This is a genomic window from Pseudomonas sp. B6002, from assembly GCF_013385985.1.
In the GTDB taxonomy this organism is placed as follows: Bacteria; Pseudomonadota; Gammaproteobacteria; order Pseudomonadales; family Pseudomonadaceae; genus Aquipseudomonas.
In genome coordinates, this window is sequence record NZ_JACAOY010000006.1 from 478,653 (window position 1) to 526,147 (window position 47,495).

The 47,495-nt window shown below is 62.8% G+C and carries 46 protein-coding genes; 26 read left to right on the top strand and 20 right to left on the bottom strand.

All coding sequences use genetic code 11. The features are described 5' to 3' along the window. Nucleotides 1-137 precede the first annotated feature (137 nt). Nucleotides 138-755, top strand: a complete 618-nt coding sequence (locus HX792_RS09395) for a ParB-like protein (RefSeq protein WP_176995805.1) — start codon at nucleotides 138-140, stop codon at nucleotides 753-755. Beyond that, complete coding sequence (locus HX792_RS09400; RefSeq protein WP_176995806.1) at nucleotides 745-2,388, top strand: SulP family inorganic anion transporter; 1,644 nt, start codon at nucleotides 745-747, stop codon at nucleotides 2,386-2,388. Before HX792_RS09395 ends, HX792_RS09400 begins: the two co-directional genes overlap by 11 nt. A gap of 51 nt (nucleotides 2,389-2,439) precedes the next feature. On the opposite strand, the gene acnB is transcribed toward HX792_RS09400, so the two are convergent. Further along, nucleotides 2,440-5,049 (bottom strand): bifunctional aconitate hydratase 2/2-methylisocitrate dehydratase, encoded by a 2,610-nt coding sequence (gene acnB, locus HX792_RS09405; RefSeq protein WP_176996174.1) that lies wholly within the window; start codon nucleotides 5,047-5,049, stop codon nucleotides 2,440-2,442. Nucleotides 5,050-5,443: 394 nt separating this feature from the next. Here acnB and HX792_RS09410 point away from each other — a divergent pair, with 394 nt between their 5' ends. After that, nucleotides 5,444-5,917 (top strand): DUF1289 domain-containing protein, encoded by a 474-nt coding sequence (locus tag HX792_RS09410; RefSeq protein WP_176995807.1) that lies wholly within the window; start codon nucleotides 5,444-5,446, stop codon nucleotides 5,915-5,917. A gap of 89 nt (nucleotides 5,918-6,006) precedes the next feature. Here the strand turns inward: HX792_RS09410 and HX792_RS09415 are convergent, their stop codons facing one another. Then, complete coding sequence (locus HX792_RS09415) at nucleotides 6,007-6,870, bottom strand: universal stress protein (RefSeq protein WP_176995808.1); 864 nt, start codon at nucleotides 6,868-6,870, stop codon at nucleotides 6,007-6,009. 152 nt (nucleotides 6,871-7,022) lie between these two features. On the opposite strand from HX792_RS09415, the gene HX792_RS09420 reads away from it, so the two are divergent. Then, nucleotides 7,023-7,625, top strand: a complete 603-nt coding sequence (locus HX792_RS09420; protein WP_176995809.1) for a tRNA-(ms[2]io[6]A)-hydroxylase — start codon at nucleotides 7,023-7,025, stop codon at nucleotides 7,623-7,625. Here the strand turns inward: HX792_RS09420 and HX792_RS09425 are convergent. Continuing rightward, entirely contained in the window at nucleotides 7,581-8,780 is a 1,200-nt protein-coding gene (locus tag HX792_RS09425) for an MFS transporter (protein WP_176995810.1), read from the bottom strand. The two genes, HX792_RS09420 and HX792_RS09425, sit on opposite strands and share 45 nt — an antisense overlap. A 157-nt stretch (nucleotides 8,781-8,937) precedes the next feature. Here HX792_RS09425 and HX792_RS09430 point away from each other — a divergent pair, with 157 nt between their 5' ends. Further along, a complete protein-coding gene (locus HX792_RS09430; protein WP_176995811.1) occupies nucleotides 8,938-9,645 on the top strand; it encodes a response regulator in 708 nt (235 codons plus the stop codon). Continuing rightward, entirely contained in the window at nucleotides 9,646-10,923 is a 1,278-nt protein-coding gene (locus HX792_RS09435; RefSeq protein WP_176995812.1) for an ATP-binding protein, read from the top strand. It abuts the gene before it with no gap. A gap of 248 nt (nucleotides 10,924-11,171) precedes the next feature. On the opposite strand, the gene HX792_RS09440 is transcribed toward HX792_RS09435, so the two are convergent. The 4 genes from HX792_RS09440 to HX792_RS09455 form a co-directional block, all read right to left on the bottom strand. Beyond that, entirely contained in the window at nucleotides 11,172-11,963 is a 792-nt protein-coding gene (locus HX792_RS09440) for a MipA/OmpV family protein (protein WP_176995813.1), read from the bottom strand. A gap of 17 nt (nucleotides 11,964-11,980) precedes the next feature. Continuing rightward, nucleotides 11,981-13,804, bottom strand: a complete 1,824-nt coding sequence (locus HX792_RS09445) for a serine hydrolase (RefSeq protein WP_176995814.1) — start codon at nucleotides 13,802-13,804, stop codon at nucleotides 11,981-11,983. A gap of 94 nt (nucleotides 13,805-13,898) precedes the next feature. Then, nucleotides 13,899-14,387, bottom strand: a complete 489-nt coding sequence (locus HX792_RS09450; protein WP_176995815.1) for a GFA family protein — start codon at nucleotides 14,385-14,387, stop codon at nucleotides 13,899-13,901. A gap of 32 nt (nucleotides 14,388-14,419) precedes the next feature. Further along, nucleotides 14,420-15,310 (bottom strand): LysR family transcriptional regulator, encoded by an 891-nt coding sequence (locus HX792_RS09455; protein ID WP_176995816.1) that lies wholly within the window; start codon nucleotides 15,308-15,310, stop codon nucleotides 14,420-14,422. 211 nt (nucleotides 15,311-15,521) lie between these two features. Here HX792_RS09455 and HX792_RS09460 point away from each other — a divergent pair, with 211 nt between their 5' ends. The 8 genes from HX792_RS09460 (at nucleotide 15,522) to dctM (ending at nucleotide 24,292) form a co-directional block, all read left to right on the top strand. Continuing rightward, the gene (locus HX792_RS09460) at nucleotides 15,522-16,340 is read left to right on the top strand and encodes a MaoC family dehydratase N-terminal domain-containing protein (RefSeq protein WP_176995817.1); all 819 of its coding nucleotides are present in this window, start codon (nucleotides 15,522-15,524) and stop codon (nucleotides 16,338-16,340) included. Between the two features lie 28 nt (nucleotides 16,341-16,368). Next, nucleotides 16,369-17,532, top strand: a complete 1,164-nt coding sequence (locus HX792_RS09465) for an acyl-CoA dehydrogenase family protein (RefSeq protein WP_176995818.1) — start codon at nucleotides 16,369-16,371, stop codon at nucleotides 17,530-17,532. Between the two features lie 10 nt (nucleotides 17,533-17,542). Next, nucleotides 17,543-18,892 carry an MmgE/PrpD family protein gene (locus HX792_RS09470; protein ID WP_176995819.1) on the top strand — a complete coding sequence of 450 codons (1,350 nt, stop codon included), beginning with the start codon at nucleotides 17,543-17,545 and terminating at the stop codon, nucleotides 18,890-18,892. Between the two features lie 9 nt (nucleotides 18,893-18,901). Continuing rightward, a complete protein-coding gene (locus HX792_RS09475; protein ID WP_176995820.1) occupies nucleotides 18,902-20,095 on the top strand; it encodes a CaiB/BaiF CoA-transferase family protein in 1,194 nt (397 codons plus the stop codon). 124 nt (nucleotides 20,096-20,219) lie between these two features. Next, entirely contained in the window at nucleotides 20,220-21,035 is an 816-nt protein-coding gene (locus HX792_RS09480) for a CoA ester lyase (protein ID WP_176995821.1), read from the top strand. Nucleotides 21,036-21,274: 239 nt separating this feature from the next. Further along, nucleotides 21,275-22,264: a TRAP transporter substrate-binding protein gene (locus HX792_RS09485; RefSeq protein WP_176995822.1), complete on the top strand. Its 990-nt coding sequence runs from the start codon at nucleotides 21,275-21,277 to the stop codon at nucleotides 22,262-22,264. A gap of 115 nt (nucleotides 22,265-22,379) precedes the next feature. Beyond that, nucleotides 22,380-23,012 (top strand): TRAP transporter small permease, encoded by a 633-nt coding sequence (locus tag HX792_RS09490; RefSeq protein WP_176995823.1) that lies wholly within the window; start codon nucleotides 22,380-22,382, stop codon nucleotides 23,010-23,012. After that, nucleotides 23,012-24,292 carry a C4-dicarboxylate TRAP transporter large permease protein DctM gene (gene dctM, locus HX792_RS09495; RefSeq protein ID WP_176995824.1) on the top strand — a complete coding sequence of 427 codons (1,281 nt, stop codon included), beginning with the start codon at nucleotides 23,012-23,014 and terminating at the stop codon, nucleotides 24,290-24,292. The genes HX792_RS09490 and dctM overlap by 1 nt, the downstream gene beginning before the upstream one ends. Before the next feature lie 126 nt (nucleotides 24,293-24,418). On the opposite strand, the gene ampC is transcribed toward dctM, so the two are convergent. Further along, entirely contained in the window at nucleotides 24,419-25,573 is a 1,155-nt protein-coding gene (gene ampC, locus HX792_RS09500; RefSeq protein WP_176995825.1) for a class C beta-lactamase, read from the bottom strand. A 128-nt stretch (nucleotides 25,574-25,701) separates the two neighbouring features. On the opposite strand from ampC, the gene HX792_RS09505 reads away from it, so the two are divergent. After that, nucleotides 25,702-26,580 (top strand): LysR family transcriptional regulator, encoded by an 879-nt coding sequence (locus tag HX792_RS09505; protein ID WP_176995826.1) that lies wholly within the window; start codon nucleotides 25,702-25,704, stop codon nucleotides 26,578-26,580. Nucleotides 26,581-26,653: 73 nt separating this feature from the next. Beyond that, entirely contained in the window at nucleotides 26,654-27,838 is a 1,185-nt protein-coding gene (locus HX792_RS09510) for a DUF2252 domain-containing protein (protein ID WP_176995827.1), read from the top strand. Between the two features lie 93 nt (nucleotides 27,839-27,931). Here the strand turns inward: HX792_RS09510 and yghX are convergent, their stop codons facing one another. Both yghX and HX792_RS09520 read right to left on the bottom strand, forming a co-directional pair. Then, nucleotides 27,932-28,819, bottom strand: coding sequence for a YghX family hydrolase (gene yghX / locus HX792_RS09515; protein ID WP_176995828.1), 888 nt, complete (start codon nucleotides 28,817-28,819; stop codon nucleotides 27,932-27,934). A gap of 44 nt (nucleotides 28,820-28,863) precedes the next feature. Next, nucleotides 28,864-29,358, bottom strand: coding sequence for a PaaI family thioesterase (locus tag HX792_RS09520; RefSeq protein WP_176995829.1), 495 nt, complete (start codon nucleotides 29,356-29,358; stop codon nucleotides 28,864-28,866). Nucleotides 29,359-29,492: 134 nt separating this feature from the next. On the opposite strand from HX792_RS09520, the gene HX792_RS09525 reads away from it, so the two are divergent. Next, nucleotides 29,493-30,047, top strand: coding sequence for a YceI family protein (locus HX792_RS09525; RefSeq protein ID WP_176995830.1), 555 nt, complete (start codon nucleotides 29,493-29,495; stop codon nucleotides 30,045-30,047). On the opposite strand, the gene HX792_RS09530 is transcribed toward HX792_RS09525, so the two are convergent. Beyond that, on the bottom strand, nucleotides 30,044-30,934 hold the full coding sequence (locus tag HX792_RS09530) for a DMT family transporter (protein WP_176995831.1): 891 nt from the start codon (nucleotides 30,932-30,934) through the stop codon (nucleotides 30,044-30,046). The genes HX792_RS09525 and HX792_RS09530 overlap by 4 nt on opposite strands. Before the next feature lie 90 nt (nucleotides 30,935-31,024). On the opposite strand from HX792_RS09530, the gene HX792_RS09535 reads away from it, so the two are divergent. Further along, nucleotides 31,025-32,350 (top strand): PLP-dependent aminotransferase family protein, encoded by a 1,326-nt coding sequence (locus HX792_RS09535; RefSeq protein ID WP_176995832.1) that lies wholly within the window; start codon nucleotides 31,025-31,027, stop codon nucleotides 32,348-32,350. Nucleotides 32,351-32,378: 28 nt separating this feature from the next. On the opposite strand, the gene HX792_RS09540 is transcribed toward HX792_RS09535, so the two are convergent. Further along, nucleotides 32,379-32,810, bottom strand: coding sequence for a nuclear transport factor 2 family protein (locus tag HX792_RS09540; protein ID WP_176995833.1), 432 nt, complete (start codon nucleotides 32,808-32,810; stop codon nucleotides 32,379-32,381). Between the two features lie 258 nt (nucleotides 32,811-33,068). Between HX792_RS09540 and HX792_RS09545 the strand changes: the two genes are divergently transcribed. From HX792_RS09545 to HX792_RS09555, 3 genes are read left to right on the top strand one after another with little or no spacing between them, the layout of a single operon-like run. Next, nucleotides 33,069-33,287, top strand: a complete 219-nt coding sequence (locus tag HX792_RS09545) for a DUF6434 domain-containing protein (RefSeq protein ID WP_176995834.1) — start codon at nucleotides 33,069-33,071, stop codon at nucleotides 33,285-33,287. Beyond that, a complete protein-coding gene (locus HX792_RS09550) occupies nucleotides 33,284-33,754 on the top strand; it encodes a RidA family protein (protein WP_176995835.1) in 471 nt (156 codons plus the stop codon). The genes HX792_RS09545 and HX792_RS09550 overlap by 4 nt, the downstream gene beginning before the upstream one ends. A gap of 19 nt (nucleotides 33,755-33,773) precedes the next feature. Beyond that, nucleotides 33,774-34,511: a CPBP family intramembrane glutamic endopeptidase gene (locus HX792_RS09555; protein ID WP_176995836.1), complete on the top strand. Its 738-nt coding sequence runs from the start codon at nucleotides 33,774-33,776 to the stop codon at nucleotides 34,509-34,511. 99 nt (nucleotides 34,512-34,610) lie between these two features. Here the strand turns inward: HX792_RS09555 and HX792_RS09560 are convergent, their stop codons facing one another. Further along, nucleotides 34,611-36,320 (bottom strand): amidase, encoded by a 1,710-nt coding sequence (locus tag HX792_RS09560; protein ID WP_176995837.1) that lies wholly within the window; start codon nucleotides 36,318-36,320, stop codon nucleotides 34,611-34,613. Between the two features lie 55 nt (nucleotides 36,321-36,375). After that, on the bottom strand, nucleotides 36,376-37,164 hold the full coding sequence (locus tag HX792_RS09565) for a helix-turn-helix domain-containing protein (RefSeq protein ID WP_176995838.1): 789 nt from the start codon (nucleotides 37,162-37,164) through the stop codon (nucleotides 36,376-36,378). Nucleotides 37,165-37,247: 83 nt separating this feature from the next. Between HX792_RS09565 and HX792_RS09570 the strand changes: the two genes are divergently transcribed. Beyond that, on the top strand, nucleotides 37,248-37,553 hold the full coding sequence (locus HX792_RS09570) for a DUF2834 domain-containing protein (protein WP_176995839.1): 306 nt from the start codon (nucleotides 37,248-37,250) through the stop codon (nucleotides 37,551-37,553). After that, entirely contained in the window at nucleotides 37,546-37,965 is a 420-nt protein-coding gene (locus HX792_RS09575) for an MAPEG family protein (protein WP_176995840.1), read from the top strand. Before HX792_RS09570 ends, HX792_RS09575 begins: the two co-directional genes overlap by 8 nt. 114 nt (nucleotides 37,966-38,079) lie before the next feature. Here HX792_RS09575 and HX792_RS09580 read toward each other — a convergent pair whose 3' ends face one another. Genes HX792_RS09580 through HX792_RS09590 form a run of 3 tightly spaced genes read right to left on the bottom strand, consistent with a single transcriptional unit; the run spans nucleotide 38,080 to nucleotide 41,025 of the window. Next, nucleotides 38,080-39,003: a sugar ABC transporter substrate-binding protein gene (locus HX792_RS09580; protein WP_176995841.1), complete on the bottom strand. Its 924-nt coding sequence runs from the start codon at nucleotides 39,001-39,003 to the stop codon at nucleotides 38,080-38,082. Between the two features lie 43 nt (nucleotides 39,004-39,046). Beyond that, complete coding sequence (locus HX792_RS09585) at nucleotides 39,047-40,180, bottom strand: phytanoyl-CoA dioxygenase family protein (RefSeq protein ID WP_176995842.1); 1,134 nt, start codon at nucleotides 40,178-40,180, stop codon at nucleotides 39,047-39,049. Next, nucleotides 40,180-41,025, bottom strand: a complete 846-nt coding sequence (locus tag HX792_RS09590) for an SDR family oxidoreductase (RefSeq protein WP_176995843.1) — start codon at nucleotides 41,023-41,025, stop codon at nucleotides 40,180-40,182. Before HX792_RS09590 ends, HX792_RS09585 begins: the two co-directional genes overlap by 1 nt. A 124-nt stretch (nucleotides 41,026-41,149) precedes the next feature. Between HX792_RS09590 and HX792_RS09595 the strand changes: the two genes are divergently transcribed. Then, entirely contained in the window at nucleotides 41,150-42,175 is a 1,026-nt protein-coding gene (locus HX792_RS09595) for a LacI family DNA-binding transcriptional regulator (RefSeq protein ID WP_176995844.1), read from the top strand. A 34-nt stretch (nucleotides 42,176-42,209) separates the two neighbouring features. Further along, nucleotides 42,210-43,214: an inositol 2-dehydrogenase gene (gene iolG / locus HX792_RS09600; protein WP_176995845.1), complete on the top strand. Its 1,005-nt coding sequence runs from the start codon at nucleotides 42,210-42,212 to the stop codon at nucleotides 43,212-43,214. 285 nt (nucleotides 43,215-43,499) lie between these two features. On the opposite strand, the gene HX792_RS09605 is transcribed toward iolG, so the two are convergent. Both HX792_RS09605 and HX792_RS09610 read right to left on the bottom strand, forming a co-directional pair. Next, nucleotides 43,500-44,678: a GGDEF domain-containing protein gene (locus HX792_RS09605; RefSeq protein ID WP_176995846.1), complete on the bottom strand. Its 1,179-nt coding sequence runs from the start codon at nucleotides 44,676-44,678 to the stop codon at nucleotides 43,500-43,502. A 108-nt stretch (nucleotides 44,679-44,786) separates the two neighbouring features. Then, nucleotides 44,787-45,998 carry an MFS transporter gene (locus HX792_RS09610; protein ID WP_176995847.1) on the bottom strand — a complete coding sequence of 404 codons (1,212 nt, stop codon included), beginning with the start codon at nucleotides 45,996-45,998 and terminating at the stop codon, nucleotides 44,787-44,789. Between the two features lie 98 nt (nucleotides 45,999-46,096). On the opposite strand from HX792_RS09610, the gene HX792_RS09615 reads away from it, so the two are divergent. Beyond that, complete coding sequence (locus tag HX792_RS09615; RefSeq protein WP_176995848.1) at nucleotides 46,097-46,918, top strand: helix-turn-helix domain-containing protein; 822 nt, start codon at nucleotides 46,097-46,099, stop codon at nucleotides 46,916-46,918. Nucleotides 46,919-46,921: 3 nt separating this feature from the next. On the opposite strand, the gene HX792_RS09620 is transcribed toward HX792_RS09615, so the two are convergent. Then, nucleotides 46,922-47,425 carry a GAF domain-containing protein gene (locus tag HX792_RS09620; RefSeq protein WP_176995849.1) on the bottom strand — a complete coding sequence of 168 codons (504 nt, stop codon included), beginning with the start codon at nucleotides 47,423-47,425 and terminating at the stop codon, nucleotides 46,922-46,924. Nucleotides 47,426-47,495: the final 70 nt, after the last annotated feature.

The window sequence follows — 47,495 nt, forward strand, 5'->3', positions numbered from 1 at the left end:
TTGACGGGGCGCCTCAGATCAAGATCAAAAGCCAAAGCCAAAGCCAAAGCCAAAGCCAAAGCCAGAACTTCTGTAGATACCTGCGTTGCAATGAGGGCTAAGCTTGTCGGCTTACAGGTTCCTTTTTGGAGTTGTCCATGGCTCGGCCCCGCCCGCAACTGGTCACCGGCAAGCTGGAAAAGCTGCATCCTACGCAACTCACCGTCGGCCTGGCTGAAGTCGCCGCCAAGCGCGAAGCCTGGACCAGGCTCAAGCGCAAGGAGCGCGCCGCTGCGCTGGATAAACACTGGTTTCCCTGCGTACTGGGCCCCGACGAGCGCTATTACATTACCGACCACCATCATTTTGGCCTGGCCCTGCTGCTGGAGGAGGTCAAGAGTGTGTCATTGCTGATGCTCAAGGACTTGTCGTTCGTCGAGCGCAGCACGTTCTGGAATGTCATGGCGTTCAACCAATGGGTGCACCCTTACGATGCCCGGGGGCTGCGTCGCTCCTACGAGGCTATTCCCCGAAAGATTACCGACTTGCAGGATGATCCCTACCGCAGTCTGGCCGGCCTGTTGCGTACGGCGGGTGGTTACGCCAAGGATGCTACGCCGTTCAGCGAGTTTCTCTGGGCTGACTTTTTCCGCACCCGTATCGGTAGCGATGTGGTCAGCCAGCCGAGTGCCAAGGTGTTGGCCAAGGCTATGGTCCTGGCGCGCAGCCAGGAAGCACGTTATTTGCCGGGATGGGTAGGGCCGATTGAAAACTGAAACCAATGCTCCTGTTGTTGCATCACCCAACCGTATCCAGGACCTGCTTGCCGGGTTGTCCATTGCCGGGTTGTTGCTGCCCGAAGCGGTGGCGTATTCCAGGATCGCCGCATTGCCGCCCCAGGCCGGGGTGATTGCCCTGTTTGCGGGGCTGCTGTGTTACGGCCTGTTCGGTACCAGTCGCTTTGCAATTGTCTCGGCCACCTCGTCTTCGGCGGCAGTCTTGGCGGCGGCCACGGCCAGCCTGGCCGGTGGTGACCCGGCGTTGAGGCTGTCCCTGGCGTTCGGCCTGGTGCTGATTACTGCGGTGCTATTCCTGCTGGCGGGGCTGTTCAAGCTCGGAGGCGTGACGTCGTTTATCGCCAAGCCGGTGTTGCGCGGCTTTGCCTTCGGGTTGGCGCTGACCATCATCCTAAAGCAGCTGGCCAGCGTGGTTGGCGTGCACCTGACCGACAACAACCTGATCCGCTTCCTGCCGCAATTGCTCGAGCAGTTGCCCCGCTGGAACTGGCCGGCCGCGACGGTGGCCGGGGTGGCCTTGCTGGTGCTGTGGGTGTGCGCGCGGATTCCGCGCTTGCCGGGCGGGCTGTTGGTGGTGGTGCTGGGCATCGTTGCCGGGCAATACCTGGACCTGCAGGCCCACGGCGTTGCACTGATCGGTCTGATCGACCTGCGCCTGGCGTTGGGGCACTTCCCGGATTTGCCGTTCGCCGACTGGCTGCGGTTGGGCGAACTGGCGTTTGCCTTGGTGATGATCCTGTATGCGGAGTCCTACGGCTCCATCAGCTCGTTTGCGCTTAAACACGGCGATCGCGTGTCATCCAACCGCGACCTGCTGGCCTTGGGCGCGGCCAACCTGGTGTCCGGGTTGTTCCATGGCATGCCGGCCGGTGCCGGGTATTCGGCCACCTCGGCCAATGAAGCGGCGGGGGCCAACTCGCGCCTGTCGGGTATTGTCGCGGCCTTGGTGGTGCTGGCGATCGTGTTGACCGTGCTGCCGTATGTGGCGCTGACCCCGGAGCCGGTGTTGGCAGCTATCGTCGTGTATGCCTTGGCGCGGGGCTTGAGTTTGCAACCCCTGGGGCGTTATTTCCTGTGGCGGCGCGACCGTTTGCTGGTGGTCTGTGCTGTGGCGGCGGTGCTGGTGTTGGGCGTGCTGGATGGCTTGCTGCTGGCGGTGGCGATCAGCGTGGTATTGATGCTGCGCCAGATGTCGTCGGCGGACATCCAGGTGCTCGGGCGTCTGGGTAACAGCCATGACTTTGTCGATTGCCAGCACCACGCCGATGTGGTGGCAGTGCCCGGTGTATTGATCGTGCGGCCCAGCGAGGCGCTGTTCTTCGCCAATGCCGAGCGTATCCTCGGCGCCGCCTTGCGCTTGATGCGCCAGTCGCCGGTGGACGCCGTGGTGTTGAGCCTGGAAGAGTCGCCGGACCTGGATGGCACCAGCATCGAAGCCCTGGCGGCGTTCTTTGCCCAGGTGCGCGGGGAGGGCAAGCGCCTGGTGCTGGCGCGTGTGCGGCATCCGGCGATGGACGTGTTGCAGGCCTTGCCCGAAGCACAGGCACCGCAGGTTCAGCTCAGCGCCTTGAGTGTCGATGGCGCGGTGCAACTGGCCAAATCCCGGGCATAAAAAAACGCCGCGTATCGTGGAATACGCGGCGTCCTTTTACGTCAACACACCTTAGGCTTGAATCACCGGGATGTTGGCGCTTGCTGCGATTTTACGGAACTCGGCGATCTGGTCGAAGTTCAGGTAGCGGTAGACGTCACTGGCCATGGTGTCCAGTTTCGCTGCGTAGCCCATGTACTCTTCGACAGTCGGCAGGCGACCCAGGGTGGAGGCAACCGCCGCCAGCTCAGCCGAGGCCAGGTAGACGTTCGCGCCGTCACCCAGGCGGTTCGGGAAGTTACGGGTGGAAGTCGACACAACGGTCGAGTTCGGCTCTACACGTGCCTGGTTACCCATGCACAGCGAGCAGCCCGGCATTTCCATGCGCGCGCCAGCCTTGCCGTAGATGCCGTAGTAGCCTTCTTCGGTCAGTTGGTGAGCGTCCATCTTGGTCGGCGGCGACAGCCACAGACGGGTTGGCAGCTGACCCTTGACCTGTTCCAGCAGCTTACCGGCAGCGCGGAAGTGACCGATGTTGGTCATGCACGAACCGATGAACACTTCGTCGATCTTCTCGCCGGCAACGCTCGACAGCAGACGGGCATCGTCCGGGTCGTTCGGTGCGCAGAGGATCGGCTCGTTGATGTCGTTCAGGTCGATCTCGATGATTTCGGCGTATTCGGCGTCGGCATCGGCTTCCATCAGCTCAGGGTTCTTGACCCAGGCTTCCATCGCTTGGGCGCGACGTTCCAGGGTACGTGCATCGCCGTAGCCTTCACCGATCATCCAGCGCAGCAGGGTGATGTTGGAGTTCAGGTACTCGGTGATGGACTCTTTGGACAGCTTGATGGTGCAACCGGCAGCCGAACGTTCAGCCGAGGCGTCGGACAGCTCGAACGCTTGTTCCAGCGTCAGGTCGTTCAGGCCTTCGATCTCCAGGATGCGGCCGGAGAAGGCGTTTTTCTTGCCTTTCTTCTCTACGGTCAGCAGACCCGACTGGATCGCGTAGTAAGGAATGGCATGAACCAGGTCACGCAGGGTGATGCCAGGTTTCATCTTGCCTTTGAAGCGCACCAGGATCGATTCCGGCATGTCCAGTGGCATGACGCCAGTGGCTGCGGCGAACGCGACCAGGCCAGAACCGGCCGGGAACGAGATGCCCATCGGGAAACGGGTGTGGGAGTCACCACCGGTACCCACGGTGTCCGGCAGCAGCATGCGGTTCAGCCAGCTGTGGATGATGCCGTCGCCTGGACGCAGCGATACACCGCCACGGGTCATGATGAAGTCAGGCAGGGTGTGGTGGGTGGTCACGTCGATCGGCTTTGGATAGGCCGCGGTGTGGCAGAAGGACTGCATCACCAGGTCGGTCGAGAAGCCCAGGCACGCCAGGTCTTTCAGCTCGTCACGGGTCATGGGACCAGTGGTGTCCTGAGAGCCCACGGTGGTCATCTTCGGCTCGCAGTAGGTGCCAGGACGAACGCCTTTGCCTTCCGGCAGGCCGCACGCCTTGCCCACCATTTTCTGTGCCAGGGTGAAGCCTTTGCCGGTATCGACAGGCGCTTCAGGCAGCTTGAACAGGTCGGTCGGGCCCAGGCCCAGCTCTGCACGTGCCTTGTCGGTCAGGCCGCGACCGATGATCAGCGGGATACGGCCGCCAGCACGGACTTCGTCCAACAGCACCGGGGTCTTCATTTCGAAGGTGGTGATGACTTCGTCGGTGCCGTGTTTGCAGACTTTGCCAGCATGCGGGTACAGGTCGATCACGTCGCCCATGTTCATGTTGGTAACGTCGAATTCGATTGGCAGTGCGCCCGCATCTTCCATGGTGTTGTAGAAGATTGGAGCGATCTTGCTGCCGAAGCAGAAGCCGCCGGCGCGCTTGTTCGGCACGTACGGAACGTCGTCGCCGAAGAACCACAGCACGGAGTTGGTGGCCGACTTACGCGACGAACCGGTGCCGACCACGTCGCCCACGTAGGCGATCGGGAAGCCTTGGCCGCGCATTTCTTCGATCTGCTTCATCGGGCCGGTCTTGCCTTGCTCGTCCGGCACAATGCCTTCGCGAGCCATTTTCAGCATGGCCAGGGCGTGCAGCGGGATGTCTGGGCGGGACCAGGCGTCAGGCGCAGGGGACAGGTCGTCGGTGTTGGTTTCGCCGGTGACCTTGAAGACGCGCAGGCTGATCTTGTCGGCCAGGGTAGGGCGGTTGCGGAACCACTCGCCGTCAGCCCAGGACTGGATCACGGCTTTGGCGTGTTCGTTGCCGTTACGGGCTTTTTCAGCCACGTCGTGGAACGCATCGAACATCAGCAGGGTGTGCTTGAGTTGGGCGGCGGCGACAGGAGCCAGGGTGGCGTCGTCCAGCAGCTCGACCAGGGTCACGATGTTGTAGCCGCCTTGCATGGTGCCAAGCAGTTCAACGGCGCGCTGTTTGCTGATCAGGGGGGAAGTGGCTTCGCCCTTGGCCAGGGCAGACAGGAAACCGGCCTTGACGTAGGCAGCTTCGTCAACACCTGGTGGAATGCGGTTGGTGATCAGGTCAACGAGGAATTCTTCTTCGCCAGCCGGAGGATTTTTCAGCAGCTCGACCAGGCCTGCGGTTTGTTCGGCGTTAAGCGGCTGGGGAACGATACCCAGTGCTGCACGCTCTTCGATATGTTTGCGGTAGGCTTCAAGCACAGTTATTACCCTCATCAGTGGTCCCACGGGACGCTCATCCAGAAATGAACGGCACGCATGCGCTCGGGGGCTTTTTGGGCCGCAAAGCCAGCGCTGCCGGCATTCCTCACAGAAGCTGCTTTCAAAGTTTTACGCCTGCAGAGCGGAGCTGATGAGGGTTGGCGCTGGCTATTTACCGCGTAAATAACCGTCGCCAACACCGCTCTGAAGGAACGACTGTGCTCGTGACGCTTTGAAAACAGCTTCCAATGGACTATTGGCGCCTTACAAGGCCGGATGATTCTACGGCAAAAAATTTCTAAAGGTAAGTTGCCTAACCAAGTTTGCGGGGTGATAGCCGTTAGACAAAGGGCTAACATGGCGCATTGTTTCGCTGATCGGCGTGTTGTTGCCCATGTCCAACCAAACCATCAAGACCCCCTGCGTCGGCCTGTGCTCCACGGTTTACGGCGATCTGGTGTGCCGTGGCTGCAAGCGCTTCCACCATGAGGTGATCCAGTGGAATGGCTATAACGAGGAAGAAAAACGGGCGGTCTGGCTGCGCCTGGAGCAACTGCTGGTGCAGGTGATGGCTGGCAAGCTGGAGGTGTTCGACCCCAAGGCCCTGCGCGGGCAACTGGAGCAGCGCAAGATCCGCTTCGTGCCGCACCAGTCCGAGTACTGCTGGGCCTACCAGTTGATCGCTCGCGGGGCTCGGGTAATCAATAATCTGGAGGCCTATGGCATGGTGCTGTTGCCCGAGTTTCGCGATTGGCCTTTGCCGGATTTGCGCGATGCCATTGATCGGGAGTTTTTTATCCTCTCGGAGGCGCATTACCAGCGCTACATCGCCCCCGGGTTTCTCAAGGATGCACTCAGCTCTTTGTAGGAGTCCGGCTTGCCGGCGATGGGGCCTGTTTGTTTTGCGCAAAGACAAAGGGCCCCATCGCCGGCAAGCCGGCTCCTACAGAGGACGCGTTATTGCTGAGACGCCAGTTCTTCCAGATGATCCATCAACGCCTGCGGCTTGAGCACCAGCACATCGCTTTCCAGCGCATCCAGCACGACCTCTGCGGTGTTGCCGATCAATGCCCCGGAAATACCCGTGCGACCCACGGTGCCGATGATAGTGACCGCCGCCTGCAGCTTGTGGGCGAGATGCGGTATCAACACATCCGCCGGCCCTTCCTCGATATGCAGATGTTTGTCATCCACATCGAACTCCGCCTGAAACGCCCTGCATTGCTCGCGATAGCGCGCCTCGATGGTCTCCTTGAGCTGAAACGTCGGGTCCGCCGCCGACAGCATCGGCGACGGATGGGCACTGATCACATGCAGCTGCGCCTTGGCCAAGTGGGCAATATCAAAGCCATGGTCGATGATCGAATTGTGCAATGAACGGTGCTCACCGTCGGTATTCCCCACATCAATCGCCGCCAGGATCACGCCGCCCGCCCAGGGTGTGGCGGTCTTGACCAGCAACACCGCAGTCGGGCAATAACGCAGCAACTTCCAATCCGCAGGGGTCAGCAGGGCCTTTTTCAGCGGGCTGTCGGCAAAGTGCTGCTTGATCACCAGCCCGCAGCCCTCGGCTTGCTGCACATCGATAATGGTCTCATGCAGGCTGTCGTTCCAGGCCTGTTCGGTGGTCACGCTGTAGCCGTCTTCCAGCAAGCCGGCCTTGAGCAGGCTCAGCAGCGCCGAGTGCTCGTGTTTCTTGTCGCACACCAGCAAATGCAAGTGCGCGCCGGTCACCCCGGCGATCAGCTTGGCACGCTTGAGGGCCAGGCTTTCCGAATGCTCGGGCTCGATGACCACCAGGATGCTGCGGATGGCTTGCATGATCGGGGACTCCAGAAGAGGGTGGGCGTGCAACAACTATAGTTGCTGCCACGCTGCCGTCATGTTGATGCACATCAAGGGCGGTGGCTGGTGGTCTGCGGCGTGGTCGGTATAATCGCCGCCCTTTTGTGATCCTTTTGCCCGTGAGCCCGATGAACCTGCCCGAAATCCACGAATTCCTCGGCTGCCGCACCCCCGACGCCTGGGTCCAGGCCGCACTGGCCGATCAGGAAACCCTGCTGATCGACCACAAGAACTGCGAATTCAAAGCCGCCAGCACCGCCCTGAGCCTGATCGCCAAGTACTACAGCCATGTCGACCTGATCAACATGATGTCGCGCCTGGCCCGGGAAGAACTGGTGCACCACGAACAGGTCATGCGTCTGATGAAGAAGCGCAAAATTGAGCTGCGCCAACTGAATGCCGGGCGTTATGCCTCGGGTTTGCGCAAAGTGGTGCGCACCCATGAACCGGTCAAGCTGGTGGACACGCTGGTGGTGGGCGCGTTTATCGAAGCGCGCAGTTGCGAGCGTTTCGAAGCACTGGTGCCGCATTTGGACGAAGAACTCGGCAAGTTCTACTTCGGCTTGCTGAAAAGCGAAGCCCGGCACTTCCAGGGCTACCTGAAGTTGGCCTACCAGTACGGTGACGCCAAGGATGTCGCCCAAGTGATTGAGCGGGTGAGGGTGGCCGAGCAGGAACTGATCGAATCACCCGACGTCGAGTTCCGTTTTCACAGTGGCGTGCCAGCCTGACGCAACCGCCACGCCGATCAGCGCGGTGATCCCGGTCAGCAGCAGGATCACCGTCTGCGTGCCCAGGGGCGCCGCCAACACGGCAATCAGCAAACCGGCCAATGGCTGGGCCAGGTTGTTGAACAGGGTGATCACGCCCACCGTCTTGCCGAAGTCCTGCACCGGGATCACCCGCTGCCGCGTACTGCGCATGTACACGTTGAACATCTTGTCGAAGCCGGTCACCAGCAGGAACCCCAGGGCGTAGGCCCACAGGTTGGGGCTGATCGCCATGATCAGCGCCCCCACGGCAATCATCGAATACGACAGGCCGCCCAGCACCTTCAGGGTCAGTGTCGCGCGCGCCAGGTAAAACAGGATGACGATGGTCACCCCGGCACCGGCCGCCTGCAGCACGGCATAGCCGTCCTTGCCCGCACCAAACTGGCCGGTGACCATCGCCGCCGAAGTCGCCAGGGTCACGCCGATGATCAAGTTCACGCCCACGGCCAGGGTGATTACGCGCTTCAACTCCGCCAGGTTGCGGATATGCCCCAGCGCCGTGCGCAATGGCTGCAGCCAGATATCCCGATGCTGGGCAAAAACGTGCAGGTTCACCGTGCTGTGGCGTTGCCACACGCGCATCGCCACATCGGCCATCACAAACAGCCCGGCCACTCCCAGCACCACCAGGTGCCACGCCCACACCTCCAGCATCAGCGCCGCCACCAGCGGGCCCAGCACCAGCCCGCTCTGGTCGGCGATTTGTGAATAGGACAGGGTCTTGGCATAGCTGTACTGCGCGAAGACATGGGGCATGAGCACTTCACGGGCCATGATGCCCTGGGTGGTCAACACCCCGCACAGCGCCGAGAGCAGCACGATCCAGTGGATACCGTCGAATACCCCGTACAGCGCCACTGCCGCCACACAGGCCAGTGCCCGGTACACCTGGCTGATATGCAGGATGCGCGCGGGCGGGTACTTGTCGCACAATGCCCCGCACACCGGAAAAGCCAGGTAGCGCGGCAGCGACTCGACAAAAAACGCAAGGCCGGCCCAGGAAACGCTGCCGGTGCTCTGGAACACGATCAACGGCACGATAAACAGCAGGATCTGGTCTGCCAGCCGCGACAAAAACAGCGAAACGAAGAACGCCAGGTAATCCTTGCGCATACAACTCCCTGTGAATGGCGTTAAAGAGTGCGGGGTATTTGTTAAAAACTCTTAAAAGCATGAAGCTTCGTCGGCGCGTAATGGCCAACCGCTTCTGTGCACCGGCTTGCCACCTATAATGCGCACACTTCAATTCGCGCATCCACACTGAGAATTTATGGAAAACCTGGGTCTGGGCAAGGTCCTGCTCGTCGAGGACGATGAAAAGCTGGCGGGGCTGATCGCGCACTTTCTGTCGCAACACGGTTTTGAGGTGCGGGTGGTGCACCGGGGTGATGAAGCCTTGGCGGCGTTTCTCGATTTCAAGCCAAAAATCGTCGTGCTCGACTTGATGTTGCCGGGCCAGAGCGGCCTGCACGTGTGCCGTGAAATCCGCAACGTGTCCGACACGCCCATCGTGATCCTCACCGCCAAGGAAGATGACCTGGACCATATCCTGGGCCTGGAGTCTGGTGCCGACGACTACGTGATCAAACCCATCAAGCCGCCCGTGCTGCTTGCCCGTTTGCGTGCCTTGCAACGTCGCCAAGTGCCCGAGCCCACGGTGCGCGGCTCCCTGGAGTTCGGCCGCTTGTCGATCGACCGCAGCTGCCGGGTGGTCAGCCTGGGCGACGAGAAGGTCGACCTCACCACTATGGAGTTCGAGCTGCTGTGGTTGCTGGCCAGCCACTCCGGCACCATTCTCTCGCGCGATGACATCCTCAACCGCATGCGTGGCATCGCCTTCGACGGCCTTAACCGCAGCGTTGACGTGTACATCAGCAAGCTGCGCGGCAAGCTCAACGACAACCCCCGGGAACCGGTGTGCATCAAGACCATCTGGGGCAAGGGCTACCTGTTCAATCCCTTTGCGTGGGAGGTCTAGATGCTACGGCTGTTTTTGCGCCTGTATGTGATCCTGGCGCTGGGGTTGGCCGGGGCGATCTGGCTGGTCAACTACACCTTCGACGAACTGCTGCCCGAAGCCAACGAAGTCTATAACCGCGAAGCGCTGCGCGGCCCGGCCTATGGCGTGGTGGAACAACTGCGACCGCTGCAGGGCGCGGCCCGCGAGGCGCGTCTGGCCGAGTTGCAACCGCATTATGGGCTGCACCTGAAACTGGTCGAACGGGATGCCCTGGCGCTCAATGACCGTGAGCAAAAGCTGCTCGCCGACGGCCAGTTGGTGGTGCGCGGGGACTTCATGGAGTTCATCACGAATATCGACGGTGGCCCGCAACTGCTGGACATCAAGCTGCCGGAAGAGCCCAAGTGGCTGTACCTGTGGGCCTACGGTTTCCTGGGCGTGAGCCTGGCGATCGTGTTGTATTTCTGGGTACGCCCCCATTGGCGCGACCTGGAGCATATCCGCCTGGCCGCGCAACGGTTCGGCGACAACGACCTGGGTTCACGCATCCTGCTGCCGCGCCGCTCCACCGTGCGCGAACTGGCCGGGCACTTCAACCAGATGGCCGAGCGTATCGAAAGCCTGATCGCCAACCAGCGCGAACTGACCAATGCCGTCTCCCATGAGCTGCGCACACCGATTGCGCGGTTGTCGTTCGAGCTGGACCAACTCAAGCAACAGGCTGATCCGCGCCAGAGCCGCGAGCTGATTTCCGACATGTATGCCGACCTCGGCGAGCTGGAGGAAATGGTCTCGGAACTGCTGACCTACGCCAGTCTGGAGCGCGGTGCCACCCAGGTCACCCGGGAAAGCATCGAGGCCCACAGTTGGCTCGACAGCGTGATCGGCAGCGTGGCGCTGGAGGCCGAGGCGGCCGGTGTGCAGTTGTCGTTGCGCACCTGCGAGGTGGATTTCATCCAGATCGAACCGCGCTTCATGGCGCGTGCGGTGATCAACCTGCTGCGCAATGCCATCCGCTATGCCGAGCGACGCGTGGAGGTGTCGCTGGTCAAGTTCGGCAGCGGCTACGAAGTGCGGGTCAACGACGATGGCCCGGGCGTACCGCTGGACGGCCGGGCCAAGATCTTCGAACCCTTCATGCGCCTGGACGCCAGCCGCGACCGCCGCACCGGCGGCTTCGGCCTGGGCCTGGCGCTGGTGCAGCGCGTCAGCCAGTGGCACGGCGGGCAGGTGGAAGTGCTGGATTCGGAATGGGGCGGGGCATCGTTCCGCATGACCTGGGCGTACGCCGAATAACCTCCACCTCGTGAACGCCACCCCCTTGTAGAAGCCGGCTTGCCGGCGATAACGCCGGTTCAGCCAGCTCATTCGTCACTGATGCCCCGCCATCGCCGGCAAGCCGGCTCCTACAGGGAAAGGTGGGGGCTCGGAAGCGGCTGCGATCAAATGTGGGAGCTGGCTTGCCTGCGATAGCGGTGGTTCAGACAGCATCATTCGTCACTGATACACCGCCATCGCCGGCAAGCCAGCTCACAGCTGTCAGGTCAGAAGGTGTACTCGACCATTCCCATCACCGACGTCTGCAACCGTCGCTCCACAATCGGGCTCTTGCCCGCTTCATCTGCCAGGTACTGCACGTCCAGCAAGGTCGAGAACTGGGTGTGTTCGCTGATCGGCACGCTCCAGGTCAGGTTCATGCCATTGCTGATGTTGCCCGCGCCAGCCTTGTATTCCTTGAAGCGGCTTTGCGCCGCCTGGCCGGTGGTCACGCCGTACCAGGTCTGCAAGTACTCGCGGTCGCCGAAGTGGCTGCTCAGGCCGGCATCGACTGAACCATAGCGGCCTTCATACAGGTTGGTACCCAGGCTCAACTCCAGGTGGGTATAGGCCTTGCCGGTGTCCTTGCGATCGTTTTCCTTGAGCGCATGTTCCAGCGTCGCCCCCACGATCACGCCGCCCAGGTTGTAGCTGGCGCTCACACCCAACTGCGGGCGTGACTTGATCTCGCCCATGCCTTTGAGGCGCTTGGAGCCTGCGTGCAGGCTGTCATTTTTATCCTTGCGCGAGCCGCTGGCGCCGACATAGGCGCTGAAGCTCAAGGCATTACCTTCATAGCCCCAGCCCAGGCCCTTATCGGTGTCGAGGAAGATGCCCCAGGGGCTGACGACTTTGCCGCCCAGCAGCGGCGCGGTCATGCGTTCGTCGCTGCCGCTGTAGCGCGGCGCATTGGCCACGCCAGCCTTGAGGCTGTATTCCCAGTCGTCGGCAAATGCCGTATTGGCCCCCGCGAGCAGGCACAGCGAGGTCAGCGACAGGCAAAGGTTTCTTGAGCGCATCAGGGTGGTCTTCCGTATTAGAAAATCAGAGAGTTGTTGGGGGAATGCGTGCGTTTGAAGGAGTAGCCCGAAGCGCTCAAACCGTTGACCTGACGGCTCACGGTGTCGCCCAGGCCATAGCCGTTGCCGGCCAGTACCGCGTGGGCGTTGTCGACGGGGAGCAGGATGTAGTCGGTCAGTGGCTCGTCATGCAGTTGGCCGCGAATCACCAGGAAACCTTCTTCCAGGCGCACGCTGATCCCGCTCAAGGGCGCGTCGGGCTCATGGGTATTGAGCACTTGATAGGTGCCGATGGTGTCGGCCCAGGCCAGGGGCAGGGGCGGCGGATTGATGCGTTCGCCAATGGCAATGCGCTGCCCGTGGCTGCGGGCGGTCAGCATCTGGCGGCCCTGTACCGTCACCACATCCAGCTGCACGCGGCCCAGTTCGCCGAGGTCTTTGAGCCAGAAGCCGAGGATTTTCTTCTGCGCCCGCAGCCAGCCGTGATCGTCACGCAGCAATTCGAAATCGAACCCGGCCAACTCGCCGCTTAACCGGTCAGGCTCATCCTTGATCCGGAACACGCCCCACGCCGTCGCGTAAAAACCGGCCAGGCGCTTGCGGTCGACGGCCGCCGGCACATGGCGCAGCTTGAGACCGTGGGTGGGGGGCTGGCAGTCGTCGGCGCACACCGGGTCGCCGGTCTGCGCCTGGAGCATCATGCGCAGGGCGTCGGTGGACAACGACACCACCATGTCCTCGGCGTTACTGTCGTTGGCCATGATGATCACGGCCAGTTGCTGGTCGGGCAGCAGGGTCAGTTGCGCGGCAAAATCATCGCCACCGCCGCTGTGCTGATAGGTGCGCACGCCTGGGCCAATCGGCTCGTCGCCACAGGGCGCAAGAAACCAAGCCAGGCCCACTTGGCAATCGAAGTCCAGGGCGTTGCCGGTGTTTTGCTGGGTGAACATCTCGTCGATCGAAGCGCGGGTCAGCACGGCGCTGCCTTTGTAGACGCCTTGGGCGAACAACATCTGCACGTAATGCGCGAGGTCTTTGGGGCTCGTCCACAAACCGCCCGCCGCGAGGTCGCGCACCTGGGCGTCGGTACTCGCGACGCCATCTTCGTAACCCAGGGCGCGATAGCCGAGTTCGGCGCGGGTGCCGACAAAACTCGACTGCTTCATCTGCAGCGGCTTGAGCAGGCTGTTTTGCAATTGGGCCTCGAAGCTTTTGCCGCTGCTGCGCTCGATGGCCGCGCCGACCAACGAGTAACCGAGGTTGGAATAGGCCACCTGGGAGCCGGGCGGGCTGCTCAGCCACACACCCGACACGCGCGCCGGCATCTGCCCCATGGCAAAGCTGCTGCGCAGGTCGCGCAGGTGTTCGCTGGGCAAGCCGGATTGATGGCTGAGCAAACGGCGCAAGGTGATATCGCGGTCAGCGGCGGCCTGGTCGGTATGAAAGCGCGAACGCACGTAGAACTCGCGCAGGGTCTGCCGGATCGGCGCATCCAGCGCCAGGCGTTGCTGCTCCACCAGTTGCAGGGCCGCCGTGGCGGTCAGCAGCTTGGAAATACCCCCGGCACGAAACGCCGTATTGGGCGTAACCGGCACGCCTTGGGCTTTGTCGGCCAGCCCAAACCCTCGGGCCCAGATCAGTTCCTGGCCATTGACCAGGGCAACGGACAGCCCGGGCACATTCTCCCGGGCCATGTCCCGGGGAATGCGCGCCTGCAGGTAGCGAATGATCGCGCCGTAGTCACCCTTGGGAATCGGCGGCGGGGCAGGCGGTTGCCCATGGCACCCGATACTGCCCAGCAGGCAACCCAGCAGTGGAATACCGCGCAATGTGCGAAACATGAAGAGCACCCGGATGGTGGTTTGGATGCTCGAATGCTAGGGCCGCGCTTGCCCACAATCTTTGAGAGCTTTGTCGGGAAACTGTCAAAGACTGTTAACGGGCCAGTCCCAATCGCTCATGCCATTGGGCGATGGACTCTTCGGGGTATTCGTCGAACTGCAGGTCGCCCTTGCGCACGCTCACTTCAACCCAGGGTGCCTTGGAGCCCAGCATCAGGTGCGTGTGCTCCGGCGGCACCGGCAACGGCGTGTCGATGGCCGAGGCAAACGGGTGGATCAGCTCCGGCCACTCGGGGCTGAACACCCACAAGGCGCTGGCGCACTGCGAGCAGAAGTGTCGTTCGGCCGTGCTCGCATGGGCGCGGCTGGCGCCGCCCGGCTTGAGCCTGGCGTGGTACATCGAAATGTATTTGCGCCCGCGTACTTTCAGGCTTGAGGCATCGCCGCCCAGGTTGATCGCGTAACCGCCACCGCCCCCGGTCTTGCGACAGATCGAGCAATAGCAGCGCTGGTAAGGGTAGGGGTGGGCGCTGGTGAGGCTGAACGTCACGGCGCCGCAGTGGCAGGATCCTTCTAAATGCATGGTTGTCTCCTTTGGCAAGGTGACTGTTGAGCTTAGGCGCTCTCGGGCATCAAGGTGGCGATCAGTGCGCGGATCGTCCCCGGCAAGGCTTCCAGCTCGCGCACCAGGATGCTGCGCTCGCGAATCGCCCAGGGCTCGTCCAGCTTGACCGCGACCAGTTGCATGGTCCGGCTGTGCCGCACGGCAGCGGACTCCGGAATAATCCCGATCCCCACGCCCGCCTCGACCATCCGGCAGATCGCCTCGAAACTCGACACCTGGATACGCAGCGACAAATGCTTGCCGATACGCTCCACGTGTTCGCGCAAAAAGCTCAGCAGCGTGCTGCCTTCGTGCAAGCCAATGTGCTGGTAGGCGAGGGTCTGTTCCAGGGTGACCTTGGCGTGGCCGGCCAAGGGGTGGTCCACGGGTACCATCAGCACCAGTTCGTCGGTGCTGAAATGCAGCACCTGCAGGCCCGCCGCTTCCACGGGCCCGGCGATGATGCCCATGTCGCTGGTGCCGTCCAGCACGCCGCGCACGATATCCCGGGACAGGCGTTCCTGCAGGTCCACCGTCACCCCGGGGCGCTTGGACAAGAAACCCGCCAGCACTTCCGGCAGGAACTCGGTGACGGCCGTGGTGTTGGCGAAGATGCGGATGTGCCCGGCCGAATCCACGCCGTATTGGGTGAACTCGCTTTTGAGGTAATCCACCTGGCGCATGATCAACCGCGCATGGTGCAGCAGCCGCTCGCCGGCCGGGGTGATTTCCACGCCCCGGCTGTCACGGTAGAGCAGGCGCGTGTCCAACTGGCCTTCCAGCGCCTTGATCCGCGCACTCGCGGCGGCTGGTGAGAGGAACGCCCGCTTGGCGCCCTGGGTGAGGCTGGGGGATTCGGCGATATGAATAAACAGGCGCAGGTCGGCAAGATCGAAGTGCATGCAAAACTCCCAGGCATTCCAGAACTGTAGGAGCCGGCTTGCCGGCGATTGCGGCCACCCTGACACACCGCCATCGCCGGCAAGCCGGCTCCTACAGGGTAGATGGCGTTCAGCATAACCGAACGCTGCTTTATTGAAATGCAAATTCTCAGAACGGGCACGCGCTTGCATGATCCGGGGCAGACACCCACTGCCAGAGGATCTTCACCCGATGAGCGTCACAGACTGGATCGGCCGAAGCGAAACCGCCCACGACCATTTGAGCCATAACCTGCTCAAACGCATTGCCGCCACGTTCGGTGAACGCGTGCCTGAAGACGGCGCGCCCGTGCCCCCGCTGTGGCAGTGGTGTTTTTTCCAGGACCCGGTGCCAGAAGCGGCGCTGGGCAGCGACGGCCATCCGGCCCGAGGCGGCTTCCTGCCGCCGGCCGACAATCGCAACCGCATGTGGGCCGGTGGGCGCCTCGAATTCCTGCACCCCCTGCGTGCCGGTGAGGCAGCCACCCGCGTATCCACCATCACCCAGGTCGAAGAAAAAACCGGTCGCAGCGGTTCGCTGTTGTTCGTCACCGTGCGCCACGACTACTCCCAGCAAGGCCGCCTGGCCATCCGCGAAGAACAGGACATCGTCTACCGCGAGCCCACGCCACCCAAACAAGGCAATGGTGAGGCCCTGGCGGCCGGCGAATGGCGCGAAGGCGTCGAGCCCACCCCCACCTTGCTGTTTCGCTACAGCGCCGTGACCTTCAACGGTCACCGCATTCACTACGACTACCCCTATGTGACCGGCACCGAAGGCTACGCCGGGCTGGTGGTGCACGGGCCGCTGATCGCCACCTTGAACCTGCGCGCCTTCTGCCGTGCCCACCCCGACAAGACCCTGCGCCGTTTCGCCTATCGCGGTGTGCGCCCGTTGATCGTGCCGCAGGCCTTTGAAGTGGGCGGGCGCATCACTGAAAACGGCGTTGCCGAGCTGTGGGCGGGTAACGGCGATGGCTTGGCGCAGACCGCACACGTGCATTTCGAATAATCAGAGAACAACAGGCGGAGAGCCGTTAATGAACCCCCATGACAATGAAGAACTCAATGCCATCCGCGAAGGCGTGCGCGCCTTGTGCGCCGAATTCGATGCCGCCTACTGGCGCAAGATCGATGAAGAAAAGGGCTTCCCGGAAGCCTTCGTCAAGGCCCTGACCGACGCCGGCTGGCTGTCGGCGATGATCCCCGAAGCGTATGGCGGTTCGGGCCTGGGCCTGGCCGAAGCCTCGGTGATCCTTGAAGAAGTCAACCGTTGCGGCGGCAACTCCGGCACCGTGCATGGCCAGATGTACAACATGTTCACCCTGTTGCGGCATGGCAGCGAAGCGCAAAAAAGTTTCTACCTGCCCAAGCTGGCCAGCGGCGAATTGCGCCTGCAATCGATGGGCGTCACCGAACCCACCACCGGCACCGATACCACCAAGATCAAGACCACCGCGATCAAGCGTGGCGACAAGTACGTGATCAACGGCCAGAAGGTGTGGATCTCGCGCATCCAGCATTCCGACCTGATGATTCTGTTGGCGCGCACCACGCCGTTGGCCGAGGTGAAGAAAAAATCCGAAGGCATGTCGATCTTCCTCGTGGACCTGCGCGAGGCCATCGGCAACGGCCTCACCGTGCAGCCCATCGCCAACATGGTCAACCACGAAACCAACGAGCTGTTCTTCGACAACCTGGAGCTGCCCGCCGACAGCCTGATTGGCGAGGAAGGCAAGGGATTCAAGTACATCCTCGACGGCCTCAACGCCGAGCGCACGCTGATCGCCGCCGAATGCATCGGTGACGGCCGCTGGTTCATCGAAAAAGCCAGCGCCTATGCCCGCGACCGCGTGGTGTTCGGCCGGCCCATCGGGCAGAACCAGGGCGTGCAGTTCCCGATTGCCGAAGCCCATATCGAAATCGAAGCGGCCGACCTGATGCGCTGGCGTGCCTGCGAGGAATACGACAGCGGCCGCAATGCCGGGGCCAGCGCCAACATGGCCAAGTACCTGGCGGCCAAGGCGTCCTGGGAAGCGGCCAACGCCTGCCTGCAAACCCACGGCGGTTTCGGCTTTGCCTGCGAGTACGACGTGGAACGCAAATTCCGCGAGACCCGCCTGTACCAGGTGGCGCCGATCTCCACCAACCTGATCCTGTCCTACGTGGCCGAGCACTTGCTCGAACTGCCACGCAGTTTCTGAGGGACCGACCATGAGCCATACCCAAGCGCTGTGCCGGTTCCTCGCCGAACTCAATTTCGCGCAACTGCCTGAAAACGTGCTGGCGCGCACCGAAGACCTGTACCTGGACTGGCTGGCTTCGGCCCTGGCCAGTAAAGGTGCGCACCCGATCCCGTTGTTCGAACGTTATGCGCAGAAGATGGGCCCTGCCAGTGGCCCAGCCCAAGTGATCGTCAATGGCGGCAGCAGCAGTGCCTATTTCGCTGCGCTGGTCAACGCGGCTTCATCCCACTTGGTAGAGCAGGACGACCTGCACAACAGCTCGGTGCTGCACCCGGCCACCGTGGTGTTTCCGGCGGCGTTGGCCGCAGCACAAGACCTCGGCAAATCCGGCCGCGACCTGCTGCTGGCATCGGTGGCCGGTTATGAGGCGGGTATTCGCATCGGCGAATTCATGGGCCGCTCCCACTACCGCATCTTCCACACCACAGCCACCGTCGGCACGCTCGCCGCCGCTGTGGCGGTGGGCAAGCTGCTGGATTTCAACGAAGAACAATTCATCAACCTGCTCGGCAGCGCCGGCACCCAGGCGGCTGGGCTGTGGGAGTTCCTGCGTGATGCCGCCGACTCCAAGCAACTGCACACCGCCAAGGCAGCGGCGGATGGTCTGCTGGCCGCTTACCTGACGGCCGACGGGCTGACCGGTGCGCGCAACATTCTTGAAGGTGATCAAGGGTTGGCCGCAGGCATGTCCACGGATGCCGAACCCGCCAAGCTGTCCGCCGACCTCGGCAGCCGTTGGGCGCTGTTGGAAACCTCGTTCAAGTTCCACGCCTCGTGCCGCCACACCCATCCGGCCGCCGATGCCTTGCTGGACCTGATGCAGCGCGAAGGCCTGCACGCCGAGCAGATTGTTCGCGTGCAAACCCACGTGCACCAAGGCGCCATCGACGTGCTGGGCCGGGTGAAGGTGCCGGCCTCTGTGCATCAGGCCAAGTTCTCCATGGGCACCGTGCTCGGCCTGATCGCCGTGCATGGCAAGGCGGGCCTCACCGAGTTTCACGAACGGGCGTTGAACGACCCGGCTGTCGCTACCTTTCGCGACAAGGTCGGCATGACCCTCGACCCCGAAGTCGACGGCGCCTACCCCCAGCGCTGGCTCGGCCGCGTCACGGTCACCACCACGGATGGCCGCACGCTGCGTGGTGCCATCGACGAACCCAAGGGTGACCCGGGCAACACCCTGAGCCGTGCCGAGCTGGCAGACAAATTCCAGCGCCTCACCCACTTCAGCGCGGCCCGCACGCCGGCCCAGGCCAGCGCCCTGATCGAGAAGGTCTGGGACTTGCGCAACGCCGCGTCCATGGCCGATTGGCTTTGAGGGATCATCATGACTAACCAACGACCACTGGACGGCATCACCGTCGTCAGCCTGGAACATGCGATTGCCGCACCGTTCTGCACCCGCCAATTGGCGGACCTGGGGGCGCGGGTGATCAAGGTCGAGCGCCCGGGCGCCGGCGACTTTGCCCGGGGCTACGACGAGCGCGTGCGCGGCCTGGCCTCGCATTTCGTGTGGACCAACCGCTCCAAGGAAAGCCTGACCCTGGACCTCAAGCAGGACGAGGCGGGCGCTATTCTCGAGACCCTGCTGGGCGACGCCGACGTGCTGGTGCAGAACCTGGCGCCCGGCGCGGCGGCACGCATGGGCCTGTCGTTCGAGGCGCTGCATGAGCGTTTTCCGCGGCTGATTGTCTGCGACATTTCCGGTTATGGCGAAGGCGGGCCGTATGAAAAGAAGAAGGCCTATGACCTGCTGATCCAGAGCGAAGGCGGCTTTCTGTCGGTGACGGGCGGGCCGGGTGAAGAGCAGATGGCCAAGGCCGGCTGCTCCATCGCCGACATCTCGGCGGGCATGTACGCCTACAGCGGCATCCTCTCGGCCTTGCTGCTGCGCGGCAAAACCGGCAAGGGCAGCCGCATTGACGTGAGCATGCTGGAAAGCCTGGTGGAGTGGATGGGCTACCCGATGTACTACGCGTTCGACGGCGCGCCCCAGCCACCGCGTGCCGGCGCCGCGCATTCGACGATCTACCCCTATGGACCGTTTCCCACCGGCGACGGCGGCACGGTGATGCTCGGTTTGCAGAATGAACGCGAGTGGGCGGCGTTCTGCGACAAGGTGCTGCTCACGCCGGAGCTGGCGACGGATGAGCGTTTCTCGGCGAATTTCAAGCGCTCGGCCAACCGCGAGGTGCTGCGCCAGATCATCGTCGACCGCTTTGCGCAGCTGGATGCCGAGGCGGTGATCCAGCGCCTGGAGGATGCGCAGATCGCCAGTGCGCGGGTCAACGACATGCAGGGCGTATGGGAGCACCCGCAGCTCAAGGCCCGCGACAGCTGGCGTGAGGTTGATAGCCCGGCCGGGCCGTTGCCTTCGCTGCTGCCACCCGCGCGTAACGCGGCTTTTACCCCGCGCATGGATGCCGTACCGGCACTGGGGCAGCACAGCCAGGCCATCCTCGACAGGCTCGGTTACAGCGCCGACGCCATCGAAACCCTGAAAACCCGCGGCGTCATCTGACCCGCAACCCCCTGTAGGAGCCGGCTTGCCGGCGATGAGGCCTTTGAGTCTTACGTTGATCGTTCGGCCGCCATCGCCGGCAAGCCGGCTCCTACAAGGTGTGTGATAACAAGGAAATTCTGTGATGCCCAAGCCATTAGTGCGCTCTGCGCTGTTTGTACCCGGCAGTCGCCCGGAACGATTTTCCAAAGCCTTGGCCAGTGGTGCCGATGCGGTGATCGTGGATTTCGAAGACGCGGTGGAAGAACCCCTCAAGCGCCAGGCGCGGGACAACCTCGGCGCCTTTCTCAGCGCCAACCCGGCGGCCCGGGTCTGGGTGCGCATCAACGCGCCGGAACATGCCGAGCACTTCGAGGACGTGGCGTTCTGTAAAGCCCACTCGAATGTGGCGGGCGTGCTGTTGCCGAAGGTCGAAAGCGCGGCCCAGGTGGCCGTGGTGGCCGCCACCGGCAAAGTGATATGGCCGATCATCGAAAGTGCACGCGGCCTGTTGGCCGTGGCCGAGATTGCCCGCGCCCCTCAGGTGGAACGCCTGTCGTTCGGCGGCCTGGACCTGGCGCTGGACCTTAACCTGAGCAGCCATTCCCCGGCCGCCCAGTTCGCCCTGGACCAGGCACGCCTGGCGCTCATCGTACATTCCCGCGCAGCCGGGTTAGTCGCACCGCTGGACGGCGTGCACCCGGCCATCGACGACCCCGAGGGTCTGCGCCGCTCGATCCGGCATGCCTATGAAATGGGCTTTGCCGGGGCGTTGTGTATTCATCCCAAGCAGGTGGCGGTGATTCACGAGGCGCTGGCGCCCAGTGCCGAGGATTTGGCCTGGGCCAAACGGGTGGTGGAAGGCGGCGCCAGCGGGGCAGGGGCTTATCAGATTGATGGGCAGATGGTGGATGCACCGGTGTTGCTGCGTGCCCAGAGACTGCTGGCCGCCCAACCCTAGCTGACACCACCGAATCAAACTGTGGGAGCTGGCTTGCCTGCGATAGCGGTGTATAAGCCAAAAACTGCTCTGCCTGACACGCCGCTATCGCAGGCAAGCCAGCTCCCACATTGGATTGATGTTGCGCCTCGGATCTGCGTTCGGCCAGGCCGAACGCAGGTATCAAAAAATCGAAATTCACTACACGCGCCACATCAGGCACCTTGCCCTACAACACAACAATAAGAAGGTGATTTCCCATGCTCAAGCTTTCCCGGGCGCTGCTGTGCGCCGCCACCTTGTTTGCCGCGGGCCTGGCCCAGGCGGCGGACCCGATTGTCATCAAGTTCGCCCACGTGGTCGCCGAAAACACCCCTAAAGGCCAGGGTGCGCTGCTGTTCAAAAAGCTCGCGGAAGAGCGCCTGCCGGGCCGGGTGAAGGTCGAGGTGTACCCCAACTCGTCGTTGTTCGGCGATGGCAAGGAAATGGAAGCGCTGCTGCTGGGGGATGTGCAGATGCTGGCGCCGTCCCTGGCCAAGTTCGAGCAATACACCAAGCAAGTGCAGATCTACGACTTGCCGTTCCTGTTCAACGACCTGGCGGCGGTCGACCGCTTCCAGGCGGCCCAGGGCAAGGCCCTGCTGACCTCCATGCAGGACAAGAACATCCTCGGCCTGGCCTATTGGCACAATGGCCTCAAGCAACTGTCGTCGAACAAGGCCCTGCATGAACCCAAGGATGCCCGTGGCCTGAAGTTCCGCGTTCAGGCCTCCAGCGTGCTCGAAGAACAGTTCAAGGCGATCCGCGCCAACCCGCGCAAGATGAGCTTTGCCGAGGTGTACCAAGGCTTGCAGACCGGCACCGTGAATGGCACCGAGAACACTTGGTCGAACTATGAAAGCCAGAAGGTCAACGAGGTGCAGAAGTACTTCACCGAATCCAACCATGGCCTGATCGACTACATGGTGATCACCAACGCCAAGTTCTGGAACGGCCTGCCACCGGATATCCGCACCACCCTGGAGCAGATCATGGTCGAGGTCACCGTCGAGGTGAACAAACAGGCCGAAGCGCTGAACCAGTCGGCCAAGCAGAAGATCATCGACGCCAAGACCAGCGAAATCATCGAGCTGACCCCCGAGCAACGCCAGCTCTGGCGCGAAGCCATGCGCCCGGTGTGGCAGAAGTTCGAGGGTGAGATCGGCGCTGACCTGATCAAGGCGGCGGACGCCTCCAACCAGCCCCAATAACCCTGTAGGAGCCGGCTTGCTGGCGATGGCGGCCGCAAGGCTCAAGGGCCTCATCGCCGGCAAGCCGGCTCCTACACAAGCCATCCGAATTCCCGTCCTTTTGCGAGGTTTTGCCATGCAAACCCTAAGGCGCGTCTGGGAGCACCTGGAGGAAGGCTTTATCGCCTTTCTGCTGGCCGCCATGACCCTGGTGACGTTCGTCTACGTCATGCTCAACAACATCTACACGCTGTTCTTTGCCCTGGCTGACAAGTGGGCGTTCAGCAGCGGCTTCTTCAACGCCCTGGGCGACGGCACCATGACCTGGGCCCAGGACATGACCTGGAGCGTGGCACTGACCAAGGCCATGTTCGGCTGGCTGATTTTCTTTGGCATTTCCTACGGCGTGCGCACCGCCGGCCACCTGGGGGTGGACGCCCTGGTCAAGCTGACCAAACGCCCGGTGCAACGCATCCTCGGCATGCTCGCGTGCCTGTGCTGCCTGGCCTATGCCGGGCTGTTCATGCTCGCCAGCTACAAGTGGGTCAGCGCCGTGATGACCGCCCACATCGGCGCCGAAGACCTCGACCAGTACGGCGTCGACGTCGGCGACATCGTGGTGATCGTGCCCATCGGTTTTGCCATGGTGTTCATCCGCTACCTGGAAATTTTCTACCGCATCTTCACCCACCGTCAGGTCGGGTTGGGGCTGGCCGATGAAGCCGGTGAGGCCAGCAAGTTGGCCGGCAGCCATGAGGAGCGTCACTGATGGCCGTGCTCTGTCTGTTTCTGCTGTTGTTTGTGTTCATGTTCCTCGGCGTGCCAATTGCGATTTCCCTCGGGTTGTCCGGCGCGGTATCGATCCTGATGTTCAGCCAGGACTCGGTGAGTTCCCTGGCGATCAAGCTGTTTGAAACCTCTGACGCCTATACCTTCCTGGCGATTCCGTTCTTCCTGCTGTCCGGTGCGTTCATGACCACCGGCGGCGTGGCGCAGCGGCTGATCGACTTTGCCAACGCCTGTGTCGGGCACATTCGCGGTGGCCTGGCGATTGCGGCGGTGCTGGCGTGCATGCTGTTTGCGGCGCTGTCCGGTTCATCGCCGGCCACGGTGGCAGCCGTGGGCTCGATTGCGGTGGCGGGCATGGTGCGTTCCGGTTACCCGAAGGAGTTCGGCGCGGGGATCATCTGTAACGCCGGTACTTTAGGCATCCTGATTCCGCCGTCGATCGTGATGGTGGTGTACTCGGCGGCCACCGAGACCTCGGTGGGCAAGCTGTTTATGGCGGGCGTCATCCCGGGGCTGTTGCTGGGCTTGATGCTGATGGTGGCGATCTACATTGTCGCGCGCATCAAGAAACTGCCGGCCCAGCCACGGGCGACCTTGCGCGAGTGGCTGACCTGCGCACGCCGCGCATTCTGGGGCTTGTTGCTGTTGGTGATCATCCTTGGCGGTATCTACAGCGGCATGTTCACCCCGACCGAAGCGGCGGCCGTGGCAGCGGTGTACTCGGCGTTCGTGGCCTTGTTCATCTACAAGGACATGAAGTTCCGTGATTGCCCCAAGGTGCTGCTGGAGTCCGGGCGCCTGGCGATCATGCTGATGTTCATCATCGCCAACGCCATGCTGTTTGCCCATGTGCTGACCACTGAGCAGATCCCCCAGGAAATCACCGCGTGGGTGATCTCCGAAGGGCTGACACCGATTGGCTTCCTGATCATGGTCAATGTGGTGCTGCTGGTGGCGGGCAGCTTCATGGAACCGTCCGCCATCGTGCTGATCCTGGCACCAATCTTCTTCCCGATTGCGATGAAGCTGGGCATCGACCCGATTCACCTGGGCATTGTGATGGTGGTGAACATGGAGATTGGGCTGGTGCACCCACCGGTGGGGTTGAACCTGTTCGTGACGTCGGCCGTGACCGGGCTGAGCCTGGGGCAGACCATCCGCGCGGCGCTGCCGTGGCTGATGATCTTGCTGGTGTTCCTGATTATGGTGACCTACCTGCCGTTCATCTCGCTGGCGCTTCCGCACTGGCTGGGCATGTAACCCATACCCCAAACAATGTGGGAGCCGGGCTTGCCCGCGATGGCGGTGTATCAGTCGCCTGATGTATTGACTGACACACCGCCATCGCGGGCAAGCCCGGCTCCCACATTTGGTTGTTGTTCGACGTTAGTGGTCGAGTGCGCTCAAGATCGCATGGGCCACCTTAACCCGCTCCCCATTCGGGTAGTTCTTGTTCGCCAGGATCACCACGCCCAGGCCTTTGCTGGGCACGTAGGCCACGTAGGCGCCAAAGCCATTGGTGGAGCCGGTTTTATTCACCAGCGTATCCGCGTGCGGCGCCTGTGGCGGGGTCAGCCAGTTGACCGTGTGCGGTTCCCGGGCCATGGGTGTCGAGTTACCCGCGAGCAGCGCGTCGAGCTTGATGGGGTAGGGGTACATCTCCCAGCCCAGCCCCTGGGTCATGCCGTCTACGGTGTAGTAACCGGTGTGCGTGGCCGCGATGGCTTGCTGCAACGGCTTGGCCAGGCCCTCGGGGTTCATGTTCACTTCCACGTATTTGAGCAAGTCAGCAGCGCTGGTCTTCACGCCGTAGGCTTCGCTGTCCATCGCGCCGGGGCCGACACGTACCGGCTTGCCATCGTTGCCATAGCCTTGGGCGTACAGCTTCATCTGGCTGGCCGGCACCTGGATGAAGGTGTGTTTCAGGCCCAGTTGGGGAAGCAGGGTTTTTTCCATCAACTGATCGAACGGCTGCTTGAGGCTTTGCGCGGCCAGGTGGCCGAACAGGCCCAGGCTGGGGTTGGAGTACAAGCGATGGGTGCCCGGGGCGAAATCGGGTTTCCAGTGCTGGTAGTAGCTGATCATGCGTTGGGTGTTGTCGGCCTCTGCCGGAAACTGCAGGGGCAGGCCGCCGGCGGTGTAGGTGCCGAGTTGGAGCACGCTGATATGGTCGAACGTGTCGCCCTTCAAGGCGGGCAGGTATTGGCTGGCCGGGGCCGCCAGGTCGAGCTTGCCAGTGGCCACGGCATAGCCGGCGAGGGTGGCGGTGAAGGTCTTGCTCACCGAGCCAATCTCGAACAGGGTGTTTTCGCTGACCGGCTGCCTGGCGTCCTTGGAGGCGACACCGTAGTTAAAGTATTGTGCCTTGCCGTCCTGTACCACGCCGACGACAAGGCCCGGAATAGACTGCTGCTGCATCAGCGGTTTGACGCTGGCGTCCACCACGGCGCGCAGGTCGCTCGCGGCCAGGCACTGGCCCGCGCCGATAAAGAGTGCCAGTGCGGTGAAATTACGCACTCCAGACAGTAAAGAGTGAGGCATGATATCGCTTCCATGAGAGTGATCGATTGAATGGATAGCCTGCGCGGGCGTGGCAAATGTAGGCAGTTCGGCGGCTTCGGACAAACGATCATATCTCGCCCCAGCCATTAGTTAATTTTGGGTCAGGCATGCTGCGTTCCCATCTTCCCCTCAACGCCTTGCGCGCCTTCGAGGCCTCCGCCCGGCATTTGAGCTTCACCCGGGCGGCCATCGAGTTGTGCGTCACCCAGGCCGCGGTCAGCCATCAGGTCAAGAGCCTGGAGGCGCAGCTGAATGTCACCCTGTTCAAGCGCCTGCCTCGGGGCTTGATGCTGACCAGCGAAGGCGAGACCTTGCTGCCGGTGGTGCGCGAGTCCTTCGACCGTATCGCCCAGACCCTCAGCCAGTTCGAAGGCGGCCACTACCGCGAAGTGCTCACCGTGGGCGCCGTCGGCACCTTTACCGTGGGCTGGCTGCTGCCACGCCTGGGGGATTTCCAGGCGCGCTACCCCTTTATCGACCTGCGCTTGTCGACCCACAACAACCGCGTCGACGTCGCCGCCGAAGGTTTGGACTACGCGATCCGTTTCGGTGCCGGTGCCTGGCACGGCACGGACGCCTGCCAGTTGCTCGAAGCGCCGCTGACCGTGCTGTGTGTGCCCCAACTGGCCGAGCAACTGCACACGCCCGCCGACCTGTTGAAACATACGCTGTTGCGCTCCTACCGTGCCGATGAGTGGACCCAATGGTTCCAGGCCGCCGGCTTGCCCGCCGATACCCTGGTGCCGCGCAGTATCGTGTTCGACTCCTCCCTGGCGATGATGGAAGCTGCTCTGCAAGGCATCGGCGTGGCCCTCGCGCCAGCGATGATGTTCTCGCGGCAGTTGGCAAACGATGCGATCCGCCAGCCTTTCGACGTCGGCATCACTACCGGCAGCTACTGGCTGACGCGTTTGCAATCACGGGCGGAGACGCCGGCGATGTCGGCGTTCAAGGGCTGGCTGACGGAAGTCATCGGGCCGGCATGAAATTTTATTCTTGAAACAAAATGAAACATTCATGACGGGCTAACCTCTACCGTACCCCGACCTGAGTGCATTCATGAAAAGTCCGCGCCCCTCCGCCCGCATCCCTCACCTCACTCAACTCCGTAACCTGAAAATGGCCCGTTCCGCCCACGCCTACGTGCGTGGCAGCACCGTGCAGTTCTATGAATGGCTGCACAGCCAGCGCGGCCGGCGCTTGCCCCACGGCCCGGCGATCTGGATCTGCGGCGATTGCCACGCCGGCAACCTGGGGCCGACCGGCGATACCAAGGGCCGCATCGACATGCATATCCGCGACCTTGACCAGACCGTGATCGGTAACCCGGCCCATGACCTGGTGCGCCTGGCGCTCTCATTGGCCACGGCGGCGCGTGGCTCGGACCTGCCCGGTGTGACCACCGCACGCATGCTTGAAGAAATGATGGTGGGCTACGAGCAGGCTTTCAAAGACAAGCCTGATGAAGTGCCACCGCGCCCGTCCCAGGTCAAGGCGGGCATGCGCAGTGCGGTAGAACGCACCTGGAAAAACCTGGCGCGTGAACGCATCGAAAATGCCCGGCCGACGATTCCGCTGGGCAAGCATTTCTGGTCGTTGTCGCGGGCAGAAAAAAGCGCGCTGGCCAGCGTGTGTGCTTCGGACGAGATCCATCAGTTGGTCACTTCACTCAAAGGCCGCCCCAAGGACGCCAAGGTCGAACTGCTGGACTCAGCCTATTGGGTCAAGGGCTGCAGCTCCCTCGGCCTGTTGCGTTATGCCGCGTTGCTGGGTGTGGGTGACAAGGACGACCAGGAATATTGCCTGATCGATATCAAGGAAGCCGTCGGCGCCGCTGCGCCCCGTGCCCCGCGCGCAAAGATGCCCCGGGATAACGGCCGTCGCGTGGTGGAGGGCGCCCGCCAGCTGTCCCCCGGGCTGGGTGAACGGATGGTGGCGACGCGGTTTCTGGACCACGGTTTTTTCATCCGCGAGCTGCTGCCCCAGGACATGAAACTGGAGCTGGACGAGCTGAGCGAGATTGATGCCATGCACGCGGCCGGTTACCTGGCGCGTGTGGTCGGCATTGCCCATGCCCGGCAGATGGACCGTGACACGCGCAAGGACTGGATGGCGGTGTTGCAGGAAAACCGCTCCAAACAGCTGGATGCGCCGTCGTGGTTATGGACCAGCGTGGTGCAGTTGGTGGGCAGCCATGAGCAGGGGTATCTCAACCATTGCCGGCGGTATGCCTTGGAACACTGACCTAACTCCACCTGTAGGAGCCGGTTTGCCGGCGATCGCGGTCTGCCTGACACACCGCCATCGCCGGCAAGCCGGCTCCTACAGGTTGTGAGTTCAAGCCAGGTATTTGCGGAACCAGCCCAAAGTGCGTTCCCACGCCAGGTTCGCCGCCGCTTCGTCATACCGCGGCGTCGAGTCGTTATGGAAGCCATGGTTGGCCCCCTTGTAGATAAACGCCTCGTACGTCGTGCCCGCCGCCTTCAACGCCTTCTCATACGCCGGCCAGCCTTCATTGATTCGCGTATCCAACTCGCCGTAGTGCAACATGATTGGCGCCTTGATGCGCGGCACGTCCTTGGCCTCTGGCTGGCGCCCGTAGAACGACACCGCAGCGCCGAGTTCCGGGTAGGCCACTGCCGCCGCATTGGTCACGCCGCCGCCATAGCAAAAGCCGGTGATGCCGACCTTGCCGGTGCTGCTGTCGTGATGCATCAGCCATTCGATGGCGGCGAAAAAATCGTTCATCAGCTTTTCGGGGTCGACTTTTTGTTGCAGCTCCACGCCTTTTTCATCGTTGCCCGGGTAGCCGCCCACCGAGGTCAGGCCGTCCGGCGCCAGGGCGATGAATCCGGCCTTGGCCAGGCGTCGGGCGACGTCTTCGATATACGGGTTCAGGCCGCGATTTTCATGCACTACCACCACGGCCGGCAGCTTGCCGCTGGCTTTGGCCGGGCGCACCAGGTAGCCGCGCACCGTGCCGTTGCCCTTGGGCGAGGGGTAGGTGATGTAGTCGGCGACGATGTCCGGGTCGGTGAACTTCACCTGTTCGGCCAGGGCGTAGTTGGGACTCAGGGCGGCGAGCAGGGCCGAGGCGGTGAGACCGCCAAAGGTGAACAGCGCGGCGCGGTCGAGAAATTCACGGCGGTTGATCTTGCCGTGGGCGTAGCCGTCGTAGAGTTCCAGCAATTCGGGGGCAAAGTCTTTCGCGGTAAGACGAGTCATCGGTGCAATCCTCGATTAGCGGTGGCCGTCAATGTAGACCAGGTTCAACCTTCGCGGCCATGGGCGGCGGCTGCCAATTGCCCGGTGTCGACGCGCACGAACACCGAATCGCCAATGGCCGTCAGCACGTCGCCGGCGTACACCTCGCAGACCACGCGGCTCTTGCGCCCTACATCGCCTTCGACGCGGGCGCGCAAGGTCAGGGTGACGCCCATGGGTGTCGGCTTGATGAATTTGATGCCCAGGTTGCCGGTCACGCAGTCGATGCGCGGCAAACTGCCGGGCTCACGCCCCTCGGCGCGGTAGTGGTAGGCCATGGCAGTCCAGTTGGAATGGCAGTCCACCAGCATGGCGATCAGGCCGCCGTAGACCAGGTCGGGCCAACCGGTGAATTGATCCTGCGGCAGGTGCTCGGCGATCACGTGGACGCCGTCGGCATCCCAACGGCTCTTGATGTGCAGGCCGTGCGGGTTACTGCCGCCGCAGCCGTAGCAAATGCCTTCGGGGGCGGTAATGTCCTGCAGGGAAGGGGTGTGCATGGGAAGTCCTTATCTTTCTGGGGCGACTACTCTGTTTAGCAGGACACACGCCGGATGGGAATAAATCCGTGCCATGGCGTGTTAGCTCAGCACGTGTGTCCTTTTCTCTTGCGGAGTGTTCCCTGATGCGTCGAATGGCCCCAGTCGTCCTGCTGGCTCTTGTCTTCGGTTGGTTGTCCAGTGCCCAGGCCGTGGAGTACCAGGACGTCAACCGCACCGCCAGCCAGATCAGCTTCACCTTCCAGCAGTTCGGCCAGCGGGTGTACGGCACCTTCAGCCAGTTCGAAGGCACGTTGACGTTCGACACGCAAAAGCCCGAGGCGGGGCACGCGTTGCTGAAGATCCAGCTGGCCAGCATCGACGCCGGCAGCCCCGATGCCAATGACGAGTTGCAACGCGCCTCGTGGTTCGACACCGCGACCTACCCGGTGGGTGTCTACGAGTCCACCGCGGTCAAAGCGCTGGGCGACAACCGCTTCAAGATCAGCGGCAACCTGACGATCAAGGGCATCACCCAGCCGGTGGATATCGATGTGCTGCTCAAGGAGCAGAGCGGTATCGGCGTATTCGACGGTGAGTTTGTGCTCAAGCGCGGCGACTTCAAGATCGGCGAGGGTGAATGGGCGGGCAACAGCGTGGTGTCCGACGCCATCAACATCAAGTTCAAGATGGTTGCGCCCCAGCGCTAGCGCGCAAACTTCTTGGCCCCGGCCACGCAGCCGATCACCGCAACCGTCACCAGCACCATGCCCAGGCTGACCTGCTCATGCAGCAGGCCGGCGGCCAGCGCCAGGCCAAAGAAGGGTTGCAGCAACTGCAACTGGCCAACCGCGGCAATGCCACCCTGGGCCAGGCCGCGGTACCAGAACACAAAGCCGATCAGCATGCTGAACAACGACACGTAACCCAGGCTGAGCCAGGCCGGCAGGCTGATGCCGGTGAGGCTGTGCGGTGCCAGCACCAGGCTGAACGGCACCACCACCGGCAGCGAAACCACCAGTGCCCAACAGATCACTTGCCAGCCACCCAGGCTGCGCGACAGCTTGGCGCCTTCGGCGTAACCCAGGCCGCACACCAGCACCGCCAGCAGCATCAACAGGTCGCCGGCCGGTGCCGCGCTCAGGCCTTGGGCCAAGGCGTAGCCCATCACCAGCGCACTGCCCAGAATCGAAAACAGCCAGAACACCGGACGCGGGCGCTCGCCACCGCGCAGCACGCCGAAAATGGCAGTGGCCAACGGCAGCAGGCCGATAAACACGATGGAGTGCGCCGAGGTCACGTATTGCAGCGCCAAGGCCGTGAGCAGCGGAAAGCCGATCACCACGCCCAGGGCCACCACTGCCAGGGGTACCCACTGGTGGCGTGCGGGGCGTTTTTCCTTGAAGGCCTTCAACAACAGCAACCCCAGGACGGCGGCGAGCGTGGCGCGGATCATGGTCAGGAACACCGGGTCGAACTCCATTACCGCCAGGCGCGTGGCCGGCAATGAGCCGCTGAAAATCACCACGCCGATAAAGCCGTTGATCCAACCCTGGGTACTGGTGTCCAGGGTGCTGAGTCGCGAAGTACGTTCCATGGGAAGAGGCCCGAAAAAGAAAGGTTGCGTGGCGCTCATCCTAGGATTGAAGATAAAGACAATCAAAAAATTGTCATGGATACATCGCCCATGCCTCGCGCTCGCTACAAGTCCTTGGTCGACGCCTTTGCCCAGCGCATTCGCTCCGGCGAAATGCCCCCTGGCACGCGCCTGCCTACCCATCGCCAATTGGCTGCCGACCACGGCCTGGCATTGGTCACCGCCAGCCGGGTGTACACGGAATTGGAAGCCATGGGCCTGGTCAGCGGTGAAACCGGGCGTGGCACCTTCGTGCGTGAAATCGCCTTGCCGCCAGGGCAGGGCAGTGGGCAGATGACCCTGGCCACCGGCATGCTCGACCTCAACTTCAACTACCCCTCGTTGCCGGGCCAGGCGGATCTGTTGCGCACCGCGTTGCGCCAATTGGCACTCTCCGGTGACCTGGAAGCCCTGTTGCGATACCAACCCCATGCCGGCCGTCTGCATGAGCGCGCGGCCGTGGCGCGCCATTTGTTGAGCCGTGGGCTGGCGGTGGAGGCCGAGCAGGTGCTGGTGGTCAGTGGCGCCCAGCATGGCTTGGCAGTGGCGATGATGACGTTGCTCAAGCCTGGGGATGTGATCGCGGTCGACGCCTTGACGTATTCCGGGTTCAAGGTGCTGGCCGAAACCCTGCACCTGGAAATCGTCGCCATCGCGGTGACGCCCAACGGCCCGGACCTGGACCATCTGCACAGCCTGTGTCGCAAGCGCCCGGTGCGGGCGGTCTACAGCATCCCGACTTTGCACAACCCGCTGGGCTGGGTGATGAGCCTGGAGCAGCGCGAACGGTTGGCGGCGATTGCCCGTGAGCACGCGTTGATGATCATCGAAGACGCGGCTTACGCCTTCCTGGCAGAGGATGCACCGCCGCCGATGGCGACGCTGGCCCCCGAGCGCACGGTGTATATCGGTGGGTTTTCCAAAAGCGTTGCCACGGGGTTGCGGGTCGGTTTTATCGCTGCGCCTTCAGCGCTGGTGAAGGGGTTGGAACGCACCATCATGGCCACAACCTGGAACGTGCCGGGGGTGATGAGTGCGATTGCCGTGGGCTGGATCGAAGACGGTACCGTCGCGCAGTTGGAAGCCCAAAAGCGCCAGGACGCTCAGGCACGGCAAGCGCTGGCGGCGCAGGCGTTGAAGGGGGTGGATTACATCAGCCATCCATCGTCGTACTTTTTATGGCTACCGCTGGCGGAAGAGATGCGCGCCGATCAGATCACCATGGCGCTACAACGGGAAAACATCTCGGTGTCCACTGCCGAGCCGTTTGCGGTGTCGGCGACGGTGCCCCATGCGTTGCGCCTGGCGTTGGGCTCGGTCACGATGCCGTCGCTGCGTGAAGCGTTGCTGGCGGTGCGTAAAGTGGTGGTGTGGTGAGCCGTCGAGCGCGGCTCACCCTCAGGCCTCAGTATTTGTAAGCCTGACGGCCGATCAGCAGCCATTTGCCTTTCTGTTTCTGCCAGACCTGGAAGTTGTCGATGTCGGTCGGCACTTCGACGCCGCTGTTCACTGCCAGGGCGTGGAAGTGGTTGCGTACGAGGGCGGTGTCGCCATCCAGGGTGATGGTCTGGTTCTGCATTTCAAGGGTCTTGAAGGCGCTGGTGTGGGTTTCCAGGTCGGCGATGAATTGCGCCTTGTTCTGCACCTTGCCGCTGGAGTGGCCATAGGTGAGTTTGTCGGAAGTCAGCGCGTGCAGTTGCTTGAGGTCCAGGTGCAGCATGGCTTGGGTCAGTTGGTCGACCGCTTGGGCCACATCCTTTTCGGCTGGGGCAGGCGCTGCTGCGACGTAGCCGGTGAACAGGCACAGAAAACCGATCAGCACTTTGACGTTTTGCATGGGTGTTTCCTTATTGTTGTGGGGGTGACACGACTGGCTTAAGTCGTCGTACAACCATGCAATATTTACCGGCGAGAAGGAAAGTGAAATTTTGAAATATCTCGAAAATATTCAGCGATAAGCTGTTCTAAGCGAAGTTTGATCTTGTACGACGTCCCAACACGTTGAGATCTTCAGACGTGCAGTGCGTGCGGCTTCCTGCACCAGTAGCACATCGCTATGCTATGGCCCAAATAACAAACCACTTCGAGGGACAGAATGGATTTTGACTGGCACAGCGGTTCCATCACCCGCGCCACCCCCGTGACCCCGCGCTATAAAAACACCCAGAACGTTCGCCGCTTCATGCTTGAACACTGCGGCCCTGCGTTCAAATTCGACCGGGCATTCATGGCCTGGATTCGCAACGGCCAGCCCAAGACTCTGGGCGATGTGGTGCAAGAATGGCAACGTCGAAACCCGGAGGCACGCCCATGACACGCGACGAAAAATACCAGGCCGCCCAGCAGCGTATCGGCTATCTGCTGGAAGCGTTCAAGGTCGGTGGCAACTACACGCCGTTGGTGCGCGACGGCAACCACCTGTACATCAGCGGCCAGATCCCCCGTGTCGGCGACACGATTGTGCTGCCGGGCAAGGTCGGTGAAAGCCTGACCCTGGCCCAGGCGCAGGTGGCCGCCGGTATCAGCGCGCTGCGCTGCCTGGGCTTGCTCCAGCAGGCCTTGGGTTCCCTCGACCGAGTCAAGGCGATACCACGCATTGGTGTGTATGTGCGCAGTGCCGAAGACTTCGACCAGCAAAGTGAAGTGGCCAATGGCGCCTCGGACCTGCTGCATGAAATCCTCGGCGAGGCCGGGGTGCATACGCGTACTTCGGTCGGCGTGTTCCAGTTACCAAAATCGGCCGCCGTCGAGATCGAAATGCTCGCCATTGCCCACGACTGACCCGAAGGATTGATAAGGGATGATCACCGAAGGAATGGTGGTGCTGGTGCGGTACGCCGTTCACCTGGCCCCGGGGCTGGCGTTGTTTGGCCTGTGGTTCGCGCTCACGCCCAGGGCGCTGGCCGCAATGCGTATGCTGATTTTGCTCGCGGCGTTTGTGCTGATGCGCGACGCAATGACGCCCCTGGGTATGTGGCGGTTGAGCAGCGAGGTGCAGATCGCGTTCACCGCCAATGCGTTTGTGTTGGCGGCGCTGGGCGGTTTGTCGGTGATGTTGATCCTGCTGCTGCCGCGCGCGGCGCCGGACCTGTGGCGGCTGATTCGCTGGTCCATTGGCAACCCGTTTACCGGCCTGGCGGTCGGGTTGGCGGTGGGTGGCTTGATTGGCGTGCCGTTGCGGATTTATCAGGGGATCGACGCCGCTGACTTCCACGGCTACTGGGTGTGGTTGCCGGGCATGGTGGTGTTGGCCTATGGCGCCAATGCATTGGAAGAAGTGCTGTTTCGCGGGTGCTTGCAGGGTTATCTGGAACAACAGGTCTCACCCCTGCGGGCGGCGTTGATCAGCGGCGTAGCCTTTGCGGCCTGCCATGCATTCCTGGCGTTGAGCGTGACCCAGCTGGGCTGGCCGATCTTGGCCTTTACCCTGATTGAAGGCCTGGCCTGCGCGCTGGTGCGCCTGCGCTACGGCGTGCTGCCCGCCACCGTGGCCCATGGCACGGCAATCTTGCTGATCGCCGTGCCGTACATGGCTTGAGGCGAAACCCGATCCAACTGTAGGAGCTGGCTTGCCAGCGATGGCGGTGAATCAGGCTGACCGCAATCGCCGGCAAGCCGGCTCCTACAGGGACCGTGTTTAGTCCGTGATCAGCGCCGGGGTGCGGGGTGGGATCTGGCGTTTGCTGCCGGTGGCTTCATAGGCGGCCGCAAGGCGCAGCAAGGTGGAATCGTCATAGGCACGCCCCGCAAACGTCAGGCCCACCGGCATGCCAATGTCCGCCATCACGCCCATCGGAACGGTGACGGTCGGCACGCCCAGGTGGCGGATCGCGAGGTTGCCGTTGGCCACCCAGATGCCGTTGCTCCAGGCGATGTCGGCGGAGGCTTCGTTGACGTCGGCGTCGGCCGGGCCCACGTCGGCCACGGTGGGGAACAGCACGGCGTCCAGCCCCAGGGTGTCCATCCAGTCTTCCAGGTCCAGGCGGCGGGTTTGTTCCAAGCCGCGCAAACCGTCCGGCACGGTGCTGATTTCATTCCACGGGGTGATGCCGCGCTGGGCCATGCGTACGTATTCGTCCATGCCTGCGGCCAGGTCGTCTTCACGGTTGGGCAGGGTGCCCGGGTCGTGAGGGAAGATCTTCGGCCCGTCCACATCCGCCAGGCGGTTCAAGGTCGGGTCGCCGTTGGCGCGCAGGAAATCATCGAAGGCCCAGGCCGACAGCTCCCACAGCTCATCGTGCAGGAACTCCTTGGACACCAGGCCACGGGTGAACACCGTTGGCGCGCCAGGGCGGTCGCCTTCGCAGTTGGACACCAACGGGAAATCCACCTCGATCACTTCGGCGCCGGCCGCTTCCAGCGCCTGGCGTGCGGCTTGCCACAACGCAATCACAGAGGCGCGGGTGTTGATCTTTTGCCCGGTTGGCCCGCCAATCCCGGGCTTTTCGCTGGTGCCAGCCTCAGGGTCAGCATTGATGTACATGCGCGGCACGCCGAAACGCTTGCCGGCCAGGGCGGCGCTGCCAGCGGCCAATTCAGCATAGGACGCCGGGCGCACCGAGGCCACGCTCGGGATCGGCACCCAAGGCTGCAGGCGCCAGAGGTCGCCACGGGTGTCCGGGTCTTCGGCCACCACCACGTCGAGCACTTCCAGCAGGTCGGCCATGGTGCGGGCGTAGGGCACCACCACGTCCATGGTCGGCGTCAGCGGCCAGTTGCCGCGCACCGAAATCACCCCACGGGAAGGGGTGTAGGCGCACAGGCCATTGTTGGAGGCCGGGCCGCGACCGCTGGACCAGGTTTCTTCAGCCAGGCCGAACGCGGCAAAGCTGGCGGCGGTGGCGGTGCCGGCGCCATTCGAGGAGCCGGAGGCAAATGGTGCGGTGAGGTAATTGGCGTTATACGGGCTTTCGGCGCGGCCATAGACGCCACGCTGCATGCCGCCATTGGCCATCGGCGGCATGTTGGTCTTGCCCAGGCAGATGGCGCCACCGGCGCGCAGGCGTTCAATGGTGAAGGCGTCACGATGGGCTGTGAGCCTGGCAAATGCCGGGCTGCCCGAAGCGGCTGTGAGGCCCTTGATCAGGTAGCTGTCTTTGGCGGTATACGGGATGCCATCCAAGGGCCCGAGGGTTTCACCCTTGGCCCGGCGCGCGTCGGAGGCCCGGGCTTCTTCCAGGGCCTGGGGGTTGCGCACCACCACGGCGTTCAGTGCGGTCGCGGTCTGCGGGCCATCGTAGGCATCGATCCGCGCCAGGTACGCCTGGACCAGTTCAACGGCAGTGGTCTGGCCGGTTTCCAGCGCAGCGCGCAATTGGGCAATGGAGACTTCGGTAACTTGCATCACGTTTTTTTCGCCGCCTTCAAGTGGGAGGTATGGCGGCAGTCTACGTACAGATATTTCACAAAACCAGCGCCGCATGGTCGGCATAGGCCGCGCGCATGACCTGCCAGGTGTACTCGTCGGCGGGAATCAGGTGTTCGATTCGCAGCGAGGTCAGGGTGATGTCCTGGGGCATGCCAAAGGTGGTGAAGGTCGACAGGAAGTTCAGCTCGCCCTGGCTTGAGCGGATGCGTGTGAGCACCAACGGCGGCATTTGCGCGGGCAGCTCGGTGCTGTCGGGCACCGGCAAGGTGGCCAGCAAGGCCGCCAGTTCGGGGTTGCCCAGTGCTTCGCGGGTTGCTCGTTGCCAGGCGAGGGTGCGGATCTCCTCGGCATTGATCAGGTGGTCGCCCAGGCCACTCGGTTGCAGCAGGGTGGTGAGCAGGTTCAAGCCATCGGCCGCGTCCGCTTGCAGGCCGACCAGCCCGAACAGCACCCCAGCACTGGCATTCGCCGCCAGCACTTCCCAGTGGCTGCCCAGCAAAATCGCCGGAGCGGGGTTGTTGGCATGCAACACGTGGTGGACTGCTTCACGTACCGCCGCCATGGCGGGCGAGGCGAGCGGGGTGGCCGCGTAACGCGGGGCGTAGCCGGCGGCAAAGAACACCCGATTGGCGTGTTCCAGCGGTGCATCCAGGGCCGTCAACACCCGGTGCAGGGTGCCAGGGCTGGGCTTGGCACGCCCGGTTTCGATGCAACTGAGGTGGCGTTGGGAAACACCGGTGATCAGGGCCAGGTCCAGCTGGCTGAGCTTGGCGTTGCGGCGCAACTGGCGCAGCAGTTCACCGGCAGGCGTAGGCGTGTCCATAAGGGTTTGATGACCTCCGAGGTCATTGCGAGGGCCGTCACCTTATCACTAGGGTGGGCCTCGATCACTTCAAGGAAGACGCCATGCGCAGACCTTATCTCGCCCTCGCCGCATTGCTCGGTTTTTCGCTGTACACCCTGACCACGATGCTGACGGCGCAGCAATCGCTGCTGGCGTTCGGGCTGGAACTGATGTCACGGCCCGACACCGCCCAGGTGGTCATCGACCTTTACCTGATGGCTGTGATGGCCTGTGTGTGGATGTACCAGGATGCCCGCCGGCGTGGGCGCTCGGTGGCGTCGGTGGTGCCGTACTTTGCGCTGACGGCGGTGTTCGTTTCGGTGGGGCCGCTGTTGTATCTGGTGGTGAATGGAGGCCGCGATGAATGACCTGCTGAAGGTGTATGCGCTGTGTGTGCTGGTGCTGTGCCTGAAGATGTTTGCGATTTCCTGCTACCAGGGGTACTTCCGGTTACGGGGCTTGGCGTTTACCCATCGGGAAGACGCGGCGTTCTTCAAGCGTGCGGCCCAGCCAGAAGAACTGCCCCAGGTTGCCCGGGCGGCGAGGGCTTGGGCGAATGATCTGGAGAATATCCCGCTGTTTTTTGTGTTGGGTGGGTTATGTGTGGTGTTGGGGGATGACAGCGTCGCCTTCTTCTGGCTGTGCGGCGGTTTCACCCTGGCGCGCGTGGCGCACACAGTGACCTATCTGATGGGGTGGCAGCCCTGGCGTACGCTAGCGTATGGGCTGGGTGTGGCCTGCCTGTTCGGCCTTGGAGTGTGCATCGTTGATTCACTGTAGGAGCCGGCTTGCCGGCGATAGCGGTCTGTCAGGCAATGGTTATTTAACTGACGGATCGCCATCGCTGCGGTGCGACGATTCGACAAGCCAGCTCCTACAGGGGGGCTGGGGGGATTATGGGTTGAGGAAGGCCTGGTAGTTGTCCTTGGTGATCTGCTGGTAAGGGATGGTCAGTTCAGCGGTGTAGGGTTGTTTCTTCACCATCTTCACCGCCAGGTCGATGGCGCCCACGGCCTGGCCCTTGTTGTCCTGGTACGCCGTTACCAGCAACAGGCCTTTTTTCACGGCATCCAACCCGGCGGCGCCGCCGTCGCTGCCGGCGACCAGGATGTCCTTGCCCGGTTGCATGCCCGCCTGGCTGATCGCCATGGCCGCGCCAATCGCCATTTCATCCGCGTTCGCGGCAACCGCATCAATCCTGGTGCCCGAGACGATCCAGTTGTTCATCAGGTCGATCGCCTTGCTGCGCTGCCACTCGGCGCTTTGTTCCTCGACGATCTTGATGCCCGGGTACTCCTTGAGCACGTTCTTCACGCCCTGGGTGCGGTTGTGGGTGGCGTTGTTGGACAGCAGCCCGAGCATGATCGCAAGGTTGCCCTTGCCGCCCATTTTTTCCGCCAGGTAGCGCATCTGGATCTCACCGGCCTTGATCTCGTCGGAGCCGACATACCCCACGCCAGCCGGCACGTCCTTGAACTCCGGGCGGCGGTTGACGTACACCAGCGGCGTCTTGGCCTGCTGGGCATTGACGGTCATCTTCTGCGTGGCGGCGGTGTCCACGGCGTTGACGATAATCGCGTCCATACCCTGGGCGGTGAAGTTTTGCACCTGGTTGAGCTGGCGCACCACATCGCCCTGGGCGTCTTCGAATTGCAGGGTCACGCCGGGCAGTTCCTTGGCGTGGGCTGCCATGTAGTCACGCATCTGCGCGAGGAACACATCGTCGACCTGAGCGATGCTCACGCCGATCCGTATATCCGCCAGCGCCCACGGGGTGATCGCCAGGGTAAAGAGTGCCGCAAGGACTTGCTTCTTCATGGGGGTGCTCCGTTATTTTTTGTTGTTGTTAAAACAGAGTGATTCACGCCTGGCGTTTGGCGCGCAGCTGCTCCGCGGCAGCGGCAAAGTGTGCCAGTGGCCAGCGTTCGTTGAGGGCCTGCACCATCAGTTGCTGCCCGGTTTGTGGGGCCAGCCCGTGCAGGGGCGGGTCGGTGTCGAGGTTGGTGGGGAATGAGTAACCGTCGGCGGTGCAGGCGATCACGGCCTCTACGGCGCTGGCATCCAGCGCGGTGTTTGCCAGCAGCACCGGGTACACCGCCAGCATCATGCGGTCGCGGTCGAGGGCTTCCATGGGTTTGCCGAACGCCGAGGAGATTTGCAGCAGGTTGGCCATGCGCTGGCGGTCGGGCGTGCGGTTGGTGCCGGCCGCGTGGAACAGCGCCGGGTTGAAGAACAGCAGGTCGCCCTTGTTCAGCGGCAGTTGCACGGCGTGTTGCTGGAAGTAGTCGATGAATTCCGCACGCCGCCACGCCAGGTAGCCCAGGGCGTACTGCTGGGAAAACGGCAGCAACTGGGTGGGGCCGGTTTCCAGCGGCATGTCCGAATGGGCCACCGCGCCTTGCAGCGTCAAGTATTGGGACAACAGGTGCAGGGGCAGGGGGAAGCGCTCCACCACGTCGTTGGTCTGGAAACCCAGGTGATAGTCGCGATGGGGCTGCTGCGCCTGGCCGCCGGGATGCACCACGTTGACCTGCGCGGTGACCTGAAAGCTCGGGCCCAGCCACGCCTCGGCAATCAGCCCCAACAGTGGGTTGGCGTAATACTCGACAAACGATTCAGGCGACTGCAACGCAGCCTTTTGCAGGGAGTTCCAGATACGCCCGTTGCTGCCCGCCTTGGCGAAGTGGTCGGCGGCCACACCTTGCGCGGTCTCATTGGCAAAGATCGCCTCGAACACCTGGCTATGGCGGTCGACCACCTCAAGGTCTTCGTAGGCGCCGCGTACCACCATCACGCCCGGGCCATCGCGAAACAGGCGATGCAGTTCATTCATCACCGTCAGGCGGTCGGTGTGACGCAGGCTGCGCGCCTGATAGATCGGCACATTGCTCAGCACCTCAGCGCACAGCGGGTAATCATCCTGGGTGGCGCGTTGCGCGCAGACGCGGCTGAAATCCGCCAGTTGCACGGCGTTGCCTGTGACAAACGCCGACATCACACACCTCCCGACAGGCTCAGGGCCTGGTGCGGTTGCGGGGTGCTGCTGTCGGTGCACCCGACCACGCCTTGCTCCAGGTCGATCACCGCGCCGGTCATCATGCCCGACTCCCGGGACAGCAAAAACGCCACGCTTTGCGCCACTTCCTCGGGTTTGAGCAGGCGGCCGAAGGGCTGTGCGCCTTCGGCCTTTTCCAGCCAGCCGTCCTCGGCGCCGTGGTACTGGCGCTGGATCTCATCCTCGTGGGGCGTGTCCATCCAGCCGATGTTCAGGCCATTCACCCGGATACGGTTGCGCAGGGCACTGAACGCGACGTTCTTGGTCAGGATCGCCAGCGCGCCCTTGGACGCCGCGTAGGCGCTCAAGAACGATTGCCCGCCGTGGCCGGTGACGCTCTGGATATTCACCACGGCGCCTTCCACGCCGGTGCTGATCATCAGCTTCAACGCTTCTTGCATCAGGAAAAACGGCGCCCGCACGTTCACTGCAAACAGGCGCTCGAACAGTTCGGGCGAGGTGTCGAGGATGGTGCCGCGGTCGGACATCCCGGCGCAGTTCACCAGGCCATGCAAGGTGCCGAAGTGAGTGCGCGCAGCCTCGATGATCGCGCGGCAGTCCTCGACGTTTTCCAGGTCGGCCTCGACAAAAAACGCCTGGCAATCGAGCTGCGCCAGTTGCCGCACCTGTTCTTCGCCCTGGGCGCGGCGGCGACCGCACAGGATCAGCCCGGCAGCGCCGCGCTGCGCCAGGGTATGGGCCACCGCAGCGCCGAGGCCCTGGGTGCTGCCGGTGACGACAAAGTATTGGCCGCTGAACGAGGTGGCGAGATCGGTGTGGGGCATGGGGTTCTCCTGGAATTTTTGTTGTTGTGCATCGCCCGGCTCGACGGCGGGCAAAACTGAGACTAGCATTGCGAAACCTCAGTAATGCCCAAAAAAGACCTCAAAAACACCTCAGGCCAACCCCATGCTCGAACGCGCCAAACACTTCTCCATCAAGCAGCTCGCCACCCAGGCGGGTGTGAGCAAAGCCACGGTCGACCGTGTGTTGCACCAGCGCGGCAGCGTGCACGGGCAGACGCGGCGGCGTATCGAGCAGGCCCTGGATGAGTTGGAGGCCCAGGAGAAAAACGGCCTGGCGGTGGGGCGTACGTTCCATGTCGACGTGATCATGCACACGCCCCAGCGTTTCAGCGCGGCGGTGCAGGCGGCCATCGTCGCGCAGCTGGCCAGCCTGGCGCCGTTTCGCATCGCACCGCGTTTCCACCTGTTCGAAGAGATCGAACCCCAGGCCATGCATGACCAGCTGCTGCGCTGCCTCGACACCGGCAGCCAGGGCGTGGTGCTCAAGGCCGCCGATGAGCCGGCGGTGAACCAGGCGGTCAAGCAACTGATCGCGGCGGGTATTCCGGTGGTGACGCTGGTGACTGACCTGCCGCAAAGCGAGCGCATCGGCTACGTAGGCATGGACAACCGCACGGCGGGGCAGACCGCCGCTTACCTGATGTCGCGCTGGCTGCCGGTGCAACCCCAGGACGTGGCCGTGGTGATCGGCAGTGAATTGTTCCGCGGCGAAGAAGAGCGCGAGATGGGCTTTCGTGCCTGGCTGCGCGGCCGTGCTGCGCACCTGCGGGTCATGGATATCAGCGGTGGCTACGGCGTGTATGACCGCACGTTCGAGCGCGTCACCCAGGCCTTGAAACTCAACCCTGACTTGAAGGCGGTGTACAGCGTGGGCGGTGGCAACCGGGCGATTGTCGATGCGTTCGCCGCGCTGGAGCGGCCGTTGGAGGTGTTTATCGGCCACGACCTTGACGAAGAGAACCGCCAGTTGCTGCTCGAAGAAAAAGTCGCCGCGATCATCGACCACAATCTGCAGATCGATGCCCGCAGCGTGTTCCTGCACATCCTGCAATACCACCGGCTGTGGAAGGCCGGGCCGATTGCGCCGTCCCAGGTGCAGATCGTCACGCCGTTCAATTTGCCGGACTAAGCACTCCCTCAATAACAACATCAGGAGTTCGACCATGCTGAGAATCGCCGTTCTGGGTGCCGGGCGCATCGCCAAGATCCACGCCGCCAACGTCGCCGCCCACCCGAATGCCACGCTGGTGCTGGTGGCCGACCCCTGGCGCGAAGGCGTCGATGCGCTGAGCACGCAGTTGGGCTGCGAAGCCGCTTACGATTGCGCGGCGGTGCTGACCCGCAAGGACATCGACGCGGTGGTGATCGGCACGCCCACCGACACCCATATCGACCTGTTGCTGGCGGCGGTGGCCGAAGGCAAGGCGGTGCTTTGCGAAAAACCCATCGACCTGGACATCGCCAAGGCCCGCAGCGCCGCCCAGGCTGTCGAGCGTCAGGGTGGGCGGGTGATGCTTGGCTTCAACCGGCGTTTCGACCCCGACATGCTGCGCCTGCGCCAGGCCCTGGATGCGGGGCAGATCGGCGCGGTACGCCAGGTGATCATCACCAGCCGCGACCCCGGGCTGGCGCCGCGTGACTACCTGGAACACTCTGGTGGCATCCTGCGCGACATGACCATCCACGACTTCGACACCGCTCGCCACCTGCTCGGCGAAGAACCGGTGGAGGTCAGCGCCATCGCCAGCCGCCTGGTGGACCCGAGCCTGGCCGAGATCGACGATTACGACAGCGTGATGGTGCTGTTGCGCACCGCCTCCGGCAAGCAATGCCACATCAATTGCTGCCGCCAGGCGGTGTATGGCTATGACCAGCGGGTGGAAGTGTCGGGGGCCAGCGGCGTACTGCTCACCGACAACCACCGGCCCAGCACCTTGCGCCATTGGAGTGCCGAACACACCGAGGCGCTGGAGCCGTTGCAGCACTTTTTCCTGGAGCGGTACGCCGATGCCTACCGCAATGAGCTGACGCAGTTCATCGATGCGCTGAACAGCGGCAACCCGTTGCCCACAAGCGTGCGTGATGGCCTGTATGCGTTGCACTTGGCCGATTGCGCGCTCGAATCGGTGAAGACCGGGCGCAGTGTGGCGGTCAACTACGACCTATGACTGTACGCCGCTCCCCTGTAGGAGCTGGCTTGCCAGCGATAGCGGCGGCACTGCCAACAAAGATGTCGCCTGACCCACCGCCNNGCTCGACAGCTCCCACAGGGGTTCGTGCAACGACGAAGCTCCCCTGTAGGAGCTGGCTTGCCAGCGATAGCGGCGGCACTGCCAACAGAGATGTCGCGTGACTCACCGCCATCGTCGGCAAGCCGGCGCCTACAGTGAATTCAAACCTGGTCGCTTGCGCATATCCCTTATCGGCGTCGGGTTCACTTCCTGATTGGGCCGTCAGAAGGCATTGGACGTCGCCGAGCGTGAGCCTGTGCGGTCCACCAGGCGGATGCTGTCGCGGCCACCGCGCTTGGTTTCGTACAGCGCGGTGTCGCCTTGTTCGATCAGGGCCGTAAGGCTGGCCGGTGGCTGGTCGAACAGGTTGGCGCCGATGCTCAGGGTTACCGGCGCCGGGGTGGTGAAGGACTGCGCGGCCAGCTGCTGGAACTGGTCGCGCAGGCCACTGCCCAGTTCGACGATCTGTTGTGTCGACGCCTGGTGCAGCAAGATCACGAATTCATCGCCACCCAACCGGGCAGCCAATGAACCCTGGGGCACGACGGCGCGGATCATTTCGCTCAAGGCGATCAGCAGGCGGTCGCCGGCCACATGGCCGTAGAGGTCGTTGACCGACTTGAAATTGTCGATATCGATCAGCAGCAGCGCGCCTGGTTGTGCCGGCGCAACCTGGGCCAGCAGGGGCGGCGCATGCACGTCCAGGGCGCGACGGTTGTACAGCGCCGTGAGTGGGTCGCGGGCGGCGAGTTGAGCGATCTGCTGTTCGCGGCGGTAGCGTTCGGAGCCGGTCATCGACAGCGCGATCAGCATGATTGCCATCGCGCCTTCCACCAGGGAAATCTGGATGATCTCGCCCTTGAACGCGGCCAAATCAATCAAAGTGCCCGGGATCAGTACCGACAGCGCCTTGGCCACATAAAACGCGCCGTGAATCAGCAAGACGAAGCGCAACTGCACCGCGCCGATGCTCAGGGACTTGCCATGGGGGCGCAGCAGGAAACTGGCGCGCAGGGTGGGCAGCGCCACCAGCAACGACTGCACCCCCAGCATGACCTTGGACCACGACGGGTCCGCCGGCAGCATCAGCATGCCCAGCCACACCGCCAGCATCAGCAGCCACAGGGGCGACAGGCGCGTCTGGGTAAAGCGCGCCACGCCGAGCAAGAACAGGAAGTGTGCGGTCACCAGCAAGCCGTTGGCGAACCAGATGCCAATCATCAGGTAGCCATTGAGGCGCAACAGGGCGAGGGTGGAACCGACAGTGATGGTGGCGAACCCGGCGCTCCAGTAAAGCAACGAGGGTTCGCGCACACTGCGCCATTCAATGGCCAGGTACAGCGCGGCAGCGGCGGCCAGGGCCACGGTGAGGGCCAAAATCGTAGGGGGGTCGAGCGTCATGTCTTGCCGGATCTGCCTGGTGTGCGTTTAAACCGGGATTGTAAGCGCACACGCAGGTTTTTCAGAGCAACTTTCGTGATGGCATACAGCCATCCGATAATCGGCCGGTCAGGCGCCCTTGGTCGAGGGCAGCAAGACCGTCAGGATGCCCACCAACGGCAGGAACGAGCACAGTTTATAGACGTACTCGATACCGTGGGTATCGGCGAGCAAACCGAGCAGCGCGGCACCAATCCCGCTGAAGCCGAACATCAGGCCGAAGAAGATCCCGGCGATCATGCCCACGTTGCCCGGCACCAGTTCCTGGGCGTACACCACGATGGCCGAGAAGGCCGAGGCGATGATAAAGCCGATCACCACGCTCAACACCGCCGTCCAGAACAGGTCGACGTAGGGCAACGCCAGGGTGAACGGCGCGGCGCCAAGGATCGAGAACCAGATGACTTTCTTGCGCCCGATCTTGTCGCCAATCGGGCCGCCCGCGAACGTGCCGACGGCCACGGCGCCGAGGAACAGGAACAGGTACATCTGCGAGCTGGCAACCGACAGCTGGAATTTCTCGATCAGGTAGAACGTGAAGTAGCTGGTGAGGCTGGTCATGTACCAGTACTTGGAGAACACCAGCACAGCCAGCACGATCAGGGCAAAGGTCACGCGGCCTTTGGACAGACCGTGGGTCGCTTTACCGCCGGCCTTGAGCTTGAACAGGTTGAGGTGGTTGCGGTACCAGCGGCTCAGGCCGTACAGCACCAGGATCGCGAACACCGCAAACAAGCCGAACCAGGCGATGTGGCTTTGGCCGTAAGGGATGATGATCGCCGCCGCCAGCAACGGGCCAAAGGCACTGCCGGTGTTGCCGCCGACCTGGAACGTCGATTGCGCCAGGCCATAGCGACCGCCAGACGCGAGGCGTGCGACACGCGAGGTTTCCGGGTGGAAGGTCGAGGAGCCGACGCCCACCAGGCCCGCTGCCAGCAAAATCGCCGGGAAGGTGCCGACAAACGCCAGCATCAGGATGCCAATCAGCGTGCAGACCATGCCCGCGGGCAACAGCCACGGTTTGGGATGGCGGTCGGTGTGGTAGCCGATCCACGGTTGCAGCAGGGACGCGGTCAGCTGGAAGGTCAGGGTGATCAGGCCCACCTGGGTGAATGTCAGGCCGTAGTTGGCCTTGAGCATCGGGTAGATCGACGGCAGCACGGCCTGGATCAGGTCATTGATCAAGTGCGCCAGGGCGCAGGCGCCGAGGATGCGCATGACCAAGGGGCTGGCTTGGGGTGTCGTGGTTGCGGCGGCGGGTGACGCAGTGAGGGTCGACATGCGGGCATTCCATACAAGGCAGCTAATCAAAGGCGGCGACTGCTTACGGTCGCCATCCGTTACAAAATGATTCGGCGTTCATGCTAGATTCGTCAGGAATGCCTGTCTCGCGTAATTCGGGCGACAACCATCGCAAAAAGGGCGAAATGATCAAACCACTCAACGAATTCCTCCAGGAAATCAACGAAGGCGACTGGGCTGTCATCAGTTCCGCCACGGACTACCCGGAAAACTGGGTGATCCCCGACCACAGCCATGAGAAGCACCAACTGCTGTACGCCATCGAAGGCGTGATGGTGGTGTACTCGGCGTTGAACCAGTGGACGGTGCCGCCCAACCGTGGCATCTGGATGCCGGCCGGGCAAGTGCATTCCCTGCGTTGCGTAGGCACGTTGAAGATGCGCAGCGTGTTTGTGCGCCCGGATCGCTTCCCGAACATGCCGGGCGAGCCGAAGACGGTAAGCATCTCGCCGCTGCTGAGCGAGCTGATCAAGGCCTCGGTGAGCTTGAAGCCACCCTACGCCGAGGATTCGCGAGATGCGCGGATCATGCACCTGATCCTCGACGAACTCGCCATGTTGCCGGCCTTGCCGCTGTCCTTGCCGCAACCGGCGGACCCGCGCCTGCAGCGTATCTGCGTGGCGTTGCAGGAAGAGCCGGGCGACGCCTCCACCGTGGCGCACTGGAGCGAGCGCCTGAACCTGGACCAGAAAACCATCCAGCGCCTGTTCCGTAAGGAAACCGGCATGACCTTTGGCCAATGGCGCCAACAGGCCAGGTTGCTGCTGGCACTGGAACGCATTGCGGTGGGGGAAAAGGTGATCGATATCGCCCTGGAGCTGGGCTACGAAAGCCCCAGCGCGTTTACCAGCATGTTCAAGAAACAGTTTGGCAAGACGCCGAGCCATTTCTTCCGCTAGCGCCTAGCGGCCGTCCGCCAGGTTGGCGAAGAAAATGCAGCCCACCAGCCGTGCGAACAGGCTCAGGGTTTCCGGCAGGTTGGGGTCGTCAAACAGCATCGCCCGCGAGTCCAGGGCGCACAGTGCACCGTATAGCCGGCCATCGGGCAGGAAGATCGGCGCCCCGGCGTAGCTTTCGATTTCAAATTGCTTGACCACCGGGCGCGTGGCAAAGCGCCCGTTCTTGCTGATCTCGGGGATAAACAGCGCCTGAGGGTTGATGCAGAACTCACTGCACAGGGTGGTTTCCAGGTCGAGCACGTCATGCACATTGATGCCCATTTGCATCGGGTCGTAGACCGAGCACACCACCCATTCCAGGTCGGTGAACTTGGCAATCCCGGCAAAGCGCATCCCGGTCAGGCGGGTGACCAGGTGAAGAATATTGGTGGTGGCTTCGATTTCGGCGATGGCGGCGCGTTCGTCGGCGCTGAGTAACGCGTATGCTGCGGTGACGCTTGGAACCATGCGGAATACTCCAGGGTGAAGGAGCCTTTTGTGGCAGGCAGTTGCTTGTTGTGGCGAGCGGGCTTGTCCC

Coding starts and splice junctions, on each gene's coding strand:
- HX792_RS09510 (WP_176995827.1), top strand. CDS start 26,654: ATGAAAAGTCCGCGCCCCTCCGCCCGCATCCCTCACCTCACTCAACTC.
- yghX (WP_176995828.1), bottom strand. CDS start 28,819: ATGACTCGTCTTACCGCGAAAGACTTTGCCCCCGAATTGCTGGAACTC.
- HX792_RS09430 (WP_176995811.1), top strand. CDS start 8,938: ATGGAAAACCTGGGTCTGGGCAAGGTCCTGCTCGTCGAGGACGATGAA.
- HX792_RS09565 (WP_176995838.1), bottom strand. CDS start 37,164: ATGGACACGCCTACGCCTGCCGGTGAACTGCTGCGCCAGTTGCGCCGC.
- HX792_RS09420 (WP_176995809.1), top strand. CDS start 7,023: ATGAACCTGCCCGAAATCCACGAATTCCTCGGCTGCCGCACCCCCGAC.
- ampC (WP_176995825.1), bottom strand. CDS start 25,573: ATGCCTCACTCTTTACTGTCTGGAGTGCGTAATTTCACCGCACTGGCA.
- HX792_RS09435 (WP_176995812.1), top strand. CDS start 9,646: ATGCTACGGCTGTTTTTGCGCCTGTATGTGATCCTGGCGCTGGGGTTG.
- HX792_RS09590 (WP_176995843.1), bottom strand. CDS start 41,025: ATGCCCCACACCGATCTCGCCACCTCGTTCAGCGGCCAATACTTTGTC.
- HX792_RS09415 (WP_176995808.1), bottom strand. CDS start 6,870: ATGCAAGCCATCCGCAGCATCCTGGTGGTCATCGAGCCCGAGCATTCG.
- HX792_RS09490 (WP_176995823.1), top strand. CDS start 22,380: ATGCAAACCCTAAGGCGCGTCTGGGAGCACCTGGAGGAAGGCTTTATC.
- HX792_RS09550 (WP_176995835.1), top strand. CDS start 33,284: ATGACACGCGACGAAAAATACCAGGCCGCCCAGCAGCGTATCGGCTAT.
- HX792_RS09535 (WP_176995832.1), top strand. CDS start 31,025: ATGCCTCGCGCTCGCTACAAGTCCTTGGTCGACGCCTTTGCCCAGCGC.
- HX792_RS09450 (WP_176995815.1), bottom strand. CDS start 14,387: ATGCATTTAGAAGGATCCTGCCACTGCGGCGCCGTGACGTTCAGCCTC.
- HX792_RS09440 (WP_176995813.1), bottom strand. CDS start 11,963: ATGCGCTCAAGAAACCTTTGCCTGTCGCTGACCTCGCTGTGCCTGCTC.
- HX792_RS09555 (WP_176995836.1), top strand. CDS start 33,774: ATGATCACCGAAGGAATGGTGGTGCTGGTGCGGTACGCCGTTCACCTG.
- HX792_RS09520 (WP_176995829.1), bottom strand. CDS start 29,358: ATGCACACCCCTTCCCTGCAGGACATTACCGCCCCCGAAGGCATTTGC.
- HX792_RS09620 (WP_176995849.1), bottom strand. CDS start 47,425: ATGGTTCCAAGCGTCACCGCAGCATACGCGTTACTCAGCGCCGACGAA.
- HX792_RS09465 (WP_176995818.1), top strand. CDS start 16,369: ATGAACCCCCATGACAATGAAGAACTCAATGCCATCCGCGAAGGCGTG.
- HX792_RS09485 (WP_176995822.1), top strand. CDS start 21,275: ATGCTCAAGCTTTCCCGGGCGCTGCTGTGCGCCGCCACCTTGTTTGCC.
- HX792_RS09480 (WP_176995821.1), top strand. CDS start 20,220: ATGCCCAAGCCATTAGTGCGCTCTGCGCTGTTTGTACCCGGCAGTCGC.
- HX792_RS09470 (WP_176995819.1), top strand. CDS start 17,543: ATGAGCCATACCCAAGCGCTGTGCCGGTTCCTCGCCGAACTCAATTTC.
- HX792_RS09410 (WP_176995807.1), top strand. CDS start 5,444: ATGTCCAACCAAACCATCAAGACCCCCTGCGTCGGCCTGTGCTCCACG.
- HX792_RS09525 (WP_176995830.1), top strand. CDS start 29,493: ATGGCCCCAGTCGTCCTGCTGGCTCTTGTCTTCGGTTGGTTGTCCAGT.
- HX792_RS09395 (WP_176995805.1), top strand. CDS start 138: ATGGCTCGGCCCCGCCCGCAACTGGTCACCGGCAAGCTGGAAAAGCTG.
- HX792_RS09585 (WP_176995842.1), bottom strand. CDS start 40,180: ATGTCGGCGTTTGTCACAGGCAACGCCGTGCAACTGGCGGATTTCAGC.
- HX792_RS09580 (WP_176995841.1), bottom strand. CDS start 39,003: ATGAAGAAGCAAGTCCTTGCGGCACTCTTTACCCTGGCGATCACCCCG.
- HX792_RS09575 (WP_176995840.1), top strand. CDS start 37,546: ATGAATGACCTGCTGAAGGTGTATGCGCTGTGTGTGCTGGTGCTGTGC.
- HX792_RS09545 (WP_176995834.1), top strand. CDS start 33,069: ATGGATTTTGACTGGCACAGCGGTTCCATCACCCGCGCCACCCCCGTG.
- HX792_RS09455 (WP_176995816.1), bottom strand. CDS start 15,310: ATGCACTTCGATCTTGCCGACCTGCGCCTGTTTATTCATATCGCCGAA.
- HX792_RS09425 (WP_176995810.1), bottom strand. CDS start 8,780: ATGCGCAAGGATTACCTGGCGTTCTTCGTTTCGCTGTTTTTGTCGCGG.
- HX792_RS09610 (WP_176995847.1), bottom strand. CDS start 45,998: ATGTCGACCCTCACTGCGTCACCCGCCGCCGCAACCACGACACCCCAA.
- HX792_RS09540 (WP_176995833.1), bottom strand. CDS start 32,810: ATGCAAAACGTCAAAGTGCTGATCGGTTTTCTGTGCCTGTTCACCGGC.
- HX792_RS09605 (WP_176995846.1), bottom strand. CDS start 44,678: ATGACGCTCGACCCCCCTACGATTTTGGCCCTCACCGTGGCCCTGGCC.
- HX792_RS09445 (WP_176995814.1), bottom strand. CDS start 13,804: ATGTTTCGCACATTGCGCGGTATTCCACTGCTGGGTTGCCTGCTGGGC.
- HX792_RS09595 (WP_176995844.1), top strand. CDS start 41,150: ATGCTCGAACGCGCCAAACACTTCTCCATCAAGCAGCTCGCCACCCAG.
- HX792_RS09570 (WP_176995839.1), top strand. CDS start 37,248: ATGCGCAGACCTTATCTCGCCCTCGCCGCATTGCTCGGTTTTTCGCTG.
- HX792_RS09505 (WP_176995826.1), top strand. CDS start 25,702: ATGCTGCGTTCCCATCTTCCCCTCAACGCCTTGCGCGCCTTCGAGGCC.
- HX792_RS09530 (WP_176995831.1), bottom strand. CDS start 30,934: ATGGAACGTACTTCGCGACTCAGCACCCTGGACACCAGTACCCAGGGT.
- dctM (WP_176995824.1), top strand. CDS start 23,012: ATGGCCGTGCTCTGTCTGTTTCTGCTGTTGTTTGTGTTCATGTTCCTC.
- iolG (WP_176995845.1), top strand. CDS start 42,210: ATGCTGAGAATCGCCGTTCTGGGTGCCGGGCGCATCGCCAAGATCCAC.
- HX792_RS09460 (WP_176995817.1), top strand. CDS start 15,522: ATGAGCGTCACAGACTGGATCGGCCGAAGCGAAACCGCCCACGACCAT.
- HX792_RS09475 (WP_176995820.1), top strand. CDS start 18,902: ATGACTAACCAACGACCACTGGACGGCATCACCGTCGTCAGCCTGGAA.
- HX792_RS09615 (WP_176995848.1), top strand. CDS start 46,097: ATGCCTGTCTCGCGTAATTCGGGCGACAACCATCGCAAAAAGGGCGAA.